Raw genomic sequence first — 40,375 nt, forward strand, 5'->3', positions numbered from 1 at the left:
GTTGGAACGTTCTCCCTGGGATTTCTCATCGGATGGGCCGGTCAGAAGCGGTAATTCAGGCCAGCCTTGATGACGTGATCATTTAGATCGGTCTTCGACCTGCCGCTCGCCAAACTTGGCCAACAGGCCGCCGCCAAAGCCGGGGAAACATGCCTGATCGCTTAAAATCCCGTCAGCTAGACAGTGTCAGCCGCAGCATCTTTCGAAGCCACCGAGCGAATTTCCAGCCGGACGCAAAAACCGGGATTGAGGTCGAGGAAGACAACGCGTCCGCAATGAATCTCTGCCGCCTTCTGGACTAGGTTCAACCCGAGGCCTGCTCCTGGCGAGTTCGTATTGACGCGGTGAAACGGCTCGAATACCTGCTCGCGCTCCGAGACGGGGATGCCCGGCCCTTCATCGCAAACGTCAATGAAGCCCGCAGCACCGACCCGGATCGTGATAGCACCCTTGCCGCCGCCATGATCGATTGCGTTGCGAACGAGATTGACGACCGCCATCTCGATGATCGAAGTCTGGACCGTGAATACGGCCTCTCCTTCACTTGGCTCGAAATCGAACTCGTAACCGGCATCCATCGCAATCGGCGCGAGATCGGTCGCGATGCGCTCGACAAGGATGTTCAGGTCCTGCCGCTCGGCGGGTAATTCCACCACGCCGACCGCCTGCATCTCCAGCAACTGGTGCGCAACGCGTGTGAGGCGATCGATATCGGCCCGGAGTTGTCGGCTCAGCGCGTCATCGGGCAAAAGATCGGCCCTGATCCGCGCGATTGCAATCGGCGTTCTCAACTCATGCGCGGCATCGGCAAGAAAGCGGTTACGGCGATTATATCCCTCATCCAGCTTGGAGAGCGCGACGTTGAAGGCATTTACCAGGGGAATGATTTCGCTGGGCACCTTGGAACGATTGATACGGGCAGACCGGTTCTCGAAATTGATGGATTGCGCCTGGCTGACCGTTTCCATGAGGCCGCCAAGTGAACGGCCGACCGCCCTCGGGGTCACGATCAATGTCGCGATACCAGTCAGGATCAGCATGGGCACGACGGCGATAAGAATGACGAAGCCCACACCCGGCAAGACAGTAAGCCAGCGGATCTCGCCGTTGGCATCTTTTTCCAGATCTAACTGCATACTGATCCATAGGCTGAGGCCGTCATTCGGGATGCCTTTTTCCGTACCGGCAATGAATTGCAGCCGCCCGGCAGGCGTATTACGGTTTTCCATGGTGGCCCGGACTGTTTCCCCCGCTTCCAGACGCGCCCTTTCGATGCTTGACGGAAAAACTGCCGCCAAAGCCGGTACTGGGATTTCTCCATATCGCAGGACGATTTCATCGGCGTCCCGCACCAAGAACCAAAGATTCGGATAGCGCTGTTTCAGCTCGACCAATGCGGGCGTGGGCAAAACTTGCGCCCGGCCCTGCCCATCCTTTGTCACGCTTTCCGCAACGATGCGGACAGCCTCTTCATTGGCGCCCTCCAGCCGTGGATCAATGATCCAGATCCAGCCGACGAGGAGGATGACAAACAGAACGAGCAAGAACGCCTGCAAGGCGAAAAGACGCTTCATCAGCGCCCACCGCAGGGATCGGTTGCGCTCCTGCTTCATGTATTCGCCCGGATGAGATAGCCGATGTTTCGCACGGCTCTTATCTCGACGGTGGCTTCGGCCTGCGCGAGCTTCTTCCTGATGCGGGAGATATGGGCGTCGAGAGCGTTGGATTCGATCTCATCATCCAGGTTGTAAACCGCTTCGACCAGATTGGAACGCGTCACGATGCGGTTCGGGCGTCGCATCAGAGCCTCGAGCGCCAGATATTCCCGCCGCCGAAACTCGATGATGGCACCGGCAACCGTGACTTCATTGCTCTTCGGATCAATGCTCAGATTTCCGAAGCTCACATATTGGCTGGAAAGCGAAGGGCCGCGCCTGTGCAGCGCCCGAAGGCGGGCAAGCAATTCCTCGATCGCAAAAGGCTTGGCGAGGTAATCATCCGCTCCGGCGTCAAGACCGTCAACGCGGTGATCGACACTTCCGAGCGCCGTCAGAACGAGGATCGGCACCGAATGCCTGGCTTTGCGAAGCGAAGACACAAGGTTCAACCCTTCACCATCCGGAAGGCGACGATCCAGAACCAGCACATCGTAAGAGCCGTCACGCGCCAGCGCGTCGGCATCGGCAATCGTCCTGACATGATCCGCAAGCACATCACGCCGTCGCAGGGCTTCGAGCAGGGCCCGCGCCATTTCCGGTTCATCCTCGAGAAGCAGGATTCGCAATGACTTTTCCCCAAAGGTGAACTCTTGCCGTCCTCACCACTGGTCGGTGAATGTTACAGCTACATTGCAGGCAAGGAGCCGGACTATCCTTCTCTCACCCTCCTGCCAGACGCAAATCGACCGTCACACCTTGGATGCCTTATCCCGGCCTGTACCCATGTCTTGCATAAAACCGGTCAAGCTCGCGCTGCTGCGGCACCTCACCAGTGTAGATCGCAATATAGTCCGGGATCCTTTTCATGCGCACGGCCATATCTTCCTCCGACTGCATGGAGATATAGCCGATCTGCACGAGATAGGTGGTGCGGGCACGCACATCCGCCATATTTTCGGAATGGCCAAAACGCATGAACATGCGCGAAAGTGCATCCATTCTCGTCTGGTCGGCCTTACGCACCTCGGCAAGAATATCATCGGACTGAAGAGCCCAACTGCGAACCGCAAATTCGAACCTGTTGTCGAAGAGGCCAGCATCCAGCCAGCAATCGAAGACATTCAGCATCGCTTCGGCCAGGGTCTCCGCATAGGCCTCCGACTGCCTGACGATGCTGCCGGTATTCTTTTCGCGCCAGCGGGAGACGAGTGCGGCCAGCAACTCCTCCCGATCCCGGAAGAACCAGTAGAAACTCGTGCGCGACAGACCGAGTTTTTTCGCCAACGGCAGGATTTTCACGGAATCCACGCCGGATTCGAGAAGTGCCTGGTAGGCGGCCTCAAGCCAGCCCTCCTGCGATCCGCGCCAACCGGTCTCGTTCAATGTCGCTTCCATGATGATTTCCTAGCAAATCGGTCTGGTCGCGACAAGGCGAATGTCCACTCATGTCGAATGAATAAACACAAGTGTTTTATTAATTGACACCTATGTACATTCCCGCTTAGCCTTCTCCGATAAACGTTCTCGGAGCACGGTCGCCATGTCGAATGACCCCCTTCTTCAGCCCTACCAGCTAAAGCATCTCACCCTGCGAAACCGCATCATCGTTACCTCGCATGAACCCGCCTATCCGGAGGACGGCATGCCGAAAGGGCGCTACCGCGCCTATACGCTCGAGCGGGCAAAGGGCGGCGTCGCCATGACGATGACGGCAGGCTCCGCGGCCGTCTCGAAAGACAGCCCGCCCGTCTTCAACAACCTCTTGGCCTACAAGGATGAAATCGTTCCGTGGATCAGGGAAATGACCGACGCCGTGCATGAAGAGGGTGCAGCGATCATGATCCAGCTGACGCATCTCGGCCGCCGCACGCGCTGGGACAAGGGCGACTGGCTGCCGGTGCTGGCACCATCCCACCAGCGGGAAGCCGCGCATCGCGCTTTCCCGAAGAAGATCGAGGATTGGGATATCGAGCGCATCATCAAGGACTTCGCCGACGCTGCGGAACGCATGAAGGCGGGCGGCATGGACGGGGTGGAGCTTGAAGCCTATGGCCATCTCATCGACCAGTTCGTCTCGCCGCTGACCAACGAGCTGGATGGCCCCTATGGCGGCTCGCTGGACAACCGCATGCGTTTCTGTTTCGACGTCTTCAGGGCGATGCGCGAACGTGTCGGCGACGATTTCATCCTCGGGGTTCGCTATACCGCCGACGAATGTCTTGAAGGCGGCACCGGAAAGGCGGAAGGCCTCGAAATCTCGCGCCGGTTGCGGGATAGCGGCCTGATCGACTATCTCAACGTTATCAGGGGCCATATCGACACCGATCCCGGCCTGACCGACGTCATTCCCATTCAAGGCATGGCGAACGCGCCGCATCTGGACTTCGCGGGCGAAATCCGCGCGGCAACCAGTTTCCCCACCTTCCACGCCGCCAAGATCCAGGATGTCGCCACCGCCAGATACGCCGTCGCTTCCGGCAAGGTCGATATGGTCGGCATGACCCGCGCCCACATGACGGACCCGCATATCGTGCGCAAGATCATGGAAAAGCGGGAGGACGATATCAGGCCTTGCGTTGGCGCCAACTACTGTCTCGACCGCATCTATCAGGGCGGCCTCGCATTCTGCATTCACAATCCGGCGACAGGCCGCGAAGAAACGATGCCGCACGAAATTACCAAGGCGACGGAACGCCTGAAGGTCGTGATCGTCGGCGCCGGTCCGGCCGGGCTGGAGGCTGCGCGTGTCTGTGCCGAACGCGGCCATGAGGTCGTCGTCTTCGAGGCCGCAAACGATCCGGGCGGCCAGATCCGCCTGACCGCGCAAAGCGAACGCCGCCGCGAAATGATCAGCATTATCGACTGGCGCATGAGCCAGTGCGAAAGGCTCGGCGTTACCTTTCACTTCAACAGCTGGGCGGAAGCGGACACGGTGCTCTCGGAAAGCCCTGATGTCGTCATCATCGCCACCGGCGGATTGCCGCATACCGATGTGCTTTCAAACGGCAATGATCTGGTCGTTTCCTCGTGGGATATCATTTCCGGCGACGTCAAGCCGGGAACGAATGTGCTGGTTTTCGACGATGCCGGCGACCATGCGGGCTTGCAGGCAGCAGAATTTCTCGCAAAGGCGGGCGCAAAAGTGGAGATCATGACCCCGGATCGCGCCTTCGCGCCCGAAGTCATGGCGATGAACCTGGTTCCTTACATGCGCTCACTGCAAAAACTCGACGTCACCTTCACCGTCACCTATCGGCTGGAAGCGGCGGAAAGAAACGGCAACCAGCTCGTCGCCCACGTCGGCAGCGATTATGGCGGCGTGACGAAATCAAAGACCGTGGACCAGATCGTCGTCAATCACGGCACGGTGCCGCTGGACGATCTCTATTTCGACCTCAAGCCCGGCTCCAGGAACCTCGGCGAAATATCCTACGACGCCTTGCTGGAGGGCTCCGCCCAAACCGTCGAGCGCAACCCTGGCGGTGCCTACCGGCTGTTCCGCATCGGCGATGCGGTCGCCGCACGCAATACACATGCGGCGATCTACGATGCGCTGCGTCTCGCAAAGGACATTTGAGAGGGCCGCCGCGATACGCTTTGAAACTCAGGCCTGGATCAAGGCAATGCCACGGTTCTTGAACCCGAGTGTGACATCGCTTTCGGGCGGCAGGCTGGTCTCGACCGCATGGTCGATGATGAAGAGCGTGCCGATATCGGTCTCGACTTCATATTCGACGTGACCGCCGAGATAGGCACTGTGCAGCACCCGCCCGGCAAGTCCCTGCCCGCCCGATTGGGCGATGGAAATCGAACCCGGACGAACCGCGAGCTTTGCCGGGCCGGGTTTAGCGTTGCGTGCCGCAACACGATGATCGATCCCCCCAACGCGGATCAACGCATCGGCGCCCTCAAGGCTGACCACCTCGCAGCCGACGACATTCGCCTCGCCCATGAAGTCGGCGATGAAGGAAGAAGCCGGCGCCTCGTAGAGTTCCCGCGGCGCGCCTGACTGGGCGATCTCGCCCTCCTTCATCACGATGATCCGGTCGGAAACGGCCAGCGCCTCGTCCTGATCATGCGTCACATAAACGGCGGTAAAACCAAGCCGCTGCTGCAATTCCCGGATTTCGGTACGAACCCGGCGGCGAAGACGCGCATCGAGGTTGGAAAGGGGTTCATCGAGCAGCAGCACCTGCGGCTCCAGCACCAGAGCGCGGGCAACCGCCACGCGCTGCTGCTGACCACCGGAAAGCTCGGCAGGCAGACGATGTCCCATGCCGGCCAGCCCCACGAGCTTCAGACCTTCCTCGGCCTTCTCCCGTGCTTCCGCCTTGCGCAGTCCGGAGGATTGCAGGCCATAAGCGACATTGTCGAGCGCCGTCATATGCGGGAAAAGCGCGTAAGACTGGAAAACCATCGAGACATCGCGCTCATTGGCCGGCAGCATGGTCACATCCTTGTCGCCGATCAGAATGCGACCGGCCGTCGGATGTTCGAGCCCCGCCAGCATGCGCAGCGTCGTCGTCTTGCCGCAACCGGAGGGACCGAGCAGTGTCACCAGCGTGCCGGGTTCGATGGTGAGCGAAAGGTCGGGGATGGCGGTGAAGGCGCCAAATGTCTTGCGGACATTCTGAAAGGTGACCGAGCCGGGCTTTACGGAAATCATGCGGTTTTCTCCTGAGCGAGAGGAACGGAGGACGCGGACGGCAGTCCCGCGACGCGGTTTTCGCGGCGCAGGCGACGCTCGCCTACAATGAGCTGGAAGCCGGTGATAACAGTGATCATCACCACGATCAGCATGGAGGAATAGGCAATGGCGACACCGTATTCACCGTTTTCGACGAGACCGACGATGTAGGAGGTCGCCATGTTGTACTGGGCGCTGACGAGGAAGATGACGGCGCTGATCGAGGTAATCGCTCGGACGAAGGAGTAGACCAGAGCCGCCGTGATCGCCGGGCGCAGCAGTGGCAGGATCACTTTCCTGATCGTGCGGAAACTGTCGGCGCGCAGCGTCAGCGAGGCCTCATCGAGGCTTTTGTCGAGTTGGCTCATTGCCGCAATGCCGCCGCGCACGCCGACCGGCATGTTGCGGAAGACGAAGCAGGCGATCAGGATCAGCGCCGATCCCGTCATTTCCACCGGCGGCAGGTTGAAGGCCATGATATAGCTGACGCCGATGACCGTTCCGGGAATGGCAAAGCTCATCATCAGGGCAAATTCGAAGATGTTCCGACCGGCAAACTTCTGCCGCACGATGATATAGGCCGTCAGCAGACCGACGGCAGCGGTCAGCGGCGCTGACACCAGCGCGATCTCCATGGTGGTCCAGAAGGAGTTCCAGGCAACACCGGTCCAGGCGATCGAGCCGTTGGAGAAGCTGACGGAGAACGCGCGGATGTAGTGGTCAAGCGTCAGCGAATTGTCCAGACCCCAGGTCTTCACGAAACCGCCGACGAGGATCATGCCGTACACGACGATGGTGAAGACCATCCACGGCACGACGACGGCATGGACACCAATGGACAGGCCGCGTGGCAGCGCGATATGCGCGCCGCTGTCGCCCTTGCCGGTAACCGTGGCGAAGTTCTTGCCGGCCAGCCAGAAACGCTGGGCGAGGAAGGCCGAAAGCGTGAAGCACAGGAGGATAATGGCGAGAACAGCGGCGCGTGAAGGGTCGTTCTGCGAACCGACAACGGCAAAGAAGATTTCCGTCGACAGCACCCCATGCGTGCCACCAAGCACCAGCGGATTGCCGAAATCCGCCATGCTTTCGATGAAGCCGATGAGAAACGCATTGGCGAGACCCGGCTTCATCAGCGGCAGCGACACCCGCCAGAAGGTGCGCCAGCGGTCGGCGCGAAGCGTTTGCGACGCCTCCTCCATCGACGGGCTGACACCTTCGACGACACCGATCAGCACCAGGAAGGATATCGGCGTGAAGGAGAGCACCTGCGCGATCCATATGCCGGTCATGCCGTAGAGCCAGCGGCCGGGTTCGATGCCGAAGAGATAGGAAAGCCATTCAGTGACGACACCGGCGCGGCCGAAGAGCAGCGTCAGGGCAAGACCGATGACGAAAGGCGGCGTTATGATCGGCAGAACCGTCAGAAGACGCAGGCCCTTCTTGAACGGAAAACGGGTGCGGGTGGCGACCAGCGCGAAACCCAACCCAAGCACTGTGGAGCCGAAGGCGGTCATCAAGGCGAGGAAGAGCGTTCGCCAGGCAACGCCGCAGCGCTCTTCACCCGTGACACAGCCAAGGCTCCAGATGCCGGGATCCTTGATATTGCGGATGAAGCCATCGGCATTAAAGGAGCCATCGAAATCCTGAACGGATGCGATCAGCATGCTGCCGATCGGATAGAATACGAAAACGGTAACGAGGAAGGCCAGAATGGAAATCGAGCCGACGACAAAGGCATCGCCTTTCATCACGCCGCGTTCGGCAAGCCCGAAGGCAAAGAAAAGCACAAAGACCAGCGACATGACGACGGCACCGGCGCCCATGGCGGGCTGGCCATCGGAAAGCACGCCGAACAGGTTTTCACTGACGCTCCATGTCCAGCCGGTAAAGCCGATCGCCAATCCCTGCAAAATCAGAACCACGAGACCGGCAGCACCAATCCACGCAAGCAGCTTGCCCCGCAGCATCGGATCGCCGATCGGGCGGACAAGGCATCCGGCAAGGAAAAACAGGCCGGCACCGGCAAGCCAGGGTTTTCCATAAACCAATATTTGCAGCACACCGGGCGCATTGCTGGGGGAAGAGAGAAACTCAGACAGCCAGCGGAAGCTGAAGAAGCCGCCTTCAATGCGATACCAGGGAAGAAAAACCAGGGCAAAAGCCCCGAGCGCCAGGACAATGTTCAGCCTGCGATTGCCACGTGTCATGGCCGACCTCGCTTATTTCATGCCGATGAAAGAACGGCGGACATCCCGGCTTTCAAAAGCCGGGATGCCGATCGCCGGAGTTCAGATCAGTTTGCGACTGCACCGACCTCGCGGTCCCAGCGTTCCAGCAGCGCCTTGCGCTTGGCCGGGTCGCCATAGGTCTTGAAGTCGTAGTCGATGAGCTTGATGTCCTCGAACTTCGGCGCTTCCTTCGGCACTTCCGCGGTCTTGTTGGATGGAAGCTGGAAGGACTTGGCGTCCTTCATGCGTGACTGGACCTCTGGCTTCAGCGCCCAGTCGTACCAGGTCTTGGCATTTTCGAGGTTGCGGGCACCCTTGATGATCGACATGGAGCCAATTTCGTAGCCGGTACCTTCGCAGGGCGCGATGGACTTGACGGGGAAACCTTCCGCTGTCTGCGCCACGGCATCATGCATGAAGACGATGCCGAGTGCCGTCTCGCCACGCGCTGCCGCCTTCACCGGCGCGGAGCCGGACTTGGTATATTGCGAGATGTTGGCGTTGAGCTTCTTCAGATAATCGATCGCCTGGTCTTCGCCCATGATCTGAACGAGCGAGGCAAGCGCCGTATAGGCTGTGCCCGAAGAGTTGGGATTGGCGATCTGGATTTCGCCCTTCAGTTCCGGTGCCAGCAGATCGGCCCAGCACTTCGGCTCCTTGTAACCCTTGGATTTGAAGATTTCGGTGTTGTAACCCCAGCCCAGCGCGCCGGCATAAACGCCGACGGTTCTGTAACCGGTGCTTTCCGCCTGTTTGACGGCCCAGTCCTGCAGCTGATCCAGCATCGGCGACTTGTATTCGAGCGTCAGGTTTTCGGAGGCCGCCTGCATGTGCGGATCGCCGGTGCCGGCCCACCAGATATCGGTCTTCGGGTTGCGGGCTTCCGCACGCACCTTGGCATAAGTTTCGCCGGAAGACAGGCGAACCATATTGACCTTGATGTCATGCGACTTTTCGAAATCGCCCTTCATCTGTTCGCAGATGACGACATCGGCAGAGCATATCAGGTTAAGCTCGCCTGCCGCCTGCACCGATGTGGTGCCGAGTGCCGTACCGGCAAAAAGCAATGTGGAAAGTATCGTCAGTCGCATGGTTATCCTCCTGTAGCTTGCGTCTGAATGGTTCGGCAGTCCACAAACATGGCGCTGCCGGTCGCGGCATCTTGTGCTGCCACGCTGTCTGTATTTTCGGTCTTGGATTGCTGACCCCTACTGGGTCGGGTGAATTTCGTTGTCGAAGCGGCTTAACAATCGACTTCGCTCTTCGGGTTGGCCAAAGGTGGCGAAGTCGTAATCCACCATCTTGATCATCGATATATCGGGCGCCGTCAGCGGCAATGTCGCCCGGGCGTTGGATGGCACCTGGTTCTGCCCCGCCTTTGCCCCGGTCGCCTGTCCTTCCGGGGTCAGCGCGAATTCAACGAACGCCTGCGCCAGCGCATCGTTGTGGTTGCCCTTGACGATGCTGACCGCCCCGATCTCGTAACCGGTTCCCTCGCAAGGGGCGACGATCACCAGCGGAAAGCCTTCGATCTTCTGTGTCACGGCGTCATGCATGAAGGAAATCCCGATCAGAACCTCCCCCCGCGCCGCCGCCTTTACGGGCGCCGAGCCGACCTTGGTGTAACTCACCACATTCTGGTTAAGCCTGCCCATGAAACTGAAAGCCTCCTCCTCGCCAAAGAGCTGGACAAGCGTGGCAAGCATGGTGAAGGCCGTGCCCGAATAGTTCGGGTTGCCGGTCTGGATATGGCCGCGATAAATCTCCTTCGCCAGATCCTTCCAGCATGTCGGGGCCGGCAAATTGTTCTTGGCGAGCAGTTCCGAATTATAGGCAAAACCGAGCGCACCAGCATAGATTCCGGCCGATTTCGATCCCGACATCGCATTGAAATTCTGCGCCCATGGCAGCAGATCCTGCTGATGGGCGGGCTGATACTCTTCCAGAAGGCCTTCCGAACCCGCCTGCAAATGAGTGTCGCCGGTACCGCCCCACCAGACGTCGACAGTCGGATGGGCGCGTTCGGCACGAATCTGATCGAGGATTTCGCCGGTGCTCTTGCGAACCATCGAAATCTCGACCCCCATCCGCGCTTCGAAAGCCCGCTGCATGGTCAAGCACCAAGCCTCGTCGACGCCGCACAGGACGTTTAACTTCGTCGCGGCCATGCCATGCCCTGCGCCGCACAGCCATAAGGCCATGCTCGCCGCAAGTGCGGTCAATGCTCTCAACTGAGCCTCCCTGCTTGGAACCTCCCCGTTCCAATCTCCGCCATTAGCATGTCACATCCTGACCGCACCGCAATCGAAGAATGGTTACCAATCTTTCCGAACAAGATTACAGATATTACAAATATGACAGGGCGGATAACCAGCTAGGCTTTGAAGATCGCGTCTGCCGCGCCTATGATGATGGCGGGAGGAATACGCAGTGCTTAATCAGAAGGTTCGCATTCTGATCGTCGAGGACGATCCGGATATGGCAGAGCTTATCTCGGACCTCGTCGAGGCCGAGGGCTGGCTGCCCACCTGCGCGCGCTCCGCCGAGGAAGCGGACGAGATATTGGCGAAGGACGTGATGCAGCTGGTGCTCGTGGACCACAACTTGCCCGGCACCTCCGGCCGCACCTTTGCCCAGAGACTACGCAGCAAGGTCGATATCGGCATCGTCATGGTAACGGCTGCCGGCAGCGCCGCCGACCGGGTTCTCGGCCTGGAAACAGCGGCCGACGATTATGTCGTCAAACCCTTCGAACCGATCGAACTCACGGCACGGATCAAGGCCGTTCTGCGCCGGACGATCCCCTCCTTGAAGCAGGAAAAGGACAGTGAGCGCGACCACGGCCGGGCAGCATTGCTCCTCAGCGACTGGGCGATTGATCTCAATGCCCGACAGGCGGTCTGCCTGACCGATCGCAGCAGAACGCTGACAAGTGCCGAATTCGCACTTCTGGAAATTCTGGCCGAAACGCCCAACCAGCCCGTCAGTCGCTCCCAGATCCTCGACAGGCTGGGCTCGGAAAGCGACCGCTATATCGATAGAAACGTCGATGTGCTGGTGCTGCGGCTGAGGCGCAAGATCGAGCGAAACCCCGATCTGCCGCGTCACATCAAGACGCGGCGCGGCAGGGGTTATGTGCTCCACACCGACGAGGGCGAGCTTTCTCCGTGATCAGCCGCTCCTTCCTTTCCTCGATCGCCTTTCGCCTGCCCTTTGCGATCGTCTTCATCTGCATCCTCGTCTTCAGCCTATCCGCCATCGCCATCTACGGCCTGCAACGCGCTCGCGATGAAATGGCCGCCTACGGCCTGCAGGCCTTTTCCAGCCTTGCCAAGGCATCGCTGGTTTCGCGGCAGGTCTCCGACCTCGTCTCGAGTGCACCTTTCCTGATGAATGCCGCCTCGCCCTATCGCGTCTCCAGCGAAAGCCGGTCCGTGGTCCAGCAGGTCGATATCCTGCTGGAGATGACAGGGCCAGGCAACGGTGATCGGGTCGCCCGCGGCTTTGCCAACGAGCGCATCGTCGAACTCCTTGAATTGATCAGAACACAGACGCTGGATCTGGCAAAGGATGCCGATGCGGCGCAGGGCCACAAGGCGGAAGCGGCAGCCGCGCTTGGCGAAATTGCCACGGGTCGCGGCATCACCGATCCCGAACTGCGCCGGCGGATGAACGGCATCGTGCAGGCCGCATCCGCATCCGACAGCCTCTTCCAGCTTGGTGAGCTGCGCCGCCGCTATGTTGCCGAAACCACCGCGCGCCAGGAAGGTTATCCCGGAGAGCGGCTCCCCGTGGCCGAGCTGCAACCCTATGAGCGGGTCTTTGAAGCGCAGAGCCGTTACCTCTTGGAAATGTTTGCGATCCGCGCCTCGGTGTCGCGGCTTCACATTGTGTCGCGCGATCTGTCCCATGTCACCGAAACCCAGAGCGATGCGGTTGCCCGCAGCCTCAACGAGGATCTGATCTCGACCTCGGACGCTCTGAGCCGCCTATTGGTCATCGTCGCAGTCGCTTCGCTTCTGGTTCTGGTCATGGCAACATTCTCGATTCGATCAGTGATGCGTGTCTCACGCGGGATCGCGACGCTTTCCAACGGCATGAACGCGCTCGCCAAGGGTGAAAAGGATGTCGGCCCGCCATCCTACACCGGATCGGAGACGGAACTGATCCGCCTGCTCGATGCTTTCCGGGCTTTCCATGACAGCGTCGATCGTGTCTCCCGCCTGCGGCGCACGGCGGAAGCGGCGGCCCGAACCATCCGCTCGACCTTCCGCAACATGAATGAGGGAATAGCGCTGTTCGATCCGACCGGTCGGCCAATCACCATGAACCGCCGGATCATAGAACTTGTCGGTCGTTCCGGCTCGTCGCGTAAGCTGCCGCTTCGCCGTTTTGTCGAACCGATACCGGAGATCGATCCCGCACTGTTCCCTTTCGAGAGCGGCCGAGGCGAGTTGATGGACCGGGCAGTCGTGCGCCATCGCACTGGAGATCAACGAGTGATCGAAGTATCGATGTCACGCCAGCCGGATGGCGGTATCGTGCTGCTGGCGCGGGATGTAACTTCTCTCGATCGTCAGGAGGCGGAGGCCGCAAAAGCCCAGAGGCTTGATGGCATCATGCGCATGACCCATCAGGTCAGTCATGAAGTGGGCAACATGATCGGCATCATCACCGGCAGCCTCGGCCTGCTGGAGCGCGAAACTGGTTTCAACGATCGCCAGAAACGCCATATCGCCCGTATCCGCAAGGCGGCGGATCGCGGCCGTTCTCTGGCCAGCAGCATGCTGACCATCGGCAGCCAGCAGCCCATTCATGCGAGCTTCATCAACGTCGCAAACCTGCTGCGCGGCATGGCCGATATCCTTGAGATTGCAGTCGGTCCGAAATGCCGGATTGCGCTGGAGATTGACGAGGATCTTCCCTCGATTGCGCTAGACCCTGCCCTCCTCGAGCAGTCCATCCTCAACCTTTGCCTGAATGCGGCAGCGGCCATGCCCGATGGTGGCCTGATCTCGATCAGCGCCGCTTCCGAGAAGGATGCACTTGTGATCGCCGTCACCGACGAGGGGGTGGGCATGACGCCCGAGGCGGTGGACAAGGCCTTCGAGCCCTATTTCACCACCCGGCAGGAACACGGCGGGGCAGGCCTCGGCCTTGCAATGGTCTACGGCTTCGTCCGGCAGAGCGGCGGCGAGGCGCATATCAGCTCAATGCCGGGCGATGGCGCAAGGGTACAACTGACTTTTCCGGTAGGCGCCGACCACGTCCAGATTCGATAAGCCCCGAGAAGGCCTTCCAGGGGGAGAGGAATTCGTCAACCAATTGAGTTGTTAACTCCCGATCAACTCAGAATATTCACTGTCCGTTTCTTCCTGCTCTCTAGGATCACGCCATCCGAGTATGGGAAACAGTACCGTCGTGAAAAATCAACCAAAAGCTGAAGCCAGTGATCCGCAAGCGTACCTGACCGCGCGCCTTGCAACCGCACAGTCTCGTATCGAGAAGACCTTTCTCGAAGGCGGATCCGTGCTCGTTTCAGTCATGGACATCCTGAACCAGCTCATCACCATATTGGACCGCATGACGGGTTCGATGGACGGCGATACCGCGGATGCGGCAATGGCCAACATGCAAAAGACCATTGAGGACATGGTCCGCCTGCCGGAAACCGAACAGTTGCGACAGGCCGCCTTCGTTGAAATGAGTTCCCTTTGCAAGTCTGCAAACGGCCATGTCGATGATATCCGCGAGACGATCCGTTACCTGAAAACCTTTGCGGTCACGGTAAAGATCACCGGCGCAGGCATCGCCGAATTTTCCTCCTTTGCCGAGGAAATCCGCGAACGCATCCATTTCGGCGGTACTGAAGTCGGCAAATTCGCGCAATATCTCGATCTCATGGACAAGCAGCTTGCCAGAGCGCGCGACGTCTCATCCGTCATCGGCGCCGATTTCGAAGCAACGATCCCAGGCATCGTCGGAGGTTTGAAGACAAATTCCGGTCGCATCGGCGAACAGCATCGCGCCATGACGGCCATGGCGTCCAAGGTGAAATCCGTCGCGCAGGGCGTGCAGGGCAAGATAGCGGCAACGCTGTCCTCCCTCCAGATCGGCGACATCACCCGCCAACGTGTCGAACATGTGCAGACGACACTCGCCCTGTTCAGCGATTATCTGAATTCCGAAGAGGCGCTGGCGTTAAATTCCGCCGAAATGGACGCTCTTTACGACACCGTTTTCGAGATGGTCAGCGCCCAGATCGACGAGATGGCAACCACCTTCCAGCAGGATTGCCGCAAGATTTTTGCAGGCATCTCAAGTTTCGCCGACGATGCCGCAACCATTCTTTCACTGCGCGACACCCTGGTGGAAGATGCTGCCAATGATGGCGGCAGCGCGTTGCAGCTGCTTGAGAAGGACATAGCAAAGGCGTGCGATCTGGCCGGGCGCGTTCAGGAAGGCATGGCGGATGCCAATGCGGTCGTCGCTTCCGTTACCGGTACCGCACAGGACCTGTTGCACGGCATTGAAGTGCTGCGCTCGATCAAGACTGAAATCCATTATATGGCGCTGAACTCAAACCTGCGCTGCTCGAAACTGGGCGACGAAGGCCGGTCGGTCAATGTCGTCAGCGGCGAGCTGCGGGTCTTTGCCGACAAGCTGGAAAGCCCGGCGGATTCGATCGTTGCCGATCTCCACCGGATCGAAAGCGTCATTACAAATCTGAAGAAGGCTGAGAACCGGAGCGCCGGTGATCTGCGGGAACCATTGAACGAAGCACTGGAAGCCATAAGCCACGCCAAGGGTCAGATGGAAACCGGTCTTCAGGATCTCGCCACGGAAGGTCAGGCCGTTTTCAGCCGCATCAGTGCCGCCGTGATCAAGCTCGATTTCGAAAGCGAACTCGGCGATGTCCTGAAAGAATGCCATCACGTGGCAAGCGGGCTGGCCGCCGGCGGCGCCGGAGACATTTCCGGCTTCGCAGAGAAAATCCAGCCGTTTTCGGCACGCATCTACAAGATCTACACGATGGCGCAGGAGCGCGACGTGCATCTTCGCTACCTGCCGGTCGATCTTGCGCCCGGGCAGAAAGCACCCGCCACCGTCGAAGATGACGACGATCTGTTTGCCGACGCGCTTTTCTAGAGCGTATTCGATCTAAACGGGATCGATGGGGCGCTTTTACTGCGCAGGGTTCCCGGCGTCAGGCCGCCTGCATCAGTTTGCCAGGGCTTTTTTTGCTGGAGGCCTCAAGGAGACGGAGAACCTCGGCGGCAAAAGCTTCGGCATTCTGCAGAGCCTTGTCGAGATTGCTGACATGGCCGGCTTTCATCATATGCAGGCATCCATCGAATTCGAACATATCGCGAAACGCAGAACGTTCGAAAATCGGCGTATCGAGAACACGTACATTCCTTTGCGCCAGCAGTTCCCGTGCGGCCAGAAGCGCGCGGGTCGTGACCAGCGGATTGACGCGGGTCAGCACGACGGAATGTTCGATCCGGATATTCGCCTTTTCATCGAGATAACGCAGCAGCTCCAGCACCTGCGCCCCGCCCTGCGCATCCATGGTGCTGCCCTGAACGGGTATCAGCACATGGTTGGAGAGACCGATCGCAGTCGCGAGCAGGGGCGATTGCGCACCGGGCAGGTCGATGATGACATGATCGAATGCACGGCGGCTGTCGATGACATGCTGCTGTAACGTCGCCGCCGTCACATAGGTGATGACTGAAAAATCGACACGCGCATCGGCCTTTTCACGCCAGCGGGAAATCCAGCGCTGTGGATCGGTATCGATGACGCAAACCCGCGATCCGCGCCGCGCCAAGTCGGACGCCAGGAGAAGAACCGCCGTGGTTTTCCCGGCGCCGCCCTTGGTGTTCGCGAAGGTGATAACTGGCATGGCATGATCCGGAAAACTGGGCGGAGACGGTCATGCCTCGCGGAACGCACCTGTCGCATGGTGTTACCGCCATCATTGGCGAGTTTGGTTAATGCCGGGTAAAAAAGGGTCGCGCCATCAGCGGCGGCGGTCTTCGGCCTGAATTTCCAGCGCGATCCTGTCGAGTGGCAGAACCTTGTCGACACCGCCATGGGCGATCGCTTCCTTCGGCATGCCGAAGACAACAGAGGATGCTTCGTCCTGTGCCACCGTGAAGGCGCCGGCCTGATGCATTTCCAGCATGCCGCGTGCGCCATCATCACCCATGCCTGTCATGATGATGCCCATGGCGTTGGCACCGGCGGCACGCGCGGAAGAACGAAACAGAACGTCCACCGAAGGCCGGTGTCGCGAAACCAGTGGCCCGGTGCGGACCGAAACGCGATAACGTGCACCCTGCCGCTCCAGCAGCATATGTCTGTCGCCCGGCGCAATCAGCACATGGCCGCGCAGCACCGGATCGCCGTCCTCGGCCTCCTTGATCTCGACATCGCAGAGACTGTTCAGGCGTTTTGCAAATGCGGCGGTAAATTTTTCCGGCATATGCTGAACGATCACGATGCCGGGTGAATTGGCCGGCAGCTTCATCAGCATTGCGCGCAACGCTTCCGTGCCGCCGGTGGATGCACCGACACAGACCACCATTTCAGTGGTGCGCGCCATGGCCTTGCCCGAAGGCGGCGGCAGCACGGCATCGGCGGTCAGCTTGGCCTGCGGACCGCTTGCGGCAGCCGAACGCAGCACCGCCCGCGCATTGCCGACGCGGGCGTGCGCCGCACTTTTGACGACCTCGCAGATGCGCGTGGCCTGCTCCGCCAGATGATCCGCAGCGCCTATCCTCGGCTTGAGGATGATGTCGACCGCCCCCGCCTCCAGTGCCTGAAGCAGGGTTTCCGATCCGGCCTCGGTCAGCGACGAGCACATGACTACAGGGATCGGTTTCTGCGACATGATCTTGCGCAGGAAGGTGATGCCGTCCATGCGCGGCATTTCCACATCAAGCGTGATGACATCGGGAATTTCTTCCTGAATGCGCTTCGCCGCAACAAACGGATCGGCAGCGGCCCCGATCACCTCAATGCCGGGATCGCTTTCGAGAACCTCGGTCAGGGTCTGCCGGACGCTGGCGGAATCGTCGACGATGAGAACGCGGATTTTTTTCGACATGGCTCTCTGCCGCTATTGCTTCTTGAAAACGGTATTGGCGACCTGCCGCAGGGGCAGGTCGATACCGGTTATCGTTTCGGAATGACCGATGAAAAGGTAACCGCCCGGCACCAGGCGCTTGCACAATTGGGTCAGGACGTGCACCTGCGTTTTTTTATCAAAGTAGATGAGAACGTTACGGCAGAAGAGAAGGTGCACCGCATCGCCGATCTGGTAGGTCGGGTCCATGAGGTTGAGGCGGGCAAAACCGATCTTGGAACGCAGCCGCGGCACGATCCGAACCTCCCGTCGTCCGGCATCGACCGACCGCATGACATATTTGCGCATCATGTCGGCCGGAACCGGTTCGAGCAGTTCACGGGCATAGATACCGCTATGGGCTTTCCTGAGCACATCAGTGGAAAGGTCGGTCGCAAGGATGCTGAAATTGTTGATGACCTGTTTCTCGGCCGCTTCGGCCAGCACCATCGCCATAGTATAGGGTTCCGCACCCGTCGAACAGGCGGAACTCCAGGCGCGGATACGCCCATGGCCTTCACCCGCAAGTGCAGGCAAAGCGAATTTCTCCATGTAGTCGAAATGGTTCGGCTCACGGAAAAAATCCGTCTTGTTGGTCGTCACCACGTCAATCAGGTAGATCGCTTCCTCTTCCAGCCCGTCTTCGCGGAAGAGGAAATTGCAATATTGAGCGAAGGTGGCATGCCCCGTGGCGCGAAGGCGCTTGCGCAGACGCCCTTCCAGCATGGTGCGCTTGCTGTCCGGCATCTTTATGCCGCTGTAATTGTAGATGTATTCGGCGAGCAGCCGGAAATCCCGCTGACTCAGGCCATCATGCGCGGAGCTGGCAGCAATGGAGGCATCCACGGAAAGGGCTCTCCTCATGCCGCCTGAACCGGTGTGCCGCCCTGGCGGGCAATGGCGTTTTCTTCGTTCGAGAAAAGCTTTGCAAGATCGATGATGACGACGAAATCACCTTCCCGGCGAACCACACCTGCAATGTAGTCGGAGTTCCAGTGAACGCCGATATCGGGTGCCGTTTCCATCTGGTCGCGACGGAACGGCGTCACCTCGAATACCTTGTCCGCCACGAGACCTATCGCCAGCGTGCGGGATGGAAACGGAATATCCAGCACCAGCACGCGGGTATGGGGTGTCCGCACGCTGCGGCTCATTCCGAGCCGCAGCCGCAGATCGATGATGGGCACACCCTGCCCGCGCACATCTCTCAGACCCAGCAGATATTCAGGACTATGCGGAATCTTGAACGTGTCCTCATAGTCGAGGATTTCACGGACGACCGCGACGGATACCGCAAAGACCTCCTCACCGAGGCTGAATGTCACGAACTGGCCTTCTGAAGATGTGCTGGTCATGGTCAGGCGCTTTCGCGGAAATCCGCGTCGTCAGCATCGGGACCGCCCATGGACATATCCAGTGCGAAACCTTTGACGCGGGCTTGCTGGGCACTGACGGTATTGCCCGTCTGCGGTTTGCGAACGGGGGCCGGCTTCATCGCCGGACGCGTCGCAGCAGGCTTTGCGGCAGGCCGATGTGCAGCCTGTGCGGGGCGCGACGAGACGCTTGAGGCATCCACCTTGAAGAAGGCGATACTGCTCTGCAACTCTTCGGCCTGCGCCGCCAGCTCTTCCGAAGTCGCTGACATTTCCTCCGAAGCGCCGGAGTTCTGCTGCGTCACCTTGTCAAGCTGCTGGATTGCCTCGTTGATCTGGGAGGCGCCGATATCCTGCTCACGGCAGGCGGCGGAGATTTCGGCGACCAGCTCGGCGGTCTTGCGAATGTCCGGCACCAGACGGTTCAGCATGTCGCCCGCTTCGGTTGCCACCTGCACGGTCTCGCCAGAAAGCGAGCTGATCTCGCTGGCAGCAGCCTGGCTGCGTTCGGCGAGCTTGCGCACTTCCGATGCCACAACAGCAAAACCCTTGCCGTGTTCCCCAGCGCGCGCCGCCTCAACGGCGGCGTTCAGCGCCAGAAGATCGGTCTGGCGTGCAATTTCCTGCACGATGGAAATCTTCTCGGCGATGGTGCGCATGGCGACCACAGCGCGGTTGACGGCTTCACCGCTGGCTTCGGCGTCCTTGGACGACTGACGCGCGATCTTTTCCGTCTGCGCGGCATTGTCGGCATTCTGCTTGATGTTGGCAGCCATCTCTTCCATCGAGGCCGAAGCCTCTTCGGCAGACGATGCCTGCTCGGTCGCGCCCTGGCTCAGCTGTTCGGAGCTGGCCGACAGTTCCTGGCTGCCGGAGGACACATTGTCGGAAGCGGAAAGCGCATCGGCGACAATGCCACGCAGGCGCTCAACCATCCGCTCCAGCGCAAGGCCGAGAGTATCCCTGTCGGACAGGGGTTTCGGCATGACGGTAAGATCGCCATCGGCAATTCGGTCGGCAATGCCTGCCGTATTGCGCAGATTGCCCGTCATCGTGTTGATGCGCGCAACGAGATCCTTGATCTCGTCATTGGTCTTGATCTCGACATTCTGATCGAGATCGCCGATCGCAACCGCCTCAGCCACGGTCATGATCTTGCGCAATCCGCTGCTGATGCCGAGCGCGATCCAGAATGCTGTCGCGATGGCGATGAGTACGGCAACGACCGAGGCACTGACCAGCAGGGTGCGGGTCTGCTCATAGTCATCAGCCGCCAATTGCTTCGATTCTTCAAGACGGTCGCGGTTCATCTTGACGCCCTCGCCCAGTTTCCCAGTCAGGGCATTGGCAGCGTCACGGCCCTTGCCGGACGAGTACGACGCGGCGAGCGACGTATTGCCCTGCGCAACCAGTTCCCGGACGTGATCATCACTGGCCTCGAAAGCCTTGGTGATGGCCTGCAGATCCGTCCAGAACGCACGCGTCTCGGCGCTGGCGGTGGCTGCCATATCATTCAGCATGGCCGTCAACTGGTCGCGACTTTCGTTACCGGCCGCCTTGAAAAGCTGGGTTTCCTCCGGCGAAGCAGCAAGGATGATATTCTTCTGCGACCGGACAGTTGCCAGCGCCAGTGCGTTCATCTGGTGAACCTTGTCGAGGCGCACGACAGTACCGTCGACCACATCGTCCATGGCATTCTTGGCGATACCGAGGCTGTAGATGCCGTAGCCGGCCGTTCCGGCAAGCATCAGGATCAGAAAGCCGAAGGCAACCGCCAGCTTCATCTTGATTGTAAATCGCATCTCAATGCTCCTTGGAAAGTTCGATGACGTTGCCACGCGCGCTGGACGAAACCGGTCCGGACTCGTGATGCCCCGTGAAAATTGCTGTCAGATTTGGAAGAATGACGAACTCGCTGCCGCGTTTGATGAGGCAATGGATGTAATCCGCCCGCCACCGCATGCCGACGCTCGGCGGCGGTTCGCTGGCTGCCCGGCTGAACGTGGTCACCTCGTTGACCTTATCGGTCCTGATGCCGATCAATGCCGGCTCGCCATCGAACGGCAGTTCTATGACGACGATACGGCTATCAATGGTTCGCTCGGTGGCTTCCATGCCGAAGGCAAGACGGATATCAGCCAGAGGGATGACCTTGCCCCGGAAGTTGATAACACTCGCCACGAAGGCTTTAGCACCGGGAACGGCGGTTTCGGGCAGAAGATCCAGAATTTCCCGAACCTTCACCGCCTCTATGGCGAAGGTCTCGCCCGCGATGTTGAAGGTCAGAACTTCCACGGCGTCGGACACGCCCCAAAATTCGTCCGTCTGCTTCAAGAGAGACTGGTTCATCCCGCGGCCCGCAATCGCGCCTCCTGCTGTTGCCCCGCCATCACCAGATGTGCGACATCGAGGATAAGGGCGACATTGCCGTCACCGAGGATGGTCGCGCCGGAGAATGTCGCGACGTCATGGTGCAGTTTCGACATGGCCTTGATGACCGTCTGGTGATCGCCGATGATCTGGTCAACCACAAGCCCGACCCGCTCGGAGCCGGTGGAAATGACGACGATCTTCTGGAACTGATCCGGCTTGGTTCCGGTGTTGAACAATTCGCGCAGGCGAATGAAGGGAACGAGGCTCTCGCGCAGTGAAATGAAGGACCGGCCCCGCGAACGAATATCGTCGTCAGGCGACAGTTCGAGGCATTCCTCAACCGCCGGCAGCGGAATGACGTAACAACCATTGCCGACCCGCACCAGCAGGCCGTCGATGATGGCCAGAGTCAACGGGATCGCCAGCGAAACTTCCGAACCCGCGCCCGGCGTGCTGGTAACGCTGATCGTGCCGCGAAGGGCCTCGACACTCTTTTTCACCACATCCATGCCGACACCACGGCCGGAAAGACTGGTAACTTCAGAGGCTGTCGAAAAGCCCGGCTGGAAGATCATCTGCAGCAGTTCCTGATCGCTGACCTGCGCGTTCGGAGCCAAAAGGCCGGAAGCCTCCGCTTTTGCCCGGACGCGCTGGCGATCGATGCCACGGCCATCGTCACGGATGGTGATGGTCACATCACCGCCCGACTGGCGTGCAATGAGGGTGATCCGCCCCATCGCCGGTTTGCCGGCCGCCACACGCTCATCGCTTTTTTCGAGGCCATGGTCGCACGAGTTACGGACAAGGTGCACGAGTGGATCAGCCAGGCGTTCGATCACCGCCTTGTCGACCTCTGTGCCTTCGCCCTCGGTCTCCAGCTCGATCTGTTTGCCCGTTTCCCGCGCCAGGTCATGGATCAGACGGCGGAACCGACCAAAAAGCTGGGCGATCGGCACCATTCGCAGGACCATCATCGTATCGCGAAGTTCTCCAGAAAGACGTTCGACATCCTCCGAAACAGAGCGCAAAAGAATATCGACGCTGCTACCCGCCAGCTGCGAAAGGCGGGACTGGGCAATGACGAGTTCACCGACCCGATCCATCAACTCGTCAAGTCTTTCAGCAGGCACCCGCACGTTTTCGGCCGCCTTGCCGCCCTTCGGATCGACGGCGACCTTTCTGGCTTCCGGCAGGATTTCGGAAACGGGGAGCTCTTCTTCGACAACCGCTTCGATTGCGCGGATATCGATCTCCATGTCATCCATCACGAAGATGAAAACGTCGTCGATTGCCGATTGCGGCTGCTCGGTCGTCAGCCGGACTGTCCAGCCCAGATGGAGATCGCTCGGATTAAGTGCATCGAGAGACGGCACCGTCGAGGTGTCGGCAACGATTTCACAATCGCCGAGTTCGGCCAGCTCATCGAGAAGACCAAGGGGATTGGTTCCGTTTGCCATGGCATTGACGGGCAACCGGAACCGGATTTCCCAAGTGGCGGCTTTTGCCTTTGCCTGCTTCCTGGCGAGATTCTGCGCCGGAACATGTGTCAGGACACCGCCATCGCCACGAGTGCCGACTGCCGCACGAAGCTTGGCGAGCAGCTGCTCTCCAACATCACCCTGCACACCGTGCGGATTGTCGACCAGCGCCTGCATATGATCCTGCGCTTCAAGAACGGCTGCGACCAGTTCGCTGGTTGCCGGAACCTCGCCCTTGCGCACCCGGTCAAAGGCGGTTTCGCAATGGTGGGTGAAAGCGGCAAGCGCCTCGAACCCGAACATTGCCCCGGACCCCTTCAATGTATGCAGTCCGCGGAAAACGGCGTCGATCTGATCCTGATCGGTCAAATCGTGAAGCAGATCGAGAAGGCCCCCCTCGATTTGCTCGAAAAGCTCCGCAGCCTCCGTTCTGAAAACCTGAATAGGGTCCAGCGTCGTCATTTTCCGAGGACCTTTCTGACGATCTTGACCAGATGTTCGGCATCGAAGGGCTTGGTCAGCCAGCCGGTGGCACCGGCGGCCTTGGCGCGCGCCTTCATGTCCGCATCGGATTCCGTCGTCAAAAAGATGATCGGAATGCCGGTATGAGCCGGAGATTGCCGAAGCGCTTCGATCATCTCGAGACCATTCATGTTCGGCATGTTGAGATCAGTGACGATGAGGTCGAAATTCGCGGCCTTCGCCTTGGCAAGACCGTCCTGCCCATCAACGGCCTCGGTAATCTGGTAGCCCGCGCCTGTGAGGGCGATCTTCGTCGTCATGCGAATGCTGGCGGAATCGTCGACCGTTAAAATATGTGCGCTCATGATATGTCCTTTCCATGCAACCAGAACTGGCGGGAGGCTTCATCCATCCGCGACAGGAAACCGCCCCGCCGCAATGTCTGCAAAACCTGACCGTCAGCCGGCTCTTTCAATGTTATCGTCTTGTTGTTCTGCGCCGCGAAATTGCGCGAGGCTTCCATCAGCTGCACGAAGCTCAAATCCGCATCCGCATCCTTGGGTACCTCGACCACCAGCCTGTCGGTGTCTTTGAGACGGTCGAGAAGAAGACCGTGTGCCGGCGCAATCGACCGTATGGAAAGCGCTTGCGGCATCTTCAGCATGTCGTTCGTGGTTTCATCAAACATGGGGAGTCTCCCGAACGGCTGCGGCTTGCATGCCGCCATCCGCCCTGATCGGTTGTTCTTCCGGTGTTTCGAGGCTCGGCACTTCGATCTCCAGAACGCCGTGACCCGTCATGAGCCTGTCGATCAGCGTCCATTGGCGCTGGAACGCCGCGACGCAAGCGGGATCGAAATGGCTGCCGCTATGCGCGACAACATGCGCATAGGCCTCTTGGGTCGACCACGCCTTCTTGTAAGGGCGCTCGGAGCAGAGAGCCTCAAAGACGTCCGCAATGGCGACGATACGGGCTTCCAGCGGAATGCCATCGCCCGACAAGCCGTGCGGATATCCCGTTCCATCCCATTTTTCGTGATGGCCACCTGCAATCGCCTCGGCTATGCGCAGCAGATCGGATGAACCGTTTTCGAGAATCTGCACGCCGATACCGACATGTTTTCGCATTTCGGTGATCTCATCAGGCGTCAGGCGACCCGGCTTCAGCAGCACGCTGTCGGAAATTCCGATCTTGCCGACATCGTGCAAGGGTGCCGCGAGATAGATCATGCGGCAATGCTCGTCATCGAGGCCGAGATCCTTTGCCATCAGCATGCTGATTTGCGCGACGCGGGAAATATGGTCGCCGGTGTGGCCGTCGCGGAATTCGATGGCCCGCGCCAGGCGCCAGATGATTTCTTCTTCGCGGGCCGCGAGTTGCCGGGTGGCCTTGCGCACCTCATCCACAAGGCTGCGCGCCTGTCCGGCAAGATCGCGCTGCGCCTTGCGCAAGGCGAGAAGGTTGCGCACCCGCGCCTTCAGCTCCACCGGGTCAAAGGGCTTGTGGATGAATTCCGTGACACCGCTCTCTATCGCTTCGATAAGGACAGGCCGGCCTCTTTCCGATGTGATCATGATGACAGGCACATGCGCGAAATGCTCATACGTATTCAGTGCCTTGAGGAGCTGTATGCCGTTATATTTCGGCATCGTATAATCCACCACAAGCAGATCGACCGCATTGTTGCGGCAGAATTCCAACGCCTCCGTGGGATCGGTGAAGCCCACGATGGTGCCGACATCCGGAAGCCCGCGGACCGTCGCTTTCAGGGCAACAAGAATCGACTTGCTGTCATCGACCAATACGATTTGCACTTGTCCTCGCTATCATTGGATTGCGGGCGAATAGACGCGCGAACTCCTCGGCTTTCACCGAGCGAATTCAACGGATCTGGAAACATTTTTTTGGGAAAAGACGACCGCGTCATGTGGTCATAAAAATGAAGCGCCTGCGCGAAATTCGCCTGCGAAGACAACTTCTTATATGAATAAATTGACCAGATGTTGGTTAACAGCGACTTAAGTGTGACTTATGAATACTTATAGTGAAGCGCCATCATCAGGCCTTCCAACGGGAATGTGATCCTTGCGTGGCGCCGCAGCCTCTCGGGCTGATGCGCAGACGCGCCACTAATCCTTGTTAGTATTTCTAACCTACGGAGAAGATTTCGGCCGATTGTTGCAGCGTCGATCCTCGAATAGCCTGAGACCAGAATTGGTATCAGGCAAAAGAGGGAACGATGTTGAAACGGCAGGACAAGATCAAGCTCGGAACCTTTGTTTACACGTTCGGCTTCCATGCAGCCGCATGGCGGCACCCGGCAAGCAAGGTAACGGCAGCAACCGACTTCAGCCACATGTTGAATGTGGCCAGAATTTCTGAAGCTGCCAAATTCGATTTCATGTTCCTCGCCGATTCCGCTGCGGCTGCCGTTGGTGACCCCGACGCCCTGGCGCGCAGCCCGACCAAGCAGAACCGGTTCGAACCGCTTTCTCTCATCTCGGCACTTTCGGTGATGACGGAAAGACTGGGTTTGGTCTCGACGGTATCGACGAGCTATTATGAACCCTTCAATGTCGCCCGGATTTTCGCGTCTATCGATCAGCTGAGCCGGGGACGCGCCTGCTGGAATGTCGTCACCTCCGATCATGACGAGACCGGCTACAACTTCAATCGTCAGGGTCTCGATCCTCACGCCGTCCGTTACGAGCGCGCGCAGGAATTCATCGACGTGGTGTTCGGCCTATGGGACAGCTTTGAACGCGACGCCTTGCTGCTCGATCGCGAAAGCGGCGTTTATTATGACAAGGCCAAGCACCATACCCTCAATCATGTCGGCAAGCATTTTCAGGTGCGCGGCCCCCTCAACATTGCGCCTTCCGAGCAGGGGCGGCCTGTTATTGCTCAGGCCGGCGGCTCCGAGGCCGGAATGAACCTTGCTGCACGGACGTCTGAAATCGTCTTCAGCCTGGCATCCAACATCGAGAGCAACAGGGCTTTCTACCAGAACGTCAAAGGACGTATGCCGGCATTCGGTCGCGATCCCGAAGATCTCAAGGTCATGCCGGGAATTGTCGTCAATGTCGGAGAGACCGAGGCCGAGGCGAAGGCAAAAGTCGATTTTCTCATCGACAGCCTGCATCCGGACGTGGGTCGGTTGATGCTTTCGGAGTTCCTCGAAGCCGATCTTCGTGGCGTTCCCCTCGATCAACCATTTCCGATGGACCGGCTGCCCGCCGAGCCGAAAGGCTCGCGCAAGATGTTTGACCAGCTCGTCGAGTTCGTCAAGCAAGGACAGACAGTGGGACAATTGATCCGCCACTACGCAGAACGCCACACCGGAAACGGAATAACCGGGACACCAAAACAGATCGCAGACTACATGGAAGAGTGGTTCGAAACCCGTGCCGCCGACGGTTTCATTCTTATGTTCCCGACACTTCCCGCAAGCCTGGAAGATTTCGTCCGCCTTGTCTTGCCGGAGTTGCGGCGACGCGGACTGTTTCGTGAGGAATATGAAGGATCGACGCTGCGCGAGAACCTGGGGCTTTCGATGCCTGCCAACCGTTACACGGCCGCCAAAGGCGATAAAGAGCGCATCTGAAGGAGCCGATCATGGTGGACCGGATGAAAATGCAGGAGCCGTCTCCGGGCGCTGACCTCTTCAAATCCTCCATGCGGAATCTGGCGGGTGACGTTTGCGTCATCACGACAGGCACGGGTGAAACACGAACCGGCTTCACCGCAACATCCGTCACAGCACTTTCTGCGGATGGCCCGACTGTGATGGTCGCACTCAATCGCGGATCCTCGTCCTGGGAAATCGTCGAGAAAGCCAGACGGTTTTGCGTCAACGTCGTCGCTGAAGGTCAGGAAAACGTCGCCCACTCATTCTCGGGTTTTAATGGCCTTAAGGGTGCCAGCCGCTACGATGGCGCCGTCTGGCACACGATGGCGTCAGGCGGCCTTGCGCTGGATGGCGCTCTGGCAAGTTTGGACTGCGACTCGAAGACGCGATCATCCATCGATCCCATGTGATCCTGATCGGCCTCGTCCGGTCGATAAGGACGCATGACGATGCCCGGCCACTTCTGTACTGGCGCGGAGAATATCAACACATCAGAAAGTGATATCCCGAGCGGTAGGCCATTAGTCACGCACTGCGGTTCGGGGACGATGCGACAGACTGCTTTTTCGCGATCCCCATCACCCACATATGAAATTCTCTTCCGTAGGGCTTATCGAAAACGGAACGATCCCATGCCAGATAGTAGCTCTCGGGAAGCGGAAGGCGGATGTCGAAAGGAACAACAAGTGTACCGGCCTGCAACTCGTCCTCGATCATCGAGACCTGAGCCAGCACGAAGCCGTGTCCGTTGACCGCAGCGTCGATTGCGTTGCTCGACAGCGCGAAAAACAGGCTCGAGAGTTTTTCATTCACGGTCGCGCCAACCAGCTGCGCCCACTCGCTCCATTGTGGCGGACGGCTGTAATGGGCTTCCCACTCGATATTGAGCAAAGGGAATTTGAGAAGGTCGGCGGGCGCCGATAATGTCCGTCCCCCGAGCAAACGCGGCGAACATGCGGGAACCACCCAATCCGTATAAAGCGGCACGAAATGCGCGTGCACCTCTGCCCGCTTTCCATAGGTTATGCGAAAATCGCTCTGGCCGCCCGACAGGCTGGGTTCGTCATCCTTGCCGATGATACGGACATTGGCTTCCGGATAGAGAGCCTGCCACTCGAAGATCTTGCGGCCGATCCACTTGTTCACCACCGAGCTGAGCGCAGTCAGCACGATGCCGGTCTGGCTCCGCGCCCGTTCGAGAACATCGACGGAATGATTGAGCTGGCTGAAGCCTTTGGCGACTTCCTTGTGAAGAAGAACACCCCACGACGTCAGTTCCACACGGCGTCCGATACGTTCGAGGAGCGTAACGCCGAGATGGTTCTCAAGCTTGCGCACCTGTTGGCTGATGGCACTGGGTGTTACGCCCAGTTCTTTGGCGGCCGTGCTCATCGTGCCGCACCTTCCTACGGCTTCGAAAGCTTGCAGGGCATGGAGTGGGGGCATAGCCAATAGAGTATCTCCAGTTCTGCTTTTTTGTTAAGTTTTTCTAAACAAAAACGCAACGAAAATCCGCTTGTCCCGCATCGCAACAAGGAAAATACTGATCCGATTAAAGCGAGAACGGGGGAAGAAAATGTTTCTCAAGAATGCTTGGTACGTCGCCACCTGGGATCACGAAATCGGACGAGACCTGACACCCGTAACGATGCTCGGCGAAAATATTGTTCTTTATCGTCTTCAGAATGGCAAGCTTGCAGCGCTCGAAGATGCCTGTCCCCATCGCAAGCTCCCCTTGTCCATGGGGCGTATCAAGGGCGACGACGTCGAATGCGGCTATCACGGATTGACCTTCGACTGTTCCGGCGCCTGCACCCGCGTACCGGGTGCAGAGCGTATTCCACATGTGGCCTGCGTCCGCTCCTACCCGGTGGAGGAACGTTACGGGCTCGTCTGGGTCTGGATGGGTGAGGCCGCGAAAGCCGATCCCGCAGAGATTTTCCATGTCGAACATTTCGGTGATCCGTCCTGGGGCGTCAATCGCGGCGAGTCGATGACGATCAACTGCAATTACCTCTACATGACGGACAATCTGCTGGACCCATCCCACGTCGCATGGGTACATCAGAGCTCGTTCGCCAGTTCCGCCTGCGAAGAAACGCCATTGGAAACAACGGTGAAAAGCGATGGCGTCGTCGTCTGGCGCTGGATGCTGGATTCAGATCCAGCCCCCTTCTACGCACCGTTCCTGCAATTTGAGGGGAAATGCGATCGAAAACAGCATTACGAGGTTCGCTACCCCAGCAATGCCATCATCAAGGCCATCTTTGCACCATCAGGCTCCGGTGGCGAAGGCCGCGAATTGCCAGCCAATACGTTCTTGATGGACAGCTACAATTTCATGACGCCAGTCGATGAGAACCGCACGAAGTATTATTGGTTTCAGATGCGAAATTTCGCGCCCGACGACCCGGACGTTTCAGCGCGCTTCGCAACATCCGTACGCGGCGCATTCGAGGAAGACCGTGTCGTGCTAGAGGCGGTCCACCACGGGATCGCGAACAAGAAGACTCCAAACCTCGATCTGAAGATCGATGTCGGACCGCTGCGGTTCAGACGCAAGCTTTCACAGATGATCGATAGCGAGACCATGAATGTCGTCGCTGCCGCGGAGTAAGCGCCTGCGCCGGAACGACTAACGATATGGTCTTCGCCTGCTCAAATGTATCAGGCGGAGATGGCAAAAAAATAATAACCGGGAACATAGCTGGTGATCGGCAAAAGCCGACGCCCGCCACAAATCGGGAGTATCCTTGATGCGCCACATCAGGCAGCCTGAGCTCTATTCAGTGGACTATAATGTGCTGCGGCAACGTTTTCTTTCCGCTGCGCGCCGGTCGAATGCTGCGTTGTTCGAATATAAGCATCCATTGCATGGCCCAGGTGGAGAGCACCTTTTCACGGATGTTGCATATCTGGGCGAACGCAACGCGTCAAAAAAACTCGTCATCTTGTCCGGCACGCACGGAGTTGAGGGGCAATTCGGATCGGCTTGCCAGGCTGAATGGCTTGCCGCAAATAACCCTTTACCGCTTCCTCCCGATACGGCTGTGGTGATGATCCATCTGATCAACCCATGGGGAACAGCATGGAGCCGACGGGTCAACGAGGACAATGTCGATCTCAACCGAAACTTCGTTGACTGGAAGAGAGCCGTTCCACGAAACGAACGATACGCCCCACTCCATAATGCATTTGTCTGCGCCGAGTGGGATGGACCCGATCGTGACCGTGCCGATCAACTGCTGAGAGATGCCAAGGCCGCTTTAAATGGTCACGCCGGGATCGCCGCGATTATCGAAGCAGGCCAATACGACTTTCCAGACGGACTGTTTTATGGCGGCAACGGCCCGACATGGTCGAACCGCACCCTCAACGATATCTTGAGCACTTTCGTCAGTGGCGCGTCGGATGTCGTCGTCTTCGATCTTCACACCGGTGCAGGCCCTTACGGATATCCCGCACTGCTATCCGTGGCGGAAGAGGACCATGCCGGTCTGGAATGGGGCAGGAAAACCTATGGGCACGCACTCGCGGTCGTGATGACCGGCAATGGCGCAACGACCGATACCGGCATTGCGGCAACGGCTACGGGCTACGTTTCAGCAGCGGTCTGCAAATCCTTGCCCGAGAGCCGCGTATTGCCGCTGGTAATCGAATGCGGAACCCTTGAAGGCCCGGTGGTGATGGACGCCGTGCAGGCCGATAACTGGCTGCATCTTTTCGGGAATATCGAATCTCCGCTTGGGCAGAAAATCAAGAAGACGCTGAGAACGGCGTTCATTCCTGACGATCCCGAATGGCAGCAGAACTGTCTTGGGACAAGCTTGCGATATTTCGACCGCGCGCTGACCGCACTTGCCTCGGTTACTCCCCCGGCTTCAAAGGGCGCACCCGCTCCGGCTTTGGTGAGCGACTGGCCACCGGCCGTGCCTGTGAACACCAAACGCCATGAACGGCCAGCCGTTGAAGTTCATGATCTCCACAAAAGTTTCGGCACGCACGAAGTCCTGTCGGGCGTGGGGCTGAGTGCCGATCCCGGCGAAGTCGTTTCGATGATCGGCTCGTCAGGTTCCGGCAAGAGCACGTTTTTGCGCTGTATAAACCTGCTTGAACAGCCCAGCAGTGGAACGATCGTCGTTGATGGCGAGGAAATACGAATGAAGGGCGGAGCGAATGGCCGTTCGCAGCCAGCAGACATGCGCCAGGTCGAGAGAATTCGCGCCCGCGTGGGAATGGTATTCCAGAACTTCAATCTCTGGCCCCACATGTCCGTGCTTGAGAACATCATCGAGGCTCCCGTCCATGTTCTTGGCGAGCGTCGCCAGGATGCAATCGACCATGCCCATCAGTTGTTGAAGAAAGTGGGACTGTCGGAAAAGCATGCCCAATATCCCGGGCAGCTCTCCGGCGGCCAGCAGCAACGTGCGGCCATCGCAAGAACACTGGCCATGCGGCCAAAAGTCATCCTCTGTGACGAACCGACATCCGCTCTAGACCCCGAACTTGTGGGAGAGGTCCTGCGCGTGATCCGTCAGCTGGCAGAAGAGGGCAATACCATGATCCTCGTGACGCATGAAATGCAGTTTGCGCGCGAGGTATCTCACAAGATTCTCTTCTTACACAAAGGAAAGGTGGAGGAAGAGAGTACCCCGGCGGAATTGTTCACCAATCCGCGATCGGAACGCCTGCGTCAATTTCTGTCGCGAACTTTATGACGTGATCCGCTGATCAGCTGTGCCGGGGCTGTGTCCGGCAAATCAAACCTAACAAATAACCAAATAGGGGAATTCGCATATGAATCTGAAAGTCCTGTCACTCGCCCTGCTTCTTGCAGGCGTCAGCACGGCGCACGCTGCCGAAGGCGAATTGTCGATCGGCACCGAAGGTGCCTATCCACCATGGAGCATGGCCGATGCTGCCGGCAATGTGACCGGCTTCGACGCCGATGTCGGCAACCTGCTCTGCACGAAGCTCGCCGTGAAGTGCCGGTTCGTCGTGCAGGCCTTTGATGGCCTGATCCCTGCCCTCAAGGCGAAGCGCTTCGACGTCATCATCTCCGGGATGTCGATTACCCAGGATCGAAAAAAGGAAATCAATTTTTCGGTCGGATATGCTGAGCTGGCAAACATGTTCCTCGTTCCCAAGACATCCGATCTCGCCGGCATCAAGGATATCGACACTTTGTTGAAGGGCTTGGACGGCAAGACGATCGGCGTTCAAACCGGAACGACGCACGCCCACTTCATCGAAAAGCGGGTGCCGAATGCCAATCTCAAAACCTACGACACGCTCGACAATATGCAGATCGATCTCGCAAGCGGCCGCGTTGAGGCAGCATTTGCAGACGCCTCTGCGCTTCAGGATTTTCTCGCCAAGCCCGAAGGCAAGGACTTTCAGTTTGTCGACGTGAAAGTTCAGAGCAAATTCGATTCCACCCTCGGCGAAGGGATCGGCGTCGGAATTGCCAAGGAGAACACCGAGCTGAAGACGAAGATCGACAAGGCACTGTGCGAGCTCGTCGCGGATGGTTCGATCGGCAAAGCGAGCCAGAAGTGGTTCAAGATGGATATCTCCAGACCCTGCAACTAAGACGCCTGCCCCGCTCTTCCCAGAAGTGCGGGGCAACCACTCAATCGCAACCTGACAGGGTGCGCACGGTCGAAGACGCTGACGATGCCTGCTGCCAAAAAGGCAAGGGAGTGCGCAGCAAAACCAAGGCAAATCCAATGGAGTCTAGTCTGATCCTAGTTTGGCAGGGTGGTTGGATAAGAGCCATTCTGCAGGGGGCCGCAATAACGATTGCCGTCGGTACGGTCAGCATGCTTGTCGGTGCGTTGATCGGAACCTTGTGCGGGGTCATCAAGTGGGCGCGGATATTCCCGCTGACACTTGTGGTAGACGCCTATACCTCTCTCGTGCGGGGGGTGCCTGAACTGCTTATCATCTATCTGCTGTTCTTTTCTTCCGTGCAATTCGTGACACAGGTTGCCACAGCTTTCGGATATGCTGCCCTTGCGGACAGCGGATATGCCTTCATCATTGCCATCATTGCCATCGGTACGATTTCAGGCGCCTACTCGACCGAGGTTATCAGGGGAGCATTGGCTTCCATCCCGACGGGACACATAGAAGCTGCGCGCGCACTGGGGATTCCCGGGCGCCGCATCTTCAGGCGCATCATCATCCCGCAAATGCTACGCATTGCCATCCCCGGTATGAACAATGTCTGGCAGACAACCATCAAGGACACGGCACTGGTATCGGTTGTCGGGCTACAGGAACTGATGCGCGCCGCCTCGGTTGGCGCCGGTAGCACCCGCAATCCCCTGATTTTCTTTCTTATCGCAGCCGTCGTGTATTTCGCGATCACCATCATAAGCCAGGCTGGATTCGACAGGGTCGAACGCCTGGTGAGACTAAGGGCGAGGAAGTAACGCGATGGATATCGAATTCCTGAAAACATCGATGCCTTTCCTCTTGAAAGGGCTTTCCACAACGGCGACCATAACCGCGATATCTGTCGCGATCGGTTTCAATCTCGGCCTTGGTCTTGCGCTCATGCGGCTGTCCGAAAACCGTTTCCTTGCCGGGTTTGCAAAATATTACAGCATGGTCTTTCGCGGTACACCGCTGCTTGTACAGCTGTTCCTGTTTTACTACGGGCTTGGCCAAATTGGCTTTATCAAAGGCAATGCCATAACGTGGTGGGTGATTAGTGATGGTGCGCGCTGCGCGGTCATGGCGATGGCGCTCAACACAGCCGCCTATACATCGGAGATTCTGCGAGGCGGATTATTATCGGTTCCCGCGGGTCTCAAGGAAGCGGCCAAAGCCACGGGAATGTCACCATTTATGCGTTTCCGCCGGATCGAATTCCCGCTCGCCATTCGCCAGGCTCTGCCGGCTTACGGCAATGAGCTGATCCTCGTCGTCAAGGGTACGAGCCTTGCCTCGACAATCACGGTTCTCGAGATCACGGGATATGCAAAGCGCCTGATGAGCCAGACATTCGCGATTTTCGAGGTTTTCGCCTTGGCGGGTGCCATCTACCTCGTCATCAACCTCACCCTCGTCATGCTCATCCGCATGCTTGAGGCACATCTGATGCGTCACGAAGCGCGCTGAAGGCCAGTAGTCTCGAACCTTACGACTGCCTGTCACGCGCATTTATGGACTATATCGCCGCCTGGACAGCCAAAAAAAAGGCGTTCTGGCGAACTGAACCGTAGCCTCCTATGTCGTGTCCGCGCCGCGCGCCTAAAGAGCGCGGCGTTGTCATGTCAGCCGGTGACTTTGCCGGGGTTAAGAGTGTATCCGCCATCGATTGCGGCCTTGATCTGCGTCATCAAGGCAAATTTTACCGGGTTCGCTGTCTCCCGCAACGCATGAATGCGTTTGGAGCCGATCCCATGTTCCGCCGAGAACGAACCACCCGATTGCGTCAGGTCGCGGTACAGAACGGATTCGATGGCAGCAATCTTGGCGGGCGTCAGAGCTGCCCCGGCTGCATTGAGAACAATGTGAAGATTGCCATCGGCAATGTGGCCGAAGAGGTAGGGATCGAGGAGAGGATCGATTGACCGAAGCTCCGGTACGCAGCGAGCCACATATTCTCCGATCTGCGACAAGGGGACGGAGACGTCAAAGGACGGCGCAGCCGGATATCTGCGATAGATAAGGTCCGTGTCCTCCCTCAGACGCCACAACTCTGCTTCCTGCGCCTTCGATGTTGCGACGACAGCGGACACGTTCGGATAGGTTTCATACAGCTCCTCGTAAATCCGGCCGAGCTCCATCTGAAGCTGTTCCTCGTCACCGCCGCCCAGAGACATGATGAGGTTGAGAGGATAGTCAGGGGCATAATCTGGCGCCGACCAAAGGTGCTCGCCCGACGTCAGGGAGAAAAACGAATTCCAGATCGCTTCCGCCGCACGCATGTGGCCATACCTCACGGTCAACCCCAACCTGGTTGCCTCGAGAGCCGCTTCAACGGAGGGAAGCCCAAAAAGTGCGGTTGCGGTTGCTGCGGGAACCGGCTCTAGCTTGATGGCAACCCTGGTCACAATACCAAGTGTACCCTCGGCCCCGATGAAGAGATGCTTGAGATCGTATCCTGCGGCGTTCTTCACCACGCGTGTCAGGTCGGAATATATCGAGCCATCAGGCAATACGACTTCCAGTCCGAGCACGCGATGTCGCATCACCCCATATCGAAAGGCAGAAATCCCGCCGGCATTGGTCGAGACCATTCCGCCAATCGTGGCAGAACCACGCGATGGCAAGTCGATGCCTGGCTCGAGACGATGCTCCGATGCGGCCGCCTGCAACGCTTGAAGCGTAACGCCCGCCTCCACAACGGCAACCCGCTCATCTGGATAGATTTCCACGATCCGGTTCAGCCGGGCGGTCGACACCACGATTTGACCGGGGACTGACACACCCCCGCCAACAAGCCCGGTTCGGCCACCCTGTGGTACAACCGATATACCATGGGCAACCGCAGTTTTTATGATCGACGCAACCTCGTGCGGAGATGAAGGGAAAGCAACCGCATCCGCACCGAAATTCGCAGGCGTTACGCCATAATCGAGATTGGCAACGGCATCACCGCGTTTCAGGTTCGACAGGCCGATAATCTGGTCGATTTCATTGAGAAACGCGGCGGACAAATCCCGTGTTGAGGCGGTATTGTGTTCGATCATGACGCGACTTTTGCCTCAGGAAGCTTATCTTTGAGTGAGCGTAACGCTTCGAGAAAACGGTCGTTTTCCGCAGGAAGCCCGACGGTCACACGAATGAAGCTGGCGAACTCCGGTTCTTTCCAGGGTTTGACGATGACGCCATGGGACAGGAAATGATCGAAAGCGATCGAACTGTCGCAACCAACATCGATGAAGAGAAAATTCGTCTGAGAGTCCGGAACGAAAAGATCAAGCGAGGCGATTGCCGCAGCCATGCGCCTGCGCTCCTTGACGACGCTTTCGATTGAAACCCGCATCCAGTTTTCGTCATCGAGCGCGGCAACTGCGGCCAATTGCGCGGCTGCATTGACGTTGAACGGTGTCTTTGCAGATGACATGGCCTGTGCCAGCCGCTCATCGGAAGCCACGGCATATCCGACGCGCAACCCAGCCAGCCCATAGGCCTTCGAGAAGGTTCTGAGCACGACCCAGGAGATAGCGCTGTCAGCCAGTGTCTTAAGCCCATCTGGCGTATTCCCGTCGCAGAATTCGAAATATGCTTCGTCGAAAACAAGCAAGGTCTCTTTCGGGACGGCTGCAATGAGGCTTGAGAGCTGATCCTGTCGCAACGCCGGGCCCACGGGATTGGAAGGCGAGGAGATGAAGAATATCGATGGCTTTTCGCGCAATGCGGTCGTCATCGCCTCAAGATCGAACCGAAGATCCTTCGTCATCGGTATCTTGATGATTTTCGCACCATTTGCTCTGGGCTCGATTTCGTGAAGGCCGAAACCAGGTATCATCGCGACCACGGTAGCATCCGGACGCAGGACCGCGCGACAAACGGCAGCGATCATCTCTTCCGAGCCGTTTCCAATGACAATCCGGTTTCCTGCAACGCCGATCTTTCGACTAAGCGCATCACGCAAGATCACACAGGCAGGATCCGCATAGCGTGAAGGGTCGAGACTGGCCAGTGCAGCGGTTACCTTCGGAGAGCAGCCATATGGATTCTCGTTGCTGGCAAGGGCCGCAATTTCGGCCAAACCCGTCTTGCTTCGCGCAACGGCGATATTCATTCCAGCATTATAAGGCGGGAGTTCAGCAACGTGCGGGTTGAGTCTGAGTGTATCGGCCATGGGTTGATCTCGCTGATTTGGATAAACGCTGGAATCTGGTTTCAGAGGTCGAGTACGACTGAACTCACGGGCTTGGAACAACAGAGGAGAATCTGCCCGGACGGCACGTCATCCAGCGGCTCTTCCACATATTCAACGTCGCCGGACACAAGGTTTTGGACACAGCTACCGCAGACACCCGCGCGACAGGAGAATGCTGGCTCAATACCCCGGCTCTCCAGAAAGCTCAGGATGGATTCCGAGGCTGAATCCCACTCGAATCTGGCATCTGACTTTCCAAGAACGATCTCAATGCCTGAGTACTCAGGCTCTGACGCCACCGGAGCAACAGTGAGGCCGAGGTTTGCTTCCTTCTTCGGCTGCGATGGCGAAAGCAGGGAGGCAGGGCCGAAAAACTCATAGGCAATCTTGCTTTTCTCCAAGCCGAGGGAGAGGAGCAGGTCATACATCGCCTGCATGAACGGCGGTGGTCCGCACATATAGACTTCGTAATCGTCCAGCGGCAGAAACGACTGCAAGGTCTCCCGAGTGATGAAACCGGCGGAATGGAACAGCCCGGCATTGGCATCCTCGTCGGTCGGAAAACGATAACAGTAATGAACATGGACGTTGCTGCGCTGTTCAGCGAGCACCCGTACTTCTTCACGCAGCGCATGGGTAGCAGCCCCGTCGCAGGCATGGACGAACCAGACGGGCCGATCGCTTTCCGCAACCAAGACCTTCAACATGGATATCGTAGGTGTCAGCCCGACGCCACCGGACAAGAGAATAACCGGTTGCTGACTGGCCTTGTCGAGTTTGAACGCACCACGCGGCCTGTCAATATGGATGACCGCACCCTCATCTACGGCGTCATGGAGCCAACACGAAACAAGACCATCGGCCATATCGGGCGCTAAAGCGGCCTCCCGTTTCACGGTAATACGATAGACCCCGATCTCATTTGGTCCTGACGAAACCGTGTAATTCCGGACAAGCGGTTCTTTGCCTTTGGGATGCGGTATCTGGATCGTCAGAAACTGGCCCGCCTCAAAAGTACACCAATCCGCAGGATCGACAGGCGTGAGGTAAAAAGACGTGATCGTGGCACTCTCGCGCACCTTGCGCTTTACCTCGAACGGGCGAAAACGTGGATCCAGGCGGGTCGTCATGATTTGCTTGTCCTGATGATTGCAATATCCGGAAATCCGCAGATCGCCTCGAAAGCCCTCCCCGAGAGATCGCTCAAGGCTTGCGTCAACCTGCAGACGATCAAAGGTTTTCGCGGGAGGCAGAACTTCCTCAAAAACTCGCTGGCAATTTGGTCTTCACCAATTTGCAGCCCCAAGGTCTCACCTCAATTTATCCCTCTGACAAATCTCATTATTTGCGCGTCAACAAAGAGAGACAATCCCGCCACAGATGGGTTTTTGTTTAGAAAAGCTAAACTAAGGGGGTTTGAACCGGCGCGAGCAACTCTGGATTTGCGCCCTCGTTTTTACCGGGATACGCCAAGCAGAACGTGATCTTCATAACCAATCGTTAGATAATTGCAGAGTGTTCCGGGAGCAGGATACAGGCCTAGGTGCACGCTATCAGAGCCCCACGTGGCTATACCGCCAGCAATTCATTTGCGGTATCCAAGGCTCTAAACGCAAAGTGCCCTCCGGGATGGGAGGGCTTTGTTGTTGATAGTCTTGAAGATATTGGTTGCGGGGGCAGGATTTGAACCTGCGGCCTTCAGGTTATGAGCCTGACGAGCTACCGGGCTGCTCCACCCCGCGTTACCAGCGTAAATCCCTATTGGATTTATCGCGACCAGCGTAAATCCCTATGGGATTTATCGCGACCAGCGTAAATCCGTATTGGATTTATCGCGACTGCATCACAGGGACGCTGTGATGTATAGTTCCGGAGCAAATTGCCGAAGGCGATTTGTCTCCTTTAAGGGACGCACGTTGCGTTTTCCTTATGTTTTCATGTTACGCAATGCAAAAAGGCCGCTTTGAGCGGCCCTTTGTATCGGCTGGGCCGAAGAGTTTGCTTGAGAAGATATTTGTTGCGTTTTGCAGACCTGGCAGCGACCTACTCTCCCGCGTCTTGAGACGGAGTACCATTGGCGCTGGGGCGTTTCACGGCCGTGTTCGGAATGGGAACGGGTGCAGCCGCCCCGCGATAACCACCAGGTCGGCAAAACGCAACACAGTTCATGTTTTCACATGAGTGTTGTTTCGAGAAGCTGGGAAGCTTGCGCTTCATTTAATTTAACACGTCTTTCTGCGACCTTTCCCGTATGTTTGCCATACAGACCAGAGGTCGTCGCGCCCTGTGGCGCGGCCCGTCCGGAGCGCTATGCGCGTCAGGACAGAACAGATGATGCTCGTCTTTGATGAGCATGAACAATGGGAACGAAGAAGTCGATCGAGCTATTAGTAACGGTAAGCTTCACATGTTGCCATGCTTCCACACCCGTCCTATCAACGTGGTCGTCTTCCACGGCTCTGATAGGGAACACTCGTTTTCAGGTTGGTTTCCCGCTTAGATGCCTTCAGCGGTTATCCATTCCGTATATAGCTACTCTGCTATGCCCTTGGCAGGACAACAGATCCACCAGAGATACGTCCATCCCGGTCCTCTCGTACTAGGGACAGATCCTGTCAATATTCCTACACCCACGGCAGATAGGGACCGAACTGTCTCACGACGTTCTGAACCCAACTCACGTACCGCTTTAAATGGCGAACAGCCATACCCTTGGGACCTGCTCCAGCCCCAGGATGCGATGAGTCGACATCGAGGTGCCAAACAACCCCGTCGATATGGACTCTTGGGGGTCATCAGCCTGTTATCCCCGGCGTACCTTTTATCCGTTGAGCGATGGCCCTTCCACACGGGACCACCGGATCACTATGACCGACTTTCGTCTCTGCTCGACTTGTCAGTCTCGCAGTCAGGCGGGCTTATGCCATTGCACTCGACGACCGATTTCCGACCGGTCTGAGCCCACCATCGCGCGCCTCCGTTACTCTTTCGGAGGCGACCGCCCCAGTCAAACTACCCACCATACACTGTCCCGGATCCGGATAACGGACCGCGGTTAGACATCCACGAAGATAAGGGTGGTATTTCAAGGATGGCTCCACAAGAACTGGCGTCCCTGCTTCAAAGCCTACCACCTATCCTACACATGCCTTGGCGAATGCCAGTGTAAAGCTATAGTAAAGGTGCACGGGGTCTTTCCGTCTGACCGCAGGAACCCCGCATCTTCACGGGGAATTCAATTTCACTGAGTCTATGTTGGAGACAGCGGGGAAGTCGTTACGCCATTCGTGCAGGTCGGAACTTACCCGACAAGGAATTTCGCTACCTTAGGACCGTTATAGTTACGGCCGCCGTTTACTGGGGCTTCAGTTCAGAGCTTGCACCCCTCCCTTTAACCTTCCAGCACCGGGCAGGCGTCAGACCCTATACGTCGTATTGCTACTTCGCAGAGCCCTGTGTTTTTGATAAACAGTCGCTACCCCCTGGTCTGTGCCACCCCATCATACTTGCG

The 40,375-nt window shown here is 58.1% G+C and carries 31 protein-coding genes, 1 tRNA gene, 2 rRNA genes and 2 pseudogenes (1 of these 36 cut by a window edge); 12 read left to right on the forward strand and 24 right to left on the reverse strand.

Going from position 1 to position 40,375, the window contains the following annotated elements; translation table 11 throughout:
• Positions 1-176: 176 nt before the first annotated feature.
• The 3 genes from QE432_RS11590 to QE432_RS11600 all read right to left on the reverse strand — a co-directional run bounded on the left by QE432_RS11590 (position 177) and on the right by QE432_RS11600 (position 3,053).
• Complete coding sequence (locus tag QE432_RS11590; protein ID WP_306624322.1) at positions 177-1,574, reverse strand: sensor histidine kinase; 1,398 nt, start codon at positions 1,572-1,574, stop codon at positions 177-179.
• Positions 1,575-1,609: 35 nt separating this feature from the next.
• Positions 1,610-2,284, reverse strand: coding sequence for a response regulator transcription factor (locus QE432_RS11595; RefSeq protein WP_003514154.1), 675 nt, complete (start codon positions 2,282-2,284; stop codon positions 1,610-1,612).
• A gap of 139 nt (positions 2,285-2,423) precedes the next feature.
• Positions 2,424-3,053, reverse strand: a complete 630-nt coding sequence (locus QE432_RS11600; protein ID WP_013636802.1) for a TetR/AcrR family transcriptional regulator — start codon at positions 3,051-3,053, stop codon at positions 2,424-2,426.
• 145 nt (positions 3,054-3,198) lie between these two features.
• On the opposite strand from QE432_RS11600, the gene QE432_RS11605 reads away from it, so the two are divergent.
• Complete coding sequence (locus tag QE432_RS11605) at positions 3,199-5,235, forward strand: NADH:flavin oxidoreductase (RefSeq protein ID WP_113157454.1); 2,037 nt, start codon at positions 3,199-3,201, stop codon at positions 5,233-5,235.
• Between the two features lie 27 nt (positions 5,236-5,262).
• Here the strand turns inward: QE432_RS11605 and QE432_RS11610 are convergent, their stop codons facing one another.
• From QE432_RS11610 to QE432_RS11625, 4 genes are all read right to left on the reverse strand, one after another.
• The gene (locus QE432_RS11610; protein ID WP_003514159.1) at positions 5,263-6,324 is read right to left on the reverse strand and encodes an ABC transporter ATP-binding protein; all 1,062 of its coding nucleotides are present in this window, start codon (positions 6,322-6,324) and stop codon (positions 5,263-5,265) included.
• Positions 6,321-8,552 carry an ABC transporter permease gene (locus QE432_RS11615; protein WP_065658625.1) on the reverse strand — a complete coding sequence of 744 codons (2,232 nt, stop codon included), beginning with the start codon at positions 8,550-8,552 and terminating at the stop codon, positions 6,321-6,323. Before QE432_RS11615 ends, QE432_RS11610 begins: the two co-directional genes overlap by 4 nt.
• An 86-nt stretch (positions 8,553-8,638) precedes the next feature.
• Complete coding sequence (locus tag QE432_RS11620) at positions 8,639-9,664, reverse strand: ABC transporter substrate-binding protein (RefSeq protein ID WP_003514162.1); 1,026 nt, start codon at positions 9,662-9,664, stop codon at positions 8,639-8,641.
• A gap of 117 nt (positions 9,665-9,781) precedes the next feature.
• Positions 9,782-10,774 (reverse strand): ABC transporter substrate-binding protein, encoded by a 993-nt coding sequence (locus tag QE432_RS11625; RefSeq protein WP_306625932.1) that lies wholly within the window; start codon positions 10,772-10,774, stop codon positions 9,782-9,784.
• A 229-nt stretch (positions 10,775-11,003) separates the two neighbouring features.
• On the opposite strand from QE432_RS11625, the gene QE432_RS11630 reads away from it, so the two are divergent.
• The 3 genes from QE432_RS11630 (at position 11,004) to QE432_RS11640 (ending at position 15,722) form a co-directional block, all read left to right on the forward strand.
• On the forward strand, positions 11,004-11,744 hold the full coding sequence (locus QE432_RS11630) for a response regulator transcription factor (RefSeq protein WP_003514167.1): 741 nt from the start codon (positions 11,004-11,006) through the stop codon (positions 11,742-11,744).
• Positions 11,741-13,855 (forward strand): sensor histidine kinase, encoded by a 2,115-nt coding sequence (locus QE432_RS11635; RefSeq protein WP_306624325.1) that lies wholly within the window; start codon positions 11,741-11,743, stop codon positions 13,853-13,855. The genes QE432_RS11630 and QE432_RS11635 overlap by 4 nt, the downstream gene beginning before the upstream one ends.
• A gap of 139 nt (positions 13,856-13,994) precedes the next feature.
• Positions 13,995-15,722 (forward strand): chemotaxis protein, encoded by a 1,728-nt coding sequence (locus tag QE432_RS11640; RefSeq protein ID WP_306624327.1) that lies wholly within the window; start codon positions 13,995-13,997, stop codon positions 15,720-15,722.
• A 58-nt stretch (positions 15,723-15,780) separates the two neighbouring features.
• Here QE432_RS11640 and QE432_RS11645 read toward each other — a convergent pair whose 3' ends face one another.
• The 10 genes from QE432_RS11645 to QE432_RS11690 form a co-directional block, all read right to left on the reverse strand.
• Complete coding sequence (locus QE432_RS11645) at positions 15,781-16,482, reverse strand: ParA family protein (RefSeq protein WP_019565036.1); 702 nt, start codon at positions 16,480-16,482, stop codon at positions 15,781-15,783.
• Between the two features lie 117 nt (positions 16,483-16,599).
• On the reverse strand, positions 16,600-17,688 hold the full coding sequence (locus QE432_RS11650; protein ID WP_003514176.1) for a protein-glutamate methylesterase/protein-glutamine glutaminase: 1,089 nt from the start codon (positions 17,686-17,688) through the stop codon (positions 16,600-16,602).
• A gap of 12 nt (positions 17,689-17,700) precedes the next feature.
• Positions 17,701-18,570, reverse strand: a complete 870-nt coding sequence (locus tag QE432_RS11655; protein WP_065658622.1) for a CheR family methyltransferase — start codon at positions 18,568-18,570, stop codon at positions 17,701-17,703.
• Entirely contained in the window at positions 18,567-19,061 is a 495-nt protein-coding gene (locus QE432_RS11660) for a chemotaxis protein CheW (protein ID WP_003514179.1), read from the reverse strand. The genes QE432_RS11655 and QE432_RS11660 overlap by 4 nt, the downstream gene beginning before the upstream one ends.
• A 2-nt stretch (positions 19,062-19,063) precedes the next feature.
• Entirely contained in the window at positions 19,064-20,881 is a 1,818-nt protein-coding gene (locus tag QE432_RS11665; RefSeq protein WP_111804635.1) for a methyl-accepting chemotaxis protein, read from the reverse strand.
• 1 nt (position 20,882) lies between these two features.
• Positions 20,883-21,428 carry a chemotaxis protein CheW gene (locus QE432_RS11670; protein WP_306624331.1) on the reverse strand — a complete coding sequence of 182 codons (546 nt, stop codon included), beginning with the start codon at positions 21,426-21,428 and terminating at the stop codon, positions 20,883-20,885.
• Positions 21,425-23,392: a chemotaxis protein CheA gene (locus QE432_RS11675; RefSeq protein WP_306624333.1), complete on the reverse strand. Its 1,968-nt coding sequence runs from the start codon at positions 23,390-23,392 to the stop codon at positions 21,425-21,427. Before QE432_RS11675 ends, QE432_RS11670 begins: the two co-directional genes overlap by 4 nt.
• Positions 23,389-23,757, reverse strand: a complete 369-nt coding sequence (locus QE432_RS11680; protein ID WP_013636814.1) for a response regulator — start codon at positions 23,755-23,757, stop codon at positions 23,389-23,391. Before QE432_RS11680 ends, QE432_RS11675 begins: the two co-directional genes overlap by 4 nt.
• Positions 23,754-24,080, reverse strand: a complete 327-nt coding sequence (locus tag QE432_RS11685) for a hypothetical protein (RefSeq protein ID WP_306624335.1) — start codon at positions 24,078-24,080, stop codon at positions 23,754-23,756. Before QE432_RS11685 ends, QE432_RS11680 begins: the two co-directional genes overlap by 4 nt.
• A complete protein-coding gene (locus QE432_RS11690; RefSeq protein WP_306624338.1) occupies positions 24,073-25,206 on the reverse strand; it encodes an HD domain-containing phosphohydrolase in 1,134 nt (377 codons plus the stop codon). The genes QE432_RS11685 and QE432_RS11690 overlap by 8 nt, the downstream gene beginning before the upstream one ends.
• A gap of 425 nt (positions 25,207-25,631) precedes the next feature.
• On the opposite strand from QE432_RS11690, the gene QE432_RS11695 reads away from it, so the two are divergent.
• Together QE432_RS11695 and QE432_RS11700 are read left to right on the forward strand one after the other, a co-directional pair.
• A complete protein-coding gene (locus QE432_RS11695; RefSeq protein ID WP_306624340.1) occupies positions 25,632-26,996 on the forward strand; it encodes an LLM class flavin-dependent oxidoreductase in 1,365 nt (454 codons plus the stop codon).
• Between the two features lie 11 nt (positions 26,997-27,007).
• Positions 27,008-27,522, forward strand: a pseudogene (locus QE432_RS11700) (flavin reductase family protein).
• 23 nt (positions 27,523-27,545) lie between these two features.
• Here QE432_RS11700 and QE432_RS11705 read toward each other — a convergent pair.
• Complete coding sequence (locus tag QE432_RS11705; protein ID WP_080797685.1) at positions 27,546-28,466, reverse strand: LysR family transcriptional regulator; 921 nt, start codon at positions 28,464-28,466, stop codon at positions 27,546-27,548.
• Positions 28,467-28,596: 130 nt separating this feature from the next.
• Between QE432_RS11705 and QE432_RS11710 the strand changes: the two genes are divergently transcribed.
• The 6 genes and pseudogenes from QE432_RS11710 to QE432_RS11735 form a co-directional block, all read left to right on the forward strand.
• Positions 28,597-29,637 carry an aromatic ring-hydroxylating dioxygenase subunit alpha gene (locus QE432_RS11710; RefSeq protein ID WP_013636820.1) on the forward strand — a complete coding sequence of 347 codons (1,041 nt, stop codon included), beginning with the start codon at positions 28,597-28,599 and terminating at the stop codon, positions 29,635-29,637.
• 139 nt (positions 29,638-29,776) lie between these two features.
• Positions 29,777-31,738 (forward strand): DUF2817 domain-containing protein, encoded by a 1,962-nt coding sequence (locus QE432_RS11715; protein WP_080797682.1) that lies wholly within the window; start codon positions 29,777-29,779, stop codon positions 31,736-31,738.
• A gap of 79 nt (positions 31,739-31,817) precedes the next feature.
• The gene (locus QE432_RS11720; protein WP_003514202.1) at positions 31,818-32,612 is read left to right on the forward strand and encodes a transporter substrate-binding domain-containing protein; all 795 of its coding nucleotides are present in this window, start codon (positions 31,818-31,820) and stop codon (positions 32,610-32,612) included.
• A 137-nt stretch (positions 32,613-32,749) separates the two neighbouring features.
• Positions 32,750-33,457, forward strand: coding sequence for an ABC transporter permease (locus QE432_RS11725; RefSeq protein WP_035198759.1), 708 nt, complete (start codon positions 32,750-32,752; stop codon positions 33,455-33,457).
• A 4-nt stretch (positions 33,458-33,461) separates the two neighbouring features.
• Positions 33,462-34,148, forward strand: a complete 687-nt coding sequence (locus QE432_RS11730; RefSeq protein WP_013636823.1) for an ABC transporter permease — start codon at positions 33,462-33,464, stop codon at positions 34,146-34,148.
• Positions 34,127-34,252, forward strand: a pseudogene (locus tag QE432_RS11735) (S-(hydroxymethyl)glutathione synthase); the annotation flags it as partial. The gene QE432_RS11730 and the pseudogene QE432_RS11735, both read left to right, overlap by 22 nt.
• Positions 34,253-34,303: 51 nt before the next feature.
• On the opposite strand, the gene QE432_RS11740 reads toward QE432_RS11735, so the two are convergent.
• From QE432_RS11740 to QE432_RS11765, 6 genes are all read right to left on the reverse strand, one after another.
• A complete protein-coding gene (locus QE432_RS11740) occupies positions 34,304-35,725 on the reverse strand; it encodes an FAD-binding oxidoreductase (RefSeq protein ID WP_306624343.1) in 1,422 nt (473 codons plus the stop codon).
• Positions 35,722-36,843, reverse strand: a complete 1,122-nt coding sequence (hisC, locus tag QE432_RS11745; protein ID WP_306624345.1) for a histidinol-phosphate transaminase — start codon at positions 36,841-36,843, stop codon at positions 35,722-35,724. The genes QE432_RS11740 and hisC overlap by 4 nt, the downstream gene beginning before the upstream one ends.
• 41 nt (positions 36,844-36,884) lie before the next feature.
• Positions 36,885-37,994, reverse strand: coding sequence for a 2Fe-2S iron-sulfur cluster-binding protein (locus tag QE432_RS11750; protein WP_306624347.1), 1,110 nt, complete (start codon positions 37,992-37,994; stop codon positions 36,885-36,887).
• A gap of 535 nt (positions 37,995-38,529) precedes the next feature.
• A tRNA-Met gene (locus QE432_RS11755) sits at positions 38,530-38,606 on the reverse strand.
• Positions 38,607-38,894: 288 nt separating this feature from the next.
• Positions 38,895-39,009, reverse strand: a 5S ribosomal RNA gene (gene rrf / locus QE432_RS11760).
• Positions 39,010-39,230: 221 nt separating this feature from the next.
• Positions 39,231-40,375: ribosomal RNA gene (locus QE432_RS11765) — 23S ribosomal RNA — on the reverse strand (it continues 1,662 nt past the right edge of the window).

Source organism: Agrobacterium sp. SORGH_AS_0745, assembly GCF_030818995.1.
In the GTDB taxonomy this organism is placed as follows: Bacteria; Pseudomonadota; Alphaproteobacteria; order Rhizobiales; family Rhizobiaceae; genus Agrobacterium; species Agrobacterium tumefaciens.

Excerpts from the sequence above, each read along its gene's own strand:
- QE432_RS11590 (WP_306624322.1), bottom strand. The coding sequence starts at position 1,574 with ATGAAGCGTCTTTTCGCCTTGCAGGCGTTCTTGCTCGTTCTGTTTGTC.
- QE432_RS11600 (WP_013636802.1), bottom strand. The coding sequence starts at position 3,053 with ATGGAAGCGACATTGAACGAGACCGGTTGGCGCGGATCGCAGGAGGGC.
- QE432_RS11605 (WP_113157454.1), top strand. The coding sequence starts at position 3,199 with ATGTCGAATGACCCCCTTCTTCAGCCCTACCAGCTAAAGCATCTCACC.
- QE432_RS11610 (WP_003514159.1), bottom strand. The coding sequence starts at position 6,324 with ATGATTTCCGTAAAGCCCGGCTCGGTCACCTTTCAGAATGTCCGCAAG.
- QE432_RS11615 (WP_065658625.1), bottom strand. The coding sequence starts at position 8,552 with ATGACACGTGGCAATCGCAGGCTGAACATTGTCCTGGCGCTCGGGGCT.
- QE432_RS11620 (WP_003514162.1), bottom strand. The coding sequence starts at position 9,664 with ATGCGACTGACGATACTTTCCACATTGCTTTTTGCCGGTACGGCACTC.
- QE432_RS11625 (WP_306625932.1), bottom strand. The coding sequence starts at position 10,774 with ATGGCCTTATGGCTGTGCGGCGCAGGGCATGGCATGGCCGCGACGAAG.
- QE432_RS11645 (WP_019565036.1), bottom strand. The coding sequence starts at position 16,482 with ATGCCAGTTATCACCTTCGCGAACACCAAGGGCGGCGCCGGGAAAACC.
- QE432_RS11650 (WP_003514176.1), bottom strand. The coding sequence starts at position 17,688 with ATGTCGAAAAAAATCCGCGTTCTCATCGTCGACGATTCCGCCAGCGTC.
- QE432_RS11655 (WP_065658622.1), bottom strand. The coding sequence starts at position 18,570 with ATGAGGAGAGCCCTTTCCGTGGATGCCTCCATTGCTGCCAGCTCCGCG.
- QE432_RS11660 (WP_003514179.1), bottom strand. The coding sequence starts at position 19,061 with ATGACCAGCACATCTTCAGAAGGCCAGTTCGTGACATTCAGCCTCGGT.
- QE432_RS11665 (WP_111804635.1), bottom strand. The coding sequence starts at position 20,881 with ATGCGATTTACAATCAAGATGAAGCTGGCGGTTGCCTTCGGCTTTCTG.
- QE432_RS11670 (WP_306624331.1), bottom strand. The coding sequence starts at position 21,428 with ATGAACCAGTCTCTCTTGAAGCAGACGGACGAATTTTGGGGCGTGTCC.
- QE432_RS11675 (WP_306624333.1), bottom strand. The coding sequence starts at position 23,392 with ATGACGACGCTGGACCCTATTCAGGTTTTCAGAACGGAGGCTGCGGAG.
- QE432_RS11680 (WP_013636814.1), bottom strand. The coding sequence starts at position 23,757 with ATGAGCGCACATATTTTAACGGTCGACGATTCCGCCAGCATTCGCATG.
- QE432_RS11685 (WP_306624335.1), bottom strand. The coding sequence starts at position 24,080 with ATGTTTGATGAAACCACGAACGACATGCTGAAGATGCCGCAAGCGCTT.
- QE432_RS11695 (WP_306624340.1), top strand. The coding sequence starts at position 25,632 with ATGTTGAAACGGCAGGACAAGATCAAGCTCGGAACCTTTGTTTACACG.
- QE432_RS11705 (WP_080797685.1), bottom strand. The coding sequence starts at position 28,466 with ATGCCCCCACTCCATGCCCTGCAAGCTTTCGAAGCCGTAGGAAGGTGC.
- QE432_RS11710 (WP_013636820.1), top strand. The coding sequence starts at position 28,597 with ATGTTTCTCAAGAATGCTTGGTACGTCGCCACCTGGGATCACGAAATC.
- QE432_RS11715 (WP_080797682.1), top strand. The coding sequence starts at position 29,777 with ATGCGCCACATCAGGCAGCCTGAGCTCTATTCAGTGGACTATAATGTG.
- QE432_RS11720 (WP_003514202.1), top strand. The coding sequence starts at position 31,818 with ATGAATCTGAAAGTCCTGTCACTCGCCCTGCTTCTTGCAGGCGTCAGC.
- QE432_RS11725 (WP_035198759.1), top strand. The coding sequence starts at position 32,750 with ATGGAGTCTAGTCTGATCCTAGTTTGGCAGGGTGGTTGGATAAGAGCC.
- QE432_RS11730 (WP_013636823.1), top strand. The coding sequence starts at position 33,462 with ATGGATATCGAATTCCTGAAAACATCGATGCCTTTCCTCTTGAAAGGG.
- QE432_RS11740 (WP_306624343.1), bottom strand. The coding sequence starts at position 35,725 with ATGATCGAACACAATACCGCCTCAACACGGGATTTGTCCGCCGCGTTT.
- hisC (WP_306624345.1), bottom strand. The coding sequence starts at position 36,843 with ATGGCCGATACACTCAGACTCAACCCGCACGTTGCTGAACTCCCGCCT.
- QE432_RS11750 (WP_306624347.1), bottom strand. The coding sequence starts at position 37,994 with ATGACGACCCGCCTGGATCCACGTTTTCGCCCGTTCGAGGTAAAGCGC.